Origin of the sequence: Pseudomonas mediterranea CFBP 5447 (genome assembly GCF_000774145.1) — a bacterium.
Classification (GTDB): domain Bacteria; phylum Pseudomonadota; class Gammaproteobacteria; order Pseudomonadales; family Pseudomonadaceae; genus Aquipseudomonas; species Aquipseudomonas mediterranea.
Genome location: NZ_KN322982.1, coordinates 57,672 through 114,062 on the forward strand (window position 1 = coordinate 57,672; position 56,391 = coordinate 114,062).

The window sequence follows — 56,391 nt, forward strand, 5'->3', positions numbered from 1 at the left end:
CCCTTGGCCCGCAGCGAATCGATGTGCTGGGCGTTGATCAGGTAGATGATCTGCATGTGGCGCGGCAGCATGCGCTCCATCAACCCCACCGGCCAGGTTTCCAGGGCTTCGGGCAGCAACGTGTGGTTGGTGTACGACAGCGTATCCTGGGTGATCTGCCAGGCGGCGTCCCAGGCCACGTCGTAGACGTCCACCAGTTGACGCATCAGCTCGGCCACGGCGATGGACGGGTGGGTGTCGTTGAGCTGGATCGCCGCATGGTCGCCCAGGGTCAGTACCGAGGTGTGCATGTTGCGATGGCGGCGCAGCAGGTCCTGCAACGAGGCGGCGACGAAGAAATACTCCTGGCGCAGGCGCAGTTCCTGACCGGCTTCGGTGCTGTCGGCCGGGTAGAGCACACGGGAAATACTTTCGGCCCGGGCGACCTCGGCCACGGCACCGAGGTGGTCGCCGGCATTGAAGCGTTCCAGGTGCAGGTCTTCCACGGCCCGGGCGCGCCACAGGCGCAGGGTGTTCACGCTGGCTCCTCGCCAACCCACCACCGGGGTGTCATAGGCAATGGCCCGCACGGTTTCACCCGGAGACCAGACCTGGCGGGTTTTGCCAGTCTCATCGGTGACGGTCTCGACGCTACCGCCGAAGCCGATCGGGTAGACCACTTCAGGCCGTTCGAACTCCCACGGGTTGCCGAAATCCAACCAGTGCTCGGTCTGCTCCTGCTGCCAGCCATCGACGATCGCCTGGCGAAACAGGCCGTGCTCGTAACGAATGCCGTAGCCATGGCCGGCGATGCCGAGGGTCGACATGCTCTCCATGAAGCACGCCGCCAACCGACCGAGGCCACCGTTGCCCAACGCCGCGTCGGGCTCGAGCAGGCGGATGCGCTCCAGGTCCACGCCCAGTTCGGTCAGGGCTTCGCGAGCAGTGTCCAGCAGACCGAGGTTGCTCAGGCTGTCGTAGAGCAAGCGCCCGATGAGGAATTCCAGGGAGAGGTAGTAGACCCGCTTCTGGCCCTTGCGATAGATCTGTCGCGTGTGATCCATCCAGTGTTCGACCATGTGGTCGCGGGCTGCAAGGGCAATGGCTTCGAACCAATCGTGATCAAACGCATGATCCGGGTCCTTGCCGACGGCGTAAGTGAGTTTGGTCAACACAGCGTCGCGAAATGCGGCCACTTCGGCTTCGCGAACAAGTGGTTCTTGAGTCATGAATAAGACCTCGAACGAGCATGGAATTGTCTGAGCCTAGACGGTCTGACAGATGGCGAAGGCTCTTGGTTCGGTGGTTTTTCCCCCGATGCCGGAGAATTGCCGCCAGGAAATTGCCGATGGACGAATGAATGCAGGGCCCATGCCGTTCAAGGAAGGGTTTTGCCGGAACGAAAAAAAACCGGCGGATGGTCGTTCAAAATTTCACCAGTCCCGGTATGATCGCGCGCCCTGATGCATGCCGGTATACCTAGAATGATGAAGCCCAACCTGATCGCCGCCGCGGAGATCGACCGACTCGATACCTGGGCCAAATACTCCGCCCCGATGTGCGGTTCCTGCGTGTCGAGCTGCTGCACGCTCCCGGTCGAGGTCAAGATCAAGGACCTGATCCGGATTGGCATCGTCGACGAGTTCGAACTGGGCGACCCGCCGAAAAACATCGCCAAGCGCCTGCAAAAGGAAGGGATCGTCGAGCGTTACAACCAGAAGTCGGAGATCTTCACGCTCCAGCGCATGAGCAACAACGATTGCCTTTATCTGGACCGCAAGAGCCGGCTGTGCACCATTTACGAGAAACGCCCGGACACCTGCCGCAATCATCCACGGGTCGGCCCACGGCCGGGGTATTGCGCGTACAAGCCCAAGGAAGTGGAGCGCGAGCGTAATCCGCGGACGTTGGATCGGTTCTGATCGGTTGATTCTGCGGCGCCGGGTCTGGCGCCATCGCGAGCAGGCTCGCTCCCACATGGACGGTGCTGAACCGGTGGGAGCGAGCCTGCTCGCGATGAGGCCCGAATAGTCAGCACAAAATTCCAGGCACAAAAAAACGCCCCCGGTCTCACGACCGGGGGCGTTTTTCATTCAGCCGGGGCTAAACGATCAAGCCTTGGCTTTCTTGGCAGCGCGGGTACGCTCGCCTTCGTCCAGGATCTTCTTGCGCAGGCGGATCGACTTAGGCGTCACTTCGCACAGCTCGTCGTCCTGGATGAATTCCAGTGCCTGTTCCAGGGTGAAGCGAACAGGTGGAACCAGGGCGATGGTTTCGTCTTTACCCGAAGCACGCATGTTGTCGAGCTTCTTGCCCTTGGTAGGGTTGACGCCCAGGTCGTTGTCACGGCTGTTCAGACCTACGATCTGGCCGTTGTAGATTTCCTGGCCGTGCTCGACGAACAGCTTGCCACGCGCCTGGAGGGTTTCCAGGGAGTAGGTCAGCGCCTTGCCGGTTTCTACCGATACCAGGACGCCGTTCTGACGGCCGGACATGTGACCGGACTTCATGGTGTCGTAGCGATCGAAGATCGAGGTCAGGATGCCAGCACCGTTGGTCAGGGTCAGGAACTGGTTACGGAAACCGATCAGGCCACGAGCCGGGATGTTGTACTCCAGGCGCACACGCCCTTTGCCATCCGGGGACATGTTGGTCAGGTCGCCCTTACGCAGGCCCATTTCTTCCATGACCTTGCCCTGGGATTCCTCTGGGATGTCGATGGTGACGTTCTCGAACGGTTCCTGCTTGTTGCCGTCGACGACGCGGATGATCACTTCCGGACGACCTACGGCCATTTCGAAGCCTTCGCGACGCATGGTTTCGATCAGTACCGAGAGGTGCAGCTCACCACGGCCGGAAACCTTGAACTTGTCGGCCGAGTCGCCTTCTTCAACGCGCAGGGCAACGTTGTACAGCAGCTCTTTGTCCAGACGCTCCTTGATGTTACGGGAAGTCACGAACTTGCCTTCCTTACCGCAGAATGGCGAGTCGTTGACCTGGAAGGTCATGGAAACGGTCGGCTCGTCGACGGTCAGCGGCTTCATCGCCTCGACCACGTTCGGGTCGCACAGGGTGTCGGAGATGAACAGCTCTTCGAAGCCGCTGATGCAGACGATGTCGCCGGCAGCCGCTTCCTCGACGTCCACACGGTGCAGACCGTGGTGACCCATCAGCTTCAGGATACGGCCGTTGCGCTTCTTGCCGTCGACGTCGATGGCGACGACCGGGGTGTTCGGCTTGACGCGACCACGGGCGATACGGCCAACACCGATCACACCCAGGAAGCTGTTGTAGTCCAGGGCCGAGATCTGCATCTGGAACGGACCGTCACGGTCAACGGCCGGCGCAGGTACGTTGTCGACGATCGACTGGTACAGCGGGGTCATGTCTTCAGCCATGTCGGTGTGGTCCAGACCGGCAATGCCGTTCAGGGCCGAAGCGTAGACGACCTGGAAGTCCAGTTGTTCGTCGGTGGCACCGAGGTTGTCGAACAGGTCGAAGATCTGGTCCAGAACCCAGTCAGGACGCGCGCCCGGGCGGTCGACCTTGTTGATCACGACGATCGGCTTGAGGCCGGCTTCGAAGGCTTTCTTGGTCACGAAGCGGGTTTGCGGCATAGGGCCGTCCTGGGCGTCGACCAGCAGCAGCACGGAGTCGACCATCGACATCACGCGCTCTACTTCACCACCGAAGTCGGCGTGGCCCGGGGTGTCCACGATGTTGATGTGGTAGCCGTTCCAGTTGATGGCGGTGTTTTTCGCCAGGATGGTAATACCACGCTCTTTTTCCTGGTCGTTGGAGTCCATCACGCGCTCGTCGTTGAGCTCGTTGCGCTCCAGGGTGCCGGATTGACGCAAGAGTTTGTCTACCAGGGTGGTCTTACCATGGTCAACGTGGGCAATGATGGCGATGTTGCGTAGATTTTCGATCACTTGTGTATCTCGATCAGAGGATTCGGTGTGCTGACAGGTCGTGGCAGCGATTTACGTTGAGTCCGACAAAGCCGCTACAGCTTGTCGACGGCGTCGGGGGGCCGGTGACGCAGGCCACAGGCAAACAGCCCCGGGCACTTAGCTCGGTCGATAAACGCGCACATTGGCATGCCCCTCACTGAGCAGATGGTGGACATGCAGGCGACTCATCACGCCTTTGTCGCAATACAGCAGGTACTGGCGAGTAGGGTCCAGTTCCTTGAAACGCGCGTTCACTGCATAGAACGGCATCGTTTGTACCTCGATACCGGCGACGCTCAACGGGTCGTCTTCAGCGTCGTCCGGGTGACGGATGTCGATGATGATCTGACCGGCCAGCGCTTCGCCGACTTCTTCAACCTTGATATCCTGGCCCAATTCGTCGATCACTCGATCGATCGGCACCAGCCTGGCGTTTTCGAGCGCACGCTCGAGTACCGCCATATCGAATTCTTTCTCTTCGTGCTCCACGCGTCCGCGCTTGGCGGCGGTCTTCGGGTTGACCGAGATGACGCCGCAGTATTCGGGCATGTGCCGGGCAAATTCGGCAGTGCCAATCGCGTTGGCCGTGTCGATGATGTCCTGCTTGTGGCTGGCGATCAGCGGACGCAACACGAGCTTTTCGGTGACGCAGTCGATGACCGACAGGTTCGGCAGCGTCTGGCTCGATACCTGGGAAATCGCTTCGCCGGTGACCAGCGCATCGATGTGCAGGCGGTCGGCGATGCTCGACGCGGCACGCAACATCATACGCTTCAAAATGACGCCCATATGACTGTCGTCGACTTTGCCGAGGATTTCCCCCAGGACTTCTTCGAACGGCACACTCACAAATAACACGCGTTGCGAGCTGCCGTACTTCTTCCAGATGAAGTGCGCCACTTCCATCACGCCCAGCTCATGGGCACGCCCGCCGAGGTTGAAGAAGCAGAAATGGCTCATCAGGCCGCGCCGCATGATCTGGTAGGCCGCGACCGTGGAGTCGAAGCCGCCGGACATCAGCACCAGCGTCTGCTCCAGGGCTCCCAGCGGATACCCACCGATGCCGTTGTGCTGGCTGTGGATGACAAACAACCGTTGGTCGCGAATTTCGATGCGTACTTCAACCTGCGGGTTTTTCAACGAAATACCAGCGGCACCGCACTGCTGGCGCAGCTGGCTGCCGACGTAGCGGTCCACATCCATCGAACTGAACGGATGCTTGCCCGCACGCTTGCAACGTACCGAGAAAATCTTGCCGGCCAACGCATCGCCATAATGCAGCTTGCACTTGGCGACGATGTCGTCGAAATCCCCCAGCGGATATTCATCCACCTGCAGGAAATGCGCGATGCCCGGCATGCAGGTCAGCCGCTCGGTCATTTCCTTCAGGATCCTGGGTTCGCTGACGCGGGTTTCCAGCTCGAGATTGTCCCACACGCCATTCACCACCACGACCGGGTCCAGATCACGGAGCACGGCACGGATGTTCTTGGCCAACTGCCGGATGAAACGCGTCCGGACCGGGCGGCTCTTGATGGTGATTTCGGGGAAGACTTTTACGATTAGTTTCATGAAAACAGCGCGCGAACGGCCAGCCGAAAAAGGGGGGCGCGGATTATAGCGGAAATTGCTCAAGGTTTGACCAATTAATGTGTGACTGGTTTTCAGCGCACCAAAACAGGTCACACGCCGCCCTATACGCTACATTACAGTGCACGATTGTCTGACAATCTACCGTTCAAGCCTTCAAAAGGCGTGGGTTTGGTGCAAAAAACCCAAGCTGGGGCACTGGCATGCAATTTGCTCCCTTGTGAGGCAGGTTGCCATGGCAGAGTATTCGCGCCGGCATCACTCATATCTACGGGCAAACCATTACCCCGCCCGAAGCCACCCGGAGGACATATGTCGAAGTCGGTTCAACTCATCAAAGATCATGACGTCAAGTGGATTGATCTGCGCTTCACTGACACCAAAGGCACTCAACATCACGTAACCATGCCGGCCCGTGATGCCCTGGATGACGATTTCTTCGAAATCGGCAAGATGTTCGACGGTTCCTCCATCTCCGGCTGGAAAGGCATCGAAGCATCCGACATGATCCTGATGCCGGACGACGAAACCGCCGTCCTGGATCCGTTCACCGAAGAGCCGACCCTGATCCTGGTCTGCGACATCATCGAGCCTTCGACCATGCAAGGCTATGACCGCGACCCACGCGCCATCGCCCACCGTGCCGAGGAATACCTGAAGTCCACCGGCATCGGCGACACCGCTTTCTTCGGTCCCGAGCCTGAATTCTTCATCTTCGATTCGGTCAAGTTCAAGTCCGACATCTCCGGCTCCATGTTCAAGATCTTCTCCGAACAAGGTTCGTGGATGTCCGACCAGGACGTGGAAGGTGGTAACAAGGGTCACCGTCCAGGCGTGAAAGGCGGCTACTTCCCAGTACCACCGTTCGACTTCGACCACGAGATCCGTACCTCCATGTGCAACGCACTGGAAGAAATGGGCCAGACCGTGGAAGTTCACCACCACGAAGTGGCGACTGCCGGCCAGAACGAAATCGGCGTGAAGTTCAACACGCTGGTCAAGAAGGCTGACGAAGTCCAGACCCTGAAATATGTCGTGCACAACGTTGCCGATGCCTATGGCCGCACCGCGACCTTCATGCCGAAGCCACTGTACGGCGACAACGGTTCGGGCATGCACGTTCACGTGTCGATCTCCAAAGACGGCAAGAACACCTTCGCTGGCGAAGGCTATGCCGGTCTGTCGGACACCGCCCTGTACTTCATCGGCGGTATCATCAAGCACGGTAAGGCCCTGAACGGCTTCACCAACCCTTCGACCAACTCCTACAAGCGTCTGGTCCCAGGCTTCGAAGCGCCGGTGATGCTGGCCTACTCGGCTCGCAACCGTTCCGCCTCGATCCGTATTCCTTACGTGAACAGCCCTAAAGCCCGCCGCATCGAAGCCCGCTTCCCGGATCCGGCTGCCAACCCGTACCTGGCCTTCGCCGCACTGATGATGGCCGGTCTGGACGGTATCCAGAACAAGATCCACCCTGGCGATGCCGCCGACAAAAACCTGTATGACCTGCCGCCTGAAGAGGCCAAGGAAATCCCGCAGGTTTGCGGCAGCCTGAAAGAAGCCCTGGAAGAGCTGGACAAGGGCCGTGCGTTCCTGACCAAGGGCGGCGTATTCAGCGATGACTTCATCGACGCTTACATCGCACTGAAAAGCGAAGAAGAAATCAAGGTCCGCACCTTCGTACACCCACTGGAATATGAGCTGTACTACAGCTGCTGATCCAGTAGCGCTCGCACACGCGGCGTGAAACAAGAGAGGCCTCCTTCGGGAGGCCTTTTTCATGGGCGCAGGTTACTGCATGATGACCGCCGCCCCTCCCCAGAGAAGAGACCGCCCATGAACTTGCGCTTCACATTCGGCTTTGCCCTTTCGGTCGCGCTGTTGGCCACCAACGCTCAAGCCACACCGGCTCCTGACGCTCTGACGCCTTTGCTGAACGCCATTGGCGAACGCATAGCCCTTGCCGATCAAGTGGCGTTGAGCAAATGGGACAGTCATAAACCGGTAGAAGACCGCCAGCGCGAACGTGAAGTCATTGCCGCCGCCGTCGCCCAAGCGCCGGTCTACAAGCTGCCTGGTGAAACCGTGGAAGCGTTTTTCAGCGCCCAGATAGAAGCCAACAAACTGGTGCAGTACATCGACCTGTCCGACTGGGCCCTGGCAGGCAAGGCCCCGGATCTCCCGCGTCCGGACCTGGTGGGGCAAATCCGTCCACAGCTTGATCGACTGCAAAAGCGCCTGTTGCAACAACTGGCCGATTTCACCCCCTACCGTACCGACCCGCAGTGCCCGCAATGGTTGGCCCGGGCCACCCATAACAACAAACAGCACCCGGTGCACCGGCTTGCCCTGATCCGGGCGACTGCAGAGCTGTGCATAGCTCCCAAAGCCTGAAACACCCGGTTCCCTGTGGGAGCGAGCCTGCTCGCGATAGCGGTGTGTCAGGCAACAGCCATGTTGCTGAGCGATCGCCATCGCGAGCAGGCTCGCTCCCACAGGGGATTCCGGTGTTGGGACGTTTTGGGTTGGGCCAACCGACTCCTTGTCCTATGCTGCATCCAACACTTTCAGTTTCCGGTCGATTTTTATGGGTCGTGTCTTTCCTGGCGTTTTGTTGCTACTGGCATTGCCCGCAGCAGCCCAGATCTACAAATACACCGACGCCGACGGCAACACCGCCTATAGCAACCAGCCGCCCCAAGGCGTCCCGGCCCAGACCGTGGAGTTGCCGCCGCTCAACAGCATCGAACGCCAGTCTCCAACCAGCCCGGACGCGCCGACAGCTCCCGCCAACAGTGAAGCACCGCGCAAGGCCTACGAAACACTCGAACTGACGGACATTCCCACCGAGGAAGCCCTGCGCGCCAACAATGGCACCTTCACCGTCGGCGTTCGTGCGCAACCGCGCCTGCAAAGCCCCCATCAGTTCCGCCTGCTGCTGGACGACCAGCCTTATGGCCAGCCCTCCAACGTGCCGCGCCTGCAGCTGGTGAACATCGACCGGGGCGAGCACCGCCTGGCGGTCCAGGTCATCGATGGGGAAAACCTTGTGCAACAGAGCGAAACCGTTACGTTTACCGTGCAGCGGGTGCACCAGCCATGAGCCGCTGGGTGCTTGCCCTGTGCCTGTCGCTGGTCGCCTTGCCGGCGATGGCGCAGGTCTATACCTATGTCGATGCCCAGGGCAATCGGGTCTTCACCGATCAGCCGCGCCCCGGCAACGCGAAGAAAGTCCAGCTGACACCCGGCAACCGAATGCCCATGCCGCCTGCAGCTGCAACCACGGCGCCAGTCTCCGAAGCCCAGCCGAAACCCCTGTTTCATTATGAGATGCTCCGGCTGCTGATCCCCGAGCCGGATGCCACCATACGCAGCACAGCGGGGGAATTGATCGTCACCGCCACCAGTGAGCCGGGGCTGAAAAAGGGCCATCGCTACCGCCTGCTGCTCGATGGCCGGCCTACTGGCGAACCAGGACCAAGCCCAGTGTTTGCCTTGAGCAATATCGATCGAGGCACTCACCAATTGGCGGTAGAAATCCTCGACGAGCAAGACCGCATCGTCGAACGCACCGCCAACCAGCCCTTCCACATGCAACGCATTTCGCTGGCACAGAAGCGCCGCATCAAGCCTTGCGCCACGGCTGACTATGGCCAGCGCCCCGAATGCCCTCTCGCCGACAAACCCGAAGAAGAAAGCAGCATCCTGCCGTTCTTCTAACGCCCGCCCTGATGACGCACTATATTGGTGCGCATCGTTGCACCTCTACTCAGGCGCGAACCCATTTTGGTTCGAAAGTACCCGGAAAAACTGGCCGAACGCCACGCAATCGGGCGAAAAAAACCTATTTCAGGCTCTAAACGCTTCTTTTCGGAGCCTTGGTTTGGTTTTTGCATTTTCCTTCTATCAGCGCGTTACATCGCGCGCGCAATTTGGGACCGGCCCCGAATTGCCACGCTTCAAAAGAGGTCCCGATGACCATCAGCGACGCACTACACCGCTTGCTACTCGACAACCTCACCACCGCGACCATTCTGCTCGACGCCGAACTGCGCCTCGAGTACATGAACCCGGCGGCAGAGATGCTCCTGGCCGTCAGCGGTCAGCGCAGCCATGGACAGTTCATCAGCGAGCTGTTCACCGAATCCGCCGAGGCACTCAACTCCCTGCGCCAGGCCGTGGAGCAGGCTCATCCGTTCACCAAGCGTGAAGCGATGCTCACCGCCCTGACCGGCCAGACGCTGACGGTCGACTACGCGGTAACCCCGATCCTGAGCAACGGCGCCACACTGTTGCTGCTGGAAGTCCACCCCCGTGATCGCCTGCTACGCATCACCAAGGAAGAGGCGCAATTGTCCAAGCAGGAAACCAGCAAGATGCTGGTGCGTGGCTTGGCCCATGAAATCAAGAATCCCCTCGGCGGCATCCGTGGCGCTGCGCAATTGCTGGCCCGGGAACTGCCCGAAGAAAGCCTCAAGGACTACACCAACGTCATCATCGAGGAAGCCGATCGCCTGCGAAACCTCGTGGACCGCATGCTCGGTTCCAACAAGCTGCCGTCCCTGGCCCTGTGCAACGTCCACGAGGTGCTGGAGCGCGTCGGCAGCCTCGTGGAAGCCGAGAGCCAGGGCTGCATCACCTTGGTGCGCGACTATGACCCGAGCATTCCCGATGTCCTGATCGATCGCGAACAGATGATCCAGGCCGTGTTGAACATCGTGCGCAACGCGATGCAGGCCATCAGCAGCCAGAACGAGCTGCGCCTGGGCCGCATCAGCCTGCGCACTCGCGCCTTGCGCCAGTTCACCATCGGCCATGTGCGCCATCGCCTGGTGACCAAGATCGAAATCATCGACAACGGCCCGGGCATCCCCACGGAATTGCAGGAAACCATCTTCTTTCCAATGGTCAGCGGCCGTCCGGACGGTACCGGGCTGGGGCTGGCCATTACCCAGAACATCATCAGTCAGCATCAGGGCCTGATCGAGTGTGAGAGCCACCCCGGCCACACCACCTTTTCGATCTTCCTGCCACTGGAACAAGGAGCCACATCGACATGAGCCGTAGTGAAACCGTGTGGATCGTCGATGACGACCGTTCTATCCGCTGGGTCCTGGAAAAAGCCTTGCAACAGGAAGGCATGACCACCCAGAGCTTCGACAGCGCCGACGGCGTGATGAGCCGCCTGGCCCGTCAGCAACCGGACGTCATCATCTCCGACATCCGCATGCCCGGTGCCAGCGGCCTGGACCTGCTGGCGCGGATTCGCGAGCAGCACCCGCGGCTGCCGGTGATCATCATGACCGCCCACTCCGACCTGGACAGCGCCGTGGCGTCCTATCAGGGCGGCGCCTTCGAGTACCTGCCCAAGCCGTTCGATGTCGATGAAGCCGTGTCGCTGGTCAAGCGCGCCAACCAGCACGCCCAGGAACAACAGGGTCTGGAAGAAGTGCCGGCCCTGGCCCGCACACCGGAAATCATCGGCGAAGCGCCGGCGATGCAGGAAGTGTTTCGCGCCATCGGACGCCTGAGCCACTCCAATATCACTGTGTTGATCAATGGCGAATCCGGCACCGGTAAAGAACTGGTGGCCCATGCCCTGCACCGCCACAGTCCACGGGCAGCGTCGCCATTCATTGCACTGAACATGGCCGCGATTCCCAAGGACCTGATGGAATCCGAACTGTTCGGTCACGAGAAAGGCGCATTCACCGGCGCGGCCAACCTGCGACGCGGGCGCTTCGAACAGGCCGACGGCGGCACGTTGTTCCTCGATGAGATCGGCGACATGCCGGCCGATACCCAGACCCGTTTGTTGCGCGTGTTGGCGGACGGCGAGTTCTATCGGGTGGGCGGGCATACCCCGGTCAAGGTCGATGTACGCATCATCGCCGCGACCCACCAGAACCTGGAAACCCTGGTGCACGCCGGCAAATTCCGTGAAGACCTGTTCCACCGCCTGAACGTGATCCGTATTCATATCCCGCGTCTGGCGGATCGTCGCGAAGACATCCCGACCCTGGCCAGGCATTTCCTCAGCCGCGCCGCCCAGGAACTGGCGGTGGAGCCCAAGCTGCTCAAGAGCGAGACCGAGGAATACCTCAAGAACCTGCCGTGGCCCGGCAACGTGCGTCAGTTGGAGAACACCTGCCGCTGGATCACCGTCATGGCTTCGGGACGTGAGGTGCATATCGGCGACCTGCCGCCGGAACTGCTGAGCCTGCCACAGGATTCGGCCCCGGTGACCAACTGGGAACAGGCCCTGCGCCAGTGGGCCGACCAGGCCTTGGCCCGCGGCCAGTCGAGCCTGCTGGACAGCGCCGTGCCGAGCTTCGAACGCATCATGATCGAAACCGCCCTCAAGCACACCGCCGGCCGCCGCCGCGACGCCGCCGTGCTGCTGGGCTGGGGTCGCAATACCTTGACCCGCAAGATCAAGGAATTGGGGATGAAGGTCGATGGCGGGGATGATGACGAGAGCGACGAGGGCTGAGCTGCCGTTGGCTTTTCGCTGAATCCGAAGGCCAATCGCGAGCAGGCTCGCTCCCACATTGGACATCGGTGTCCGCAAGCTCTTGTGGGAGCGAGCCTGCTCGCGATGCTTTTGAAAGCGTCGTGCACCACACCGATGCACCACGAACCGCAACTACGCGCTTCATGCAGGCCCAAACCAATCGGGCCACCACAAGAAAATCCGTACCAAAGAAGCCAAAAACCCCGGAATACGGGGCCTTGCGCGGCACTGGAAAGTTTTTTGTGACAAGCCATTTAAAACTGGCACGTCCCCTGCAATAACCCTATCACTACCCAGTTTCGGGGACCTTGGTACAGGCAGGCCGGGGATTCCCCATTTTATCCGGGCTCATCGAGCCCACCGTTTTGGGGGCCTTGATACAGGCAGGTCAAGGTTTCCCTCTTTTATTGCTCCTGGAGACGGACCTCTAACCGCCAGCGGTCATCCACCTCGCTACCGGTCCACTCCCCCCGCAGCGGACGCGCCGCCACCAGCGTCAGCAACAAGCCCTTGTCACTCAGGCGCACCCGCCAGTTCACATCCTTGCCGTTGAGCTTCAACTGTCCCTTCTGCGCCGGGCCTTCGGCTTCGAACAACAGCGCCACGGAGCCATCGACGATTTCCCCGTGCAGCTTGGGCTCGTCATTGAACCAGGCCACCAGCACCCCATCGCTCACCTCGATCCGCTGCAACACGCTCGGTTCGGGATTGGTCAGGCGGCCGATCATCAGGCCAATCATCATCCCGAAGATTGCCAGGGAGCCCATGACCCGCGGGAATAGCTTCGAACGCTCATCGGTTTGCAGCGTAGAATGCGCGTCATCTTTGTTATCGGAGCCGTGCATGTTTCACGTCATCCTTTTTCAACCGGAAATTCCGCCGAATACCGGCAATGTCATCAGGCTGTGCGCCAACAGCGGCTGCCACCTGCATTTGATCGAACCGCTGGGCTTCGAGATGGACGACAAGCGCCTGCGCCGCGCCGGCCTCGATTACCACGAGTATGCCACCTTGCAGCGTCATGCCGACCTCGCCAGCTGTCTGGAAAGCCTCGGTCACCCGCGCCTGTTCGCCTTCACCACCAAGGGTTCGCGGCCTTTCCATGACGCCAGTTTCGTCGCCGGCGATGCGTTCCTGTTCGGACCGGAAAGCCGTGGCCTGCCGGCCGACGTGCTGGACGCGCTACCGGCGGACCAGCGCCTGCGGCTACCCATGCGCGAAGGCTGTCGCAGCCTGAACCTGTCCAACACGGTGGCGGTGGCTGTCTACGAGGCGTGGCGGCAGAACGGGTTCGCCTGAATCCATAACGCCAGAAACTCCTGTGGGAGCGAGCCTGCTCGCGATGGCGATCGCTCAGCAACATGGCTGTTGCCTGACACACCGCTATCGCGAGCAGGCTCGCTCCCACAGGTTTGGTAGCCGGCTGTCGGACGCTTATTGAACCGTCGCGCCGCCTTCTTCCTGCATGCGCTGCAGCTCTTGGGCGTACAGGGCGTCGAAGTTCACCGGGGCCAGCATCAGGGCCGGGAACGAGCCGCGGGTCACCAGGCTGTCCAGCGCTTCACGGGCGTACGGGAACAGGATGTTCGGGCAGAACGCGCCCAGAGTGTGGCTCATCGAAGCGGCATCGAGGTTCTTGATCAGGAAGATCCCGGCCTGCTGGACTTCAGCGATGAACGCCACTTCTTCACCGTTCTTCACGGTGACCGACAGGGTCAGCACCACTTCGTGGAAGTCTTCTTCCAGGGCTTTCTGACGGGTGTTCAGGTCCAGGCCTACGCTTGGCTCCCACTGCTGGCGAAAGATCGCCGGGCTTTTCGGGGCTTCGAAGGACAGGTCACGCACATAAATGCGCTGCAAGGAGAATTGCGGTGCGGCTTCTTCTTCGCTGGCAGCTGTGTTCTGTTGGTCAGTCATCGCAGATCCTTCTCACTTTCAGGTTCTTTAGGGGATTCAGGCCTGGAGCAACGCGTCGAGCTTGCCGGCGCGCTCCAGGGCATACAGGTCGTCGCAACCGCCCACGTGGGTGTTGCCGATCCAGATCTGCGGCACGGAGGTGCGTCCGGCCTTCTGGGTCATCTCGGCGCGCAGCTGCGGCTTGCCGTCGACCTTGATCTCTTCGAAAGCCACGCCCTTGTTCTGGAGCAGGAACTTGGCTCTGGAACAATAGGGGCAGTAATCGCTGGAATAGACAACGACGTGGGTCATCTCACTTCACCAGGGGCAGGTTGTCGGCTTTCCAGGTCGCCACGCCACCGGACAGCTTGGCGGCGGTGAAACCGGACTTCATCAGTTCGCGGGCGTGGGTACCGGCCGTCTGGCCCATGGCATCGACCAGGATGATGGTCTTGGCCTTGTGCTTTTCCAGTTCGCCGATACGCGCGGCCAGTTTGTCCTGGGGAATGTTCAATGCGCCGACAATGTGACCGGCGGCGAATTCCTTGCCCGGGCGAATGTCCACCACCACGCCGGCATCCTTGTTGACCAGCGCGGTCAGTTCGGCGGTGCTCAGGCTGCGGCCGCCGCCCTGCATCGTATGGGCAACCAGCAATGCCAGCAGTACGACGAAGATACCGACGAGAATGTAGTGGTTAGTGGCAAATTCAATCAGGTGAGCAACCATCGAAGGAGGTTCCAGGGCGTTAAAATGTCGGCCAGTATACACAGCACTCAGGGTCGGCCAAACCCCGCCCGGCGGTGACGGCACCGGAACTTACCTTTAAACTGCCCGTCCCTTTTCCATCGTCTTCTTTTAACCAGCCACGAGTGGATTCCATGACTACCACGCCTAAACCTTTGGTCCTGATGATTCTCGACGGCTTCGGTCACAGTGACAGCCACGAATCCAACGCTGTGTATTCGGCCAACAAGCCTGTACTGGACCGCCTGTGGGCCACCGTGCCGAACGGCCTGATCTCCGGCAGCGGCATGGACGTCGGCCTGCCGGACGGGCAGATGGGCAACTCCGAAGTCGGCCACATGAACCTCGGCGCCGGCCGCGTGGTTTACCAGGACTTCACTCGCGTCACCAAAGCGATCCGCGACGGCGAGTTCTTCGAGAACCCGACCATCTGCGCCGCCGTGGACAAAGCCGTGGCCGCCGGCAAGGCCGTGCATTTTATGGGCCTGCTGTCCGACGGTGGCGTGCACAGCCATCAGGACCACTTGATCGCCATGGCCGAGCTGGCCTTCAAACGCGGCGCCGAAAAGATCTACCTGCACGCCTTCCTCGATGGCCGTGACACCCCGCCGAAAAGCGCCGCTTCTTCGATCGAGCTGCTGGATGCCACCTTCCAGGCGCTCGGCAAGGGTCGCATCGCCAGCATCGTCGGCCGTTACTACGCCATGGACCGCGACAACCGTTGGGACCGTGTCGCCCAGGCCTACAACCTGATCGTCGATGGCAACGCCGAATTCAGCGCCGCCACCGCCCAGGAAGGTCTCGAAGCCGCCTACGAGCGCGGCGAAAGCGACGAGTTCGTCAAGGCCACCACCATCGGCGAGCCGGTCAAGGTCGAGGATGGCGACGCCGTGGTGTTCATGAACTTCCGCGCCGACCGCGCCCGCGAGCTGACCCGGGTCTTCGTCGAAGACGATTTCAAGGAGTTCGAACGCCCTCGCCAGCCAAAACTGGCCGGCTTCGTGATGCTGACCCAGTACGCCGCCAGCATCCCCGCACCCTCGGCGTTCGCTGCCGGCAGCCTGGAAAACGTCCTGGGCGACTACCTGGCGAAGAACGGCAAGACCCAGCTGCGCATCGCCGAAACCGAGAAATATGCCCACGTGACGTTCTTTTTCTCGGGCGGCCGCGAAGAACCGTTCCCGGGCGAAGAGCGCATCCTGATCCCATCGCCGAAAGTCGCCACCTACGACCTGCAACCCGAGATGAGCGCTCCGGAAGTCACCGACCGGATCGTCGACGCCATTGAAAACCAGCGTTACGACGTCATCGTGGTCAACTACGCCAACGGCGACATGGTCGGTCACAGCGGCGTGTTCGAGGCGGCGGTCAAGGCCGTGGAATGCCTGGACACCTGCGTTGGCCGCATCGTCGACGCATTGGAAAAGGTCGGCGGCGAAGCGCTGATCACGGCCGACCATGGCAACGTCGAGCAGATGTCAGACGAATCCACCGGCCAGGCCCACACTGCCCACACCACCGAGCCGGTGCCATTCATCTATGTCGGCAAACGCGACTTCAAGGTCCGCGAAGGCGGCGTACTGGCCGACGTGGCGCCGACCATGCTGATGCTGCTGGGCATGGAGAAGCCGGCGGAAATGACCGGGACTTCGATTCTGGTCTGACGACACGTAGTCTCCGAGCATTGGCTTGTTGTGGCGAGGGAGCTTGCTCCCGCTCGATGGCGCAGCCATCGCCGAGGCTCTGGCCTGATCCATTGTCGAGGGGGCTGCCTCGCAGCCCAGCGGGAGCAAGCTCCCTCGCCACAGCAGGCTCGCTCCCACCTTGGTTTTCGGTGTATTTCAGCCCAGTTATCACACAGCCCCAAATGGGCGTTTTTTTTGCGGCGTGGGGCGGGCATACTAGGCCGTCCCTTTCCCTGGTATCGCCCGCCTCTATGCTTCGCGTCCTGATAGCCCTCGCTCTGACCTGCCTGCTCCAACCGGCCTTCGCTGACGAGCGCGCGCAAACCCAACAACAGTTGGAAGCCACGCGCCAGGACATCGCCGAGCTGAAAAAGCTGCTGGGCAAGCTGCAGGAAGAAAAAGCCGGCGTGCAGAAAGACCTGCGCGGCACCGAGACCGAGATGGGCAACCTGGAGAAACAGGTCGATGCCCTGCAAAAAGAGCTGAAGAAAAGCGAATCCGAGCTGCAGCGGCTCGATGGAGAGAAAAAAAAACTCCAGAGCGCGCGCACTGAACAGCAACACCTGATCGCCATCCAGGCCCGCGCGGCCTATCAGAGCGGCCGCCAGGAGTACCTCAAGTTGTTGCTCAACCAGCAGAACCCCGAGAAGTTCGCCCGTACCCTCACCTATTACGACTATCTGAGCCAGGCACGCCTGGAACAACTCAAGAAATTCAATGAAACCCTGCGCCAACTGGCCAATGTCGAAAAAGACATCGAGCTGCAGCAGGCCCAGTTGTTGGTGCAGAAAAGCAGCCTCGACACCCAGCGCGAAGAGCTCGAGAAAGTACGCAAGGAACGCGCGGTGGCCCTGGCCAAGCTCAATGACGATATGAAGGCGCGGGACAGCAAGCTCAAGGCTCGCGAGCAGGACCAGGCCGAACTGGCCAACGTTTTGAAAACCATCGAGGAAACCCTGGCCCGCCAGGCGCGAGAGGCAGAGGAAGCGCGGCAGAAAGCGCTGATCGCCCAGCAGGAAGCCGAAAAAAAGCGCTTGCGTGAAGCCCAGGCCGATGCGGACGCGGACGACGCCCCGCGCAAAACGACGAAATCCAGCCCCGGCGCCCTGGTTTCCAGCGACGGCGAAACCTTCGGCGGCGCCTTTGCTTCCGCCCGGGGCAAACTTCCATGGCCGGTCAATGGTCGATTACTTGCGCGCTTTGGTGAAACCCGCGGCGACGACACCCGCACCAAGTGGGACGGCGTGATGATCAGCGCCTCCGCCGGCAGCCAGGTGCATGCCGTGCACGGCGGGCGGGTAGTGTTCGCCGACTGGCTGCGCGGCGCCGGCCTGCTGGTGATCCTCGATCACGGCAACGGTTACCTGAGTCTGTACGGCCACAACCAGACGCTGCTCAAGTCGGCGGGTGATGTGGTCAAGGCCGGTGAGTCCATCTCCACGGTCGGCAACAGTGGCGGGCAGGATACGCCTGCGCTGTATTTCGCAATTCGTCAGCAGGGTCGCCCCAGCGACCCGGCCCAATGGTGTCGTGCGCAAGGATAAGCGCGCCCATCCAATTAAGGAGTTCGTTCGACATGCTGCATTTGTCCCGCCTCACCTCGCTGGCCCTGACGATCGCCCTCGTGATCGGTGCGCCCCTGGCTTTTGCCGCCGGCCCGGCACCAACGGCACCAGCACCTGCCGCTACGGCCGCGACCACCAAGGCCCCGCTACCGCTGGACGAACTGCGCACCTTCGCCGAAGTCATGGACCGGATCAAGGCCGCCTACGTCGAACCGGTGGATGACAAGATGCTGCTGGAGAACGCCATCAAGGGCATGCTCAGCAACCTCGACCCACACTCGGCCTACCTGGGGCCGGAAGACTTTGCCGAATTGCAGGAAAGCACCAGCGGCGAGTTCGGCGGCCTGGGCATCGAGGTCGGCAGCGAAGACGGCTTTATCAAGGTGGTCTCGCCAATCGACGATACGCCTGCCTCCAAGGCCGGGATCCAGGCCGGTGACTTCATCGTCAAGATCAACGGCCAGCCGACCCGCGGCCAGAGCATGACCGAAGCCGTGGACAAGATGCGCGGCAAGATCGGCCAGAAGATCACCCTGACCCTGGTGCGCGATGGCGGCACGCCGTTCGACGTGACCCTCACCCGGGCGGTCATCCAGGTCAAGAGTGTGAAGAGCCAGTTGCTGGAGTCGGGCTACGGCTACATCCGCATCACCCAGTTCCAGGTCAAGACCGGCGAAGAAGTCGCCAAGGCCCTGGCCAAGCTGCGCAAGGACAACGGCAAGAAACTCAACGGCCTGGTCCTGGACCTGCGCAACAACCCCGGCGGCGTGCTGCAATCGGCGGTGGAAGTGGTGGATCACTTCATCACCAAGGGCCTGATCGTCTACACCAAGGGCCGTATCGCCAACTCCGAGCTGCGTTTCTCGGCCACCGGCAACGACCTGAGCGAAGCCGTGCCACTGGTGGTGTTGATCAACGGTGGCAGCGCCTCGGCCTCGGAAATCGTCGCCGGCGCCCTGCAGGACCAGAAACGCGGCGTCGTCATGGGCACCACCAGTTTCGGCAAGGGTTCGGTGCAGACCGTGCTGCCACTGAACAACGACCGCGCCCTGAAGATCACCACCGCGCTGTATTTCACGCCCAACGGTCGCTCCATCCAGGCCCAGGGCATCGTTCCGGACATCGAGGTGCGCAAGGCCAAGATCACCAACGAGCAGGACAGCGAGTACTTCAAGGAAGCCGACCTGCAAGGCCACCTGGGCAATGGCAACGGCGGTGCCGACAAGCCGAGCGGCTCCGGCGGCAAGGCCAAGCCGATGCCGCAGGATGACGACTACCAACTGGCCCAGGCCCTGAGCCTGCTCAAAGGATTGAACATCACTTCCGGCCGCTGAGATGGGCCGGCGTTTCATCCTCGGCCTGTTGTGCTGCCTGGCGAGCGCTGCTTTTGCAGCGCCCGACACACCTGCGGCTTCACCGCACAAGGCCTACCTGAGCCTGATCATCGACGACCTGGGGCAGAACCTGCCCCGGGATCGCCGGGTATTGGCGCTTCCCGGCCCGGTCGCCACCGCGATCATGCCCGACACGCCCCATGCCGCCGAATTCGCCCGCGAGGCTCACCGCGCCGGCAAGATCGTCATGCTGCACATGCCCATGGATCCGGCGACCGGGCCGTTCGCCTGGCATCCCGAGCTACCGATTGAAGAGCTGGGAAAACGCCTCGAAGCCGCATTCGCCGCCGTGCCCTATACCAGTGGGATCAACAACCACATGGGCAGCCGCATGACCGCCCAGCCCCAGGCCATGGCATGGCTGATGGCGGACTTGCAGCAGCGCCACAAGTTCTTCGTCGACAGCCGCACCAGCGCTCAAACCGTCGCCGCAGCCGAAGCTCAGAAGATCGGCCTCGCCAGCGTATCGCGGGATGTCTTTCTCGACGACGAGCGCACCGAAGCCGCCATCGCCCATCAACTCCAGACCGCCATCGACCTGGCCCGCCGCCAGGGTTCGGCCGTGATGATCGGTCATCCTTACCCGCAGACCCTGGCGGTGCTCGAACGCGAACTGCCCCGGCTCAAGGCACAGGGTGTCGAGTGGATCGACATCAAGTCGATGATCAGCCTGCGCAGCAATCGAGCGATGGTGGGGCATGGGAAGGATGGGGTTTATCGTTAACCGCGTCGCGGCGATCCGACGATGGAGCCAGACCGGCTAGCGCACGGCTCAGAGATACCGCGCCATGATCGCGTCCACCGCACCCTCTTTGCGCAGCTCATCCAGGGCTTTTTGCAGCCGTGCGACCACGTCGTCGGACACATCCTTGTTCAGCGCCAGGTATAACTCAGCGCTGTTGAATCGCAGCACGGTCTTGAGATCGTTCACGCCTTCCTGGCGAGCCAGGTAGCGGCCAGCCGGATCGCCAGTGGCCCACAAGTCGATTTGACCGTTGAGCAGTTTCCTGGCGTTGTCCTGATCGCGCAGCACGACAATTGGATTCAGCCCTTGCTTACCCAGGGTTTCGGCAATCGCATCGCCCTTGTAGGCGCCGATCCTGTACTGGCGCGCCTGCTCCAACGAGTCGAGGACAATCTTGCTGTCCGCCCTGGCAAGCATGATCCAGTCATCCGGACCGATAGGGCCGACCCATTTGAAAAGCGCTTCACGCTCCGGCAACCGCGCCATGACAAACACACCGTAGCCGGGATTCTCCAGGGCGAGTTTGTAGATGCGTTCCCAGGGAAAACGCAGCGTCAGGCTGTAGGTGATGTCGGCGCGCTTGAAGATCTCGCGGACGATGTCCACGGCGATGCCATGGATGTTCTCGTCCTGGGCGAAGTTCTTGCCGTTCTTGGCCATGTTGTACGGCGGGAAGTTTTCCGTCAGCAGCACCAGTGACGTCTCGGCGGCGCGGGCGGTCCCTGCGAGCAGCAACGTGACACCGGCAAGGGCAAGAACGAGGCGTTTGAGCATGTCGGGCTACCGCAATCCATGGTGTGCCCAAGAGTGCCTTGGGCCCGCCATGGTGTCCAGCGATCAGCGAACGCAGATACCGCGCTGTGCCATGTAGGCCTTCGCTTCCGGCACGGTGTATTCGCCAAAGTGGAAAATGCTCGCCGCCAGCACTGCGCTGGCATGGCCTTCGAGAATGCCGTCGGCCAGGTGTTGCAGGTTGCCAACGCCACCGGAGGCAATCACCGGGATGCCCAGGGCATCGCTGATGGCGCGGGTGACGCCCAGGTCGAAACCGTTCTTCATGCCGTCCTGGTCCATGCTGGTCAACAGGATCTCACCGGCGCCCAGGCCTTCCATTTTCTTTGCCCACTCGACGGCGTCGAGGCCGGTGGGCTTACGGCCGCCGTGGGTGAAGATTTCCCAGCGCGGAGGTTCGCCCGGGCCGGACACCTTCTTCGCATCGATCGCCACGACAATGCACTGCGAGCCGAAACGCTCGGCGGCCTCGCCAACGAATTCAGGATTGAACACGGCCGCAGTGTTGATCGACACCTTGTCCGCACCGGCGTTGAGCAGGTTGCGGATGTCTTGCACAGTACGCACGCCACCGCCCACGGTCAGCGGGATGAAGACCTGGCTGGCCATGCGCTCTACGGTATGCAGCGTGGTATCGCGGCCATCGACGCTGGCCGTGATGTCCAGGAAGGTGATCTCGTCCGCGCCCTGCTCGTCGTAGCGACGGGCGATTTCCACCGGGTCGCCGGCGTCACGGATGTTCTCGAACTTGACGCCCTTGACCACCCGGCCGTTATCCACGTCCAGGCAAGGGATGATGCGTTTGGCCAGCGCCATGATGAGTCCTCAGCCTGTGTAGGAATCGCAGAAGGCCTGGGCCTCGGCGACGTCCAGGGTGCCTTCATAAATCGCACGACCGGTGATCGCACCGATGATGCCGGGTGCCTTGGCGTCGAGCAGCGTCTTGATGTCGCCCAGGTTGTGGATACCGCCGGAGGCGATGACCGGGATTTTCGTGGCGGCGGCCAGGGCGGCGGTGAACGGGACGTTGCAGCCCTGCATCATGCCGTCTTTGGCGATGTCGGTGTAGACGATGGCAGACACGCCGTCAGCCTCGAAGCGCCTGGCCAGGTCGATCACCTGCACGGTGCTGACTTCGGCCCAGCCGTCAGTGGCGACGAAACCGTCCTTGGCGTCCAGGCCGACGATGACCTTGCCCGGGAAAGCGCGGCAGGCTTCGGCAACGAACTCGGGCTCCTTGACGGCCTTGGTGCCGATGATCACATAGCTGACGCCGGCCTTGACGTAGTGCTCGATGGTTTCCAGCGAACGAATGCCACCACCGATCTGGATCGGCAGGTTCGGGTAGCGCCTGGCGATGGCGGTAACCACTTCACCGTTCACCGGCTGCCCTTCGAAAGCGCCGTTCAGGTCAACCAGATGCAGGCGACGGCAGCCACCTTCCACCCACTTGGCGGCCATGCTCACCGGATCATCGGAAAATACCGTGGAGTCTTCCATCCGGCCTTGACGCAGACGTACGCAAGCGCCGTCCTTGAGATCGATAGCGGGGATAATCAGCATGCTTTTTCCTTCGTCAAAAGAGCCACAAGCTGCGAGCCACAAGCTGCAAGCATGCGTTTATGTTTCTCTCTTGCAGCTTGAAGCTTGAAGCTTTCAACTGCTTTTTTCGAGTGCCCACAGGTCGCTTTCGATGCTTTCGAACCTTTCCTTAAGGTGCGCCTGCACGTCGAAAATCGCCCTGTTGTAATAGTGCGGAGCAATTTCGCGGGTAAACAGGTCAAGAATTTCCGCCGCCTCGAACGAACCCAGATCCAGTTCGAAACGCTCCTCCATGAACCGCTGGATCTTGCGGTTCGCCTCACTCTCCTGCTCGGGCGTGAGGGAGAGGATGGGCGGTTTCTTGCGTGCCATTACCAGCGGCCGTCCCACGCGGCGAAGTTCTGCAGCAATTGCAGGCCATGGGTGTGGCTCTTCTCGGGGTGAAACTGCACGGCGAATCGCGACCCATCGGCCAGGGCTGCGGCGAAATCGACGCCATAGTGACCGCTGCCCACCACCTGCCGCGCGTTGCCGGCCGCGATGTAGTAGCTGTGCACGAAGTAGAAGCGCGCCAGGTCCGGAATGTTGTGCCACAGCGGATGGTCCACCGCCTGCTTCACTTCGTTCCAGCCCATGTGCGGGACTTTCAGGTGTTCGGCGTCTTCATGCAGATCCTTGCCGAAGAACTTCACCTGGCCCGGGAACATGCCGATGCAATCGACACCGCTGTTCTCTTCGCTGCGCTCGAGCAGAGCCTGCATGCCCACGCAGATGCCGAGGAACGGACGATCCTGGCTGACTTCGTGGACCAGCGAGTCGAAGCCCAGGCGACGGATCTCGGCCATGCAGTCGCGAATCGCACCGACACCAGGGAATACCACCCGGTCGGCTTCGCGAATCACGTCGGCATCGCTGGTGATCAGAACCTTGCCGGCGCCCACATGCTCGAGGGCCTTGGCCACCGAGTGCAGGTTGCCCATACCGTAGTCGATAACCGCAACCGTCTGCATTACAGGACGCCCTTGGTGGAAGGCATCTGCCCGGCCATGCGGTCATCGAGCTCCACGGCCATGCGCAAGGCGCGGCCGAAAGCCTTGAACACGGTTTCGATCTGGTGGTGGGTGTTGTGCCCGCGCAGGTTGTCGATGTGCAGGGTCACGTTGGCGTGGTTGACGAAGCCCTGGAAGAACTCCTGGAACAGGTCGACGTCGAAGCCGCCGACGGTGGCGCGGGTGTATGGCACATGCATCTGCAGGCCCGGACGACCGGAGAAGTCGATGACCACCCGCGACAGCGCTTCATCGAGCGGCACATAGGCATGGCCGTAGCGACGGATGCCCTTCTTGTCGCCGATGGCCTGGGTGAAGGCCTGCCCCAGGGTGATGCCGACATCCTCCACCGTGTGGTGGTCGTCGATATGCAGGTCACCCTTGCTGACGATGTCCAGGTCGATCAGCCCATGACGGGCGATCTGGTCCAGCATGTGCTCGAGAAAAGGCACGCCGATATCAAACCGGGCCTTTCCGGTGCCATCCAGGTTGATCGAGGCTTTGATCTGGGTTTCCAGAGTGTCGCGCTCGACAGACGCCTTACGTTCGGCCATCACCAGCTCCGCAAAATCATTGGGCGAAAAAGGCAGCCATTATAGGGGCGCGAGCGACAAACAGAAACACGAACGGTGAGATGACTGACGGGCTGGATGCCGCGTCGCTGGGGTAGACATGTCCATACAAGCAAATGGACACACCCAAAAAACAATGTGGGAGCGAGCCTGCTCGCGATAGCAGAGGGTCAGCCGACTAAGATGTCGACTGACACTGCCTCATCGCGAGCAGGCTCGCTCCCACAAGGAACGCAGCGTTTGTTTCAACTATCAGTGAAACAACACCGCCGTCTTCTGCAGGGTCACCCACACACCCCACGCCAACGGAATGCCCACCACCAGCCAGGCGGCGACTGCCAGGAGCTTGGTGCCCGGTGCGGCTTTCCACTCCAGGGAAGTGGTGCTGTCGGCGCCCTTGTCATGACCCAGCGCCTGTTCGGCGGCCAGTTCGGCGTCGGTCATGAAGTATTTGTCGGCGACCGGGCGAACCATCAGGTTGCACAGGAAGCCCAGCACCAGCAGGCCTGCAAGGATATACAGGGTGATGTCATAGGCCGCGGCGCGTTCAACGCCGATGCTCAGCTGATATTCACGCAGGTAGTTCACCAGCACCGGACCCAGCACGCCGGCCGCAGCCCAGGCAGTCAACAAGCGACCGTGGATCGCGCCGACCATTTGCGTACCGAACAGGTCCGCCAGGTAGGCCGGCACAGTGGCGAAACCGCCGCCGTACATCGACAGGATGATGCAGAACGCCGCCACGAACAGCGCGATGCTGCCCAGGTGACCGAGGTTCGGGATCAGCGAGTACAGGGCGACACCCAGGGCGAAGAACACGAAGTAGGTGTTCTTGCGGCCCAGGTAATCCGAGAAGGACGCCCAGAAGAAGCGCCCGCCGATGTTGAACAGGCTCAGCAGACCGGTGAAGCCCGCGGCGATGGCGGCGATCTGGGCCAGTTGCGTGGCATCCAGTTGACCGAAAGGCAGGTCGTTGCCGAGCAATTTACCGCCGAACACTTCCTGCAGCAGTGGCGAAGCCATGCCCAGGATGCCGATACCGGCGGATACGTTCAGGCACAGCACCAGCCATACCAGGCGGAACTGCGGGGTTTTCCAGGCAACGTTCACGTGAACGTGGCGATGGGTGATCATCGCGTTCGCGGCTTTCTTCGGCGCCGGAGTCCAGCCTTCAGGCTTCCAGCCGGTCGGTGGCACGCGGTACGACAAGGCACCACCGATCATGAACACGAAGTAGATCGCGGCCATGACCAGGAAGCTCTGCCAGACGCCCACGCCGGTCGGCGAAGCGAAATGGTTCATCAGCGCTGCGGCCAGCGGAGCACCGACCATCGCACCGCCACCAAAGCCCATGATCGCCATGCCAGTCGCCATGCCGCGCTTGTCCGGGAACCATTTGATCAGGGTGGACACCGGGGAGATGTAGCCCAGCCCCAGGCCGATACCGCCGATCACGCCGGAACCAACCCACATCAGCCAGATCTGGTGGGTATAGATACCCAGCGCGGAAATCAGCAGGCCACCGCACCAGCACAAGGCCGATACGACACCGGCCTTGCGTGGCCCGGCGTGTTCCAGCCAGCCGCCCCAGATGGCTGCCGAGCAACCCAGGAAGATGAAGAACAGGGTGTAGATCCAGCCGAGCATCGAGATCGGCCAGTCGCATTGGGATGAAAAGACTTGCGAGATGAAGCTCATGTCCGGTGCGCAAGCCACCGGCTTGGTGATGCCCAAGGCCTTGGACAGCGGCAACCAGAACACCGAGAAGCCGTAGGCCATGCCGATGCAGAGGTGAATGGCCAGCGCGGCCGGTGGAACCAGCCACCGGTTGAAACCGGACTTGGCGATGATACGTTCCTTGGAGAGGAACGCAGGCTGGTCGGCAACGCCGCCGGCCGTGATGCTCGTGCTCATTGTGTATCCCCCAATTGTTAGAATGGTCCGCCAGCCACGCATCACCCTCAGCCTTATTTGCACGCAGGCGCGACTGTATTTTCTGGTGAAGCTTCCCGTCGGTGTGACATCAAGTCGCAGAAGGACGGGCGAACGGGTAAAGGTTACCATTTGCTCGTGACAGAAAAACCAAAGTGACATCACCTTTTTCATGTCATCTGTCTTATCGCGCCCCTGTTTGCTTTCTGTAGGGCGAAAGTCATTTATTTTTCAGGAGCTTCCATGCCCATTGTCGTCGAGCAGCTGATTGAAGCCACCGGCCAGGATCGGCAGGACCTGCACAAGATCTACCAGGACGCCCCGCCCTGGCTGCTCGAGCCGTTCAGCGATGCCACTCGGTTGATCCAGGCTTACCTGCAGGATGGCTCATTGATCGCAGCACGCTTCAACGATCGACTGCTCGGCGCCGCACGCCTGCAACGGCACCAGAACGTCTGGCACTTGTCTCAGATGTGCGTACGAAGCCTGACCCGTCGTCGTGGCGTAGCAGAGCGACTGGTCGGCGAAGCACAGCGGATGGCCCGGCAAGAGGGCGCCGAGTTGCGGCTACTGGCCCCTGCCGGACATCTGATGGCCCAGGCTCTGGCAGCCAAGTTGAAGTTGGCGCTGGACGAAGGTTGAGCGCCACGGAAAAACGATCGCCCCAACGCACCAGCAATCCACGGCGTTATACTCGCAGGCCAAATTCTGAACTCAACCTACAAGGACTCGCCCATGAAAGCGTTCGGCAAAATCCTGGGTCTGGTACTTCTCGGGCTGTTGCTGATCATTGTGGCCTTGGGCTTTGCCCTGACCCACCTCTTCGATCCCAACGACTATAAGGAAGAGATCCGCCAGATAGCCCGCGACAAGGCTCACATTGAGCTGACCCTCAATGGCGACATCGGCTGGAGCCTGTTCCCATGGTTGGGCCTGGAACTGCACGAAGCCAGCGTCGCTACGCTGGCCAACCCGACACAACCTTTTGCCGACCTGCAGATGCTCGGTCTTTCGGTGCGGGTGATGCCGCTGCTGCGCCGGGAAGTACAGATGAGCGACGTGCGGGTCGAAGGCCTGAACCTGCGCCTCAACCGTGACAAGAACGGCCACGGCAACTGGGAAGACATCGGCAAGCCCCCCGCATCCACCACCACAGCGAGCACGCCGGCACCGGCCGAGCAACCTGCTCCGCCCGCCAGTACCCCGGCGGAAAAACCAGCCCAGCCGACCCGCCTGGACATCGACAGCCTGACCGTGAACAACGCCCGGGTCGAATACACCGACGAGCAGACCGGCAAGCAGTTCAGCGCCGAAAGTATCCAACTGAGCACAGGTCCGGTCCACGACTCCACCAACATCCCGGTCAAGCTGACCGCCTTCCTGTCCAGCAGCCAGCCAGCCGTGCGCGTGCGGACCGAGGTCACCGGCGAACTGCGTTTCGAACGCGCCTTGCAGCGCTACAAGTTCGAAGACCTGAAGCTGTCCGGCGAAGTCACTGGCGATCCACTACAGGGCAAGATCCTGAATTTCAATGCCCAGGGTCAGCTGTTCCTGGACAGGGCCGCGAACGTTGCCGAATGGACCGGTATCAAACTGTCCCTGAACCAGTTGCGCGCCCTGGGCGAGCTGAAGGTCAACGACCTCGACAAGACCCCGCAGTTGAACGGCGGCGTATCGATCGCCCAATTCGACCTGGCCAACTTCGTCGACAGCATCGGCCAGAAACTGCCGGCCATGGGCGAAGGCAGCCTGACCAAGGTCGAACTGGTCAGCCGCATCGCCGGTACACCCACCAGCGTCGAATTCAACAATATCAATCTGAAGGTCGACGACAGCAGCTTCAGCGGCCGTATCGCCGTGGAAGACTTCGCCAGGCAGTCCCTGCGCGCGCAGCTCAAGGCCGACACGTTCAACGTTGATCGCTACCTGCCGCCAAAGTCCGCCGAGACCAACAGCGCCAAGGCCGCCCGCGAGGAGGAAGTCAGCAACACCGAGGCCAGCGCCATGGCCGGCGCCGGCACCACGCCATTGCCGAACGCCCCGACCCAGGGCGCCTGGAGCAACGACCGGCTCTTTCCGGTGGAGCGCCTGAGCAAACTGGACCTCGATGCCGACCTGACTTTCGGCCAACTGACCCTCGACAAGCTGCCGATCCAGGATGCGGCCCTCAAAGCCATCGGCCAGGGCGGCCTGCTGACCCTGGAGAACCTGCGGGGCGATCTGTTCAACGGTAACTTCGAAGCCAAGGGCACGCTGGATGTACGCCAGCCCACGCCACAGCTGAGCCTGCAAACCCGGATCAACCGGGTACCGGCCGAGAAAATCATCGAGAGCCAGGGCAAGAATCCGCCGGTCAAAGGGCTGGTGACGCTCAACAGTGCCGTGACTGCCAGCGGCAACAGCCAGAAAGCCTTGATCGAGAGCCTCAACGGTAACGCCGGATTCGTCATCAACGACGGCGTGCTGCTCAACGCCAACCTCGAACAGCAACTGTGCAAGGGTATCGCCCTGCTGAACCGCAAGAGCCTCAGCGGCGAACCTCGGGGCAAGGACACGCCGTTCCAGCAACTCGACGGCAACCTGACCTTCCACAACGGCGTGGCCAGTAACCCGGACCTGAAAGTCCGCATCCCCGGCATGACCGTCAACGGCAACGGTGACATCGACCTGCGCGTCCTTGGCATGGATTACCGCGTCGGCGTCATCGTCGAAGGTGACAAGAGCGACATGCCCGACCCGGCCTGCCAGGTCAACGAACGCTACGTCGATGTCGAATGGCCGCTGCGCTGCCGTGGCCCGCTGGAGCTCGGCGCCAAGGCGTGCCGCCTGGACAATGACGGGCTGGGCAAGGTCGCGGCAAAACTGGCCGGCGACCGTCTCGGCGACAAGATCGACGAGAAGCTCGGCGACAAGGTCAGCCCCGAGTTGAAGGACGCGCTCAAGGGGTTGTTCAAGCGATGAGAGCCGAGCAGTTTTCCTCCGCGGTGCTGGACTGGTTCGACCGCCACGGGCGTCACGACTTGCCGTGGCAACAAGGCATTACCCCGTACCGGGTGTGGGTCTCCGAGATCATGCTGCAGCAGACCCAGGTCAGCACCGTGCTCAATTACTTCGACCGCTTCATGGCCTCACTGCCGACCGTCGAAGCCCTGGCCGCCGCGCCGGAAGACGAAGTGCTGCACCTGTGGACCGGCCTGGGCTATTACACCCGCGCGCGCAACTTGCAAAAGACCGCGAAGATCGTCGTCGACCAGTACGGCGGCGAATTCCCCCGGGACGTGGAAAAACTCACCGAACTGCCGGGGATCGGCCTGTCTACTGCCGGTGCCATCGCCAGCATCAGCATGGGCCTGCGGGCGCCAATCCTCGATGGCAACGTCAAGCGGGTGCTGGCGCGCTTTACGGCCCAGGAAGGCTACCCAGGCGAACCCAAGGTCGCCAAGCAGTTGTGGGCCACCGCCGAGCGCTTCACCCCCCAGGATCGGGTCAACGCCTATACCCAGGCGATGATGGACCTGGGCGCTACGCTCTGCACCCGCAGCAAGCCCAGCTGCCTGCTCTGCCCTCTCAAGTCAGGTTGCGAAGCCCACATGCTGGGCCTGGAAACCCGCTACCCGATCCCCAAGCCACGCAAGGAAGTCCCCAAGAAACGCACGTTGATGCCGATGCTGGCCAACCGTGAAGGCGCCATCCTGCTTTATCGTCGCCCTTCCGCCGGCCTGTGGGGCGGATTGTGGAGCCTGCCGGAACTCGACGACCTCGACGACCTGCAGCACCTGGCCGTGCAACACGCCCTGGAGCTGGGCAAGCAGCAGGAAATGCCCGGCCTGGTACACACCTTCAGCCACTTCCAGTTGGCAATCGAACCCTGGCTGGTCCAGGTCCGAGAAAACGGCCATCACGTGGTCGAGGCCGACTGGCTCTGGTATAACCTCGCCACCCCACCGCGCCTGGGCCTCGCCGCCCCGGTCAAAACCTTGCTCGAGCGCGCGGCCGCCGTATTGAACGCAGGAGAGCTGTCATGACCCGCACCATCATGTGCCGTAAATACAAAGAAGAACTGCCCGCCCTGGAACGGCCCCCCTTCCCAGGCTCCATCGGCCAAGACATCTACGACAACGTCTCGGCCAAGGCCTGGGGCGACTGGCAGAAACACCAGACCCTGCTGATCAACGAAAAACGCCTGAACATGATGAACGCCGACGACCGAAAATACCTCCAGGGCGAAATGGCGAAGTTCTTTTCCGGCGAAGAATACGCCAAGGCCGAAGGCTACGTGCCGCCGTCCGAATAAGCTGTCCGGACCGAGGGCGAATCGTAAGCGACGGTAATAATTAAATATTTTTTGAAAACTTGCTTGACGCCCCCCTGAAAAACCCGTTTAATGCGCCCCGTTGCCCAGATAGCTCAGTCGGTAGAGCAGGGGATTGAAAATCCCCGTGTCGGCGGTTCGATTCCGTCTCTGGGCACCAAATACCGAAAACCCCGATCAAGAAATTGATCGGGGTTTTTTATTGCCTGGTGTTTTATCAGCGAAACAGTCTGATGGCAGAAGCCTGACCATGTGAGCGACGCAAGGGATTTCATGTTTCGCCGCGCGTGCTCGTCTCTTCAGAGACTGCTCAATCTGACCAGTATCTTTCCAAAACCCTGGCGACAGGGGTAGCAGATCAACGTCCGGAAGGAATCTGTCTCCCAGGCCAAACCAGGGCGGGAATCGCGCGGATGTAGATCAATTCACTGACCAGTTCCACCAGGGTCTGAGTGATGACCGCAGCCGCTGCAAGCCCTCTGATCTCTTCCGGCAGGGCCAGCGCCAGGGGGAGCACCACCAGTGAATTACGTGTGGCACTGCTGAACGCCACCGATCTGGCCGTTGTCGCGGGCAACTTGAAAAGCCGGGCCACCCAGGCCCCCAGCAGCGGTGCCAGGAACATGAAGCCGACATAAACGGGGATGACCGGCAGTAACTTATCCACATCCCTAACAACCCATTCGATCTGCGAAGCGATTACCACGACCAAGACAGCGGCCATGACGGGAACGGGCATCCAGGCCCAGGCGTTGTGCCACCTTTCTATGAAAGGGGATTTCTTTATCCCGGCAACGGTGGCTATCGCCAGCACCATCGGCAAAACAATCAGCACCACAAAGGCCTCGACGAATGGGCCGATAGAGATCACACCAGCTGAATCGCCACTGAACATAAAGGCCAGGTACAGGGGTAACAGCACAAGTTGCAGAAGCAGCAGTACCGGTGTGGCTGCCAGAGTCAGTTTGGAATCACCCTTGCCGATATGAGTGAATACCACGACGTAATCGATGCACGGCGTGAGCAGAACCAGTAGGGCGCCGACAAGGATCGCCGGGTGATGGGTGAGTCCCCTGGTCAGCGCCCAGACCAGCAACGGAATGACGAGGAAGTTTGCCACCAGAAGGGCCAGCATGAAGCGCCTGTTGCCGAGCCCTTTGCGCAGATCGAGAAACGGGATCTGCAGAAACATGGCGTACATGAGCACCGCGATGACGGGAGTCACCAGCGCACTCAGGGCCTGGGAAGCAGCAGGCGCGACAAGGCCGGCGATGGCCGCGACGATGACAGCACCGAAGTAGATCGAAATCTGGTGCCGTTCCAACCGCTCTTTGTTCAAACTATGTCCTTATGACTCGTGAGTTTCTTCGGCTGGCAACCTGAACCCGGATTCAAAGTGCCCGCATCTTACCTCACCCCGACCCGTACCCACGCCGCATCATGCAACTGGCGCGAGGTCCCGGCCCTTTCGCCGCGTCTGCGACTCGGCTACATTCGACTCCCACTTGCCCTCCCGACAAACGAGCCGACATGGACATCACAGACCTTCCCTTTGGCACCACCGACTGGTCAACCATCGAACCCACCGAACACAAAGGCATCACCGGCACAGCGTATTGGCGGACACGGCAATTCGGAAACATCCGGGTGCGGATGGTGGAATATACGGCGGGGTATCTGGCTGACCACTGGTGCACCAAGGGGCACATCCTGCTTTGTCTGAAAGGCGAGCTGAACACCGAACTGGAGGATGGACGGCACTTCGTGCTCAAGCCTGGCATGAGCTACCAGGTGGCTGACCAGGCCGAGCCCCACCGCTCTTCGACATCCCAGGGTGCCACCCTGTTCGTGGTGGATTGAGGTTCGAAGCATTGGCCTTGAGGCTGTAGGATATACAGCCTTAACTCACGTCAGGAATCCGGCCCATGGCATCGGCAAACAAACAGCAGAAACGTAACCAGCGCGCCAAGGCGAAAGCCAAGCAGAACCGCGTTCAACGTGCCGCTGCGCCGAATGACTTCCTGGACCCGAACGATGAGCGCATCGATCTGGAAACGGTGGATCTGTCCGATCTGTTCAACCAGATGCGCACCGCTGAAAAAGTCAGCCAGCAGGCCATGTGCGCGGCCTTCCTCGGCCATCCACTGCTAGCACTGGTGCTGGAGCAGGAAGGCGAAGAAGAAGCCACGGACTTCATCTTTACCGCCTTGATCGAATATCGTCGCCTGACCATGGGGGTCGACGAGCAAACCGCGCTGGACTGGGTCGAAAGCCCTCAATTCCAGGCCGATTACGTCGCGGCATCCCGGCAGTTGACGCAAGGCGCCTGATTAATTTCGCGATTCCCGCGGCTGCTCGATCACTGGGCAGCCTGCGTCAGAATTTTCCGCACACCGACATTTTATTCGGACAGCGCCTACAGGTCCTGACGCAACTGACATAACCCCGCCTCAAACCGATCCTGCATGAATCCGTCGCTTTTCATCCAGGCCAATCAGCCTCGTCTGGCATCATCAAAATACCGATTGGAGCATCCTTTTCTGGACCGCCCACCACTTCGCCTGATACTCGATGAGTCCACTTTTACCCCAAGACGATCCAAAGCTTGCGCCGCTGATCAACGAACTCGGTGAGCTGATCCAGCAGGCACGCCGTAAAGTGCTGCGCGCCGTTGATACGCTTCAAGTACATACCTGCTGGCAGATTGGACGGCATATCGTTGAATTCGAGCAGGGAGGAGCAGAGCGTGCAGCTTATGGAAAACGGCTGCTGCCAATTCTGGCAAAAACACTCACGGCGAAGTTTGGTAAAGGCTTCGATGCCTCGAATCTGCGTTATATGCGGCTTTTTTATCAGGCATTTCCAAAGTGTGACGCACTGCGTCACGAATTGAGCTGGACCCATTACCGCACGCTTCTACGGGTGGAAAACGATAACGCCCGGCATTGGTACATGAACGAAACCGCCTCGCAAAACTGGTCCACCCGCGCTCTGGAACGCCAGATCGGAACCTTCTATTACGAGCGCCTGCTGGCAAGCCGCGACCGGCCCAAGGTGAAGCAGGAGGCTTCGGACAACCTGAAAGCCGTCGATCTCGGCCCAAGGGATATCGTCAGGGATCCGGTCGTCCTGGAGTTCCTCGGGCTACCCAATGCCGGCCTCCTGCTGGAAACCGACCTGGAACAGGCCTTGATCGACCAGCTACAGGGTTTTCTCCTCGAACTGGGCAAGGGCTTCGCCTTCGTTGCCCGTCAGCAACGCATCAGCACCGAGAGCAAGGACTTCTACATCGATCTCGTCTTCTACAACTATCTGCTCAAGTGCTTTGTGATTGTCGACCTCAAGCGCGGCGAACTCAGCCATCAGGACATCGGCCAGATGGACATGTACGTCCGCCTTTACGATGACCAGAGGCGCGGCCCGGACGACAAACCCACCGTCGGTATCATTCTCTGTGCGCAGAAGGACGAGTCGGTAGTGCGCTATTCCGTGTTGCAAGGCAACGAACAACTTTTCGCCAGCCAGTACCAACTTGTACTCCCCACAGAAGAAGAGCTACGCAACGAACTGGATCGTGAGCGGGCGCGACTTGGAGAACGAACATCGGGCATGGCGGCTGAAGGCAGCTGACCCCTTTACGCTGATCTGGAAGTGCGTTCCAAGGCATTACCCGAGTCCGAAGCGGTAAACTACCCGTCTAACAGACCACCGACCCTGCCGAAATGGCTTGAGCCGGACACTGCCACCTGACGAATTGGAAACCGAAGCCCGATGGCCTCACTGAATAAGCAGCAGAAACGCGCCAAGCGCGCCAAGGACAAAGCCAAGCAGATCCGCATGACCGGGCGCAAATCCATTCCAATGTATGGCGACCCGGCCCACGCTACCGCGCAGCCACCCGTCTACGTACTGGAGTTGTTCGCCAAACTGCGTGAAGCCGAAGCCGTCGGTCGAAGCGAGTTGCTCGATACACTGCTTTCTTCCCTGAGCGTGATGATCAGCGAACGCCCGGGTCTGCTGGATCTGAAGAATGCGGAGAACGAAAGCATGGCGGCAACCAACCTGGCCGCCGACATGCTGGTGGATTACCGCATGTGGGCCGACGACATGGACCGCGAAACGGCACAGCGCTGGCTCAGCACCCCCGAATTCATCAAGGACTTCGGCGAAGCGCTGGACCGTTATCGCCAATCGATGGAAGAGCCCGCCGGCGAGTAAGCCGATGGGCTATTCGTCACCGTTCCAATGGAATACCAGATTGCGCGCGGCCCCGCTGCCTATGTCGGCGGTGTCGCGGCGCTCTTCACCATTGCGTGTCGCCATCACGGTGTACTTGCCCGACGGCAGTTGCACATAAACCAACGGCCCCGCGTCATCCAGCGTCAGCAGTGTTTGCCCCGATGCGTTGTAGATCGTGACGTGCACATCAGGGATGTACTTGTTTTCAGGTCCGACCGCGAAGGTCATGTGCAGGTTGTAGCCCTGCGCCTGCTCGATGGCCCGGGCTTCGTCTTCGCCAATACCACCGGACAGGTAGGTGATGCCGTTTTGCTGTAGCGGCTGAACCTGCACGCCGGCATTGTCTATTGGGGCCGGTGAGGTGGCGCTGGACATGATGGGCAAGAGCAACGCGCCGAAGGTAATAGTGGACAGTAAAAAGCAATGAACAAGCTTCATGGTGAGTGCTCCCAGAGGCTGGAAAACAACTCCATATTGGTTCTCTTTCGATTCCGACAGAGCCCCGATGTTTAGATCGATTGGAACTATTGAATACAGCAAAAGACAGGGGAGAAAGGAGAGGTAAGCCCCACCCACCAAACCCGACGCATTTTTTTGGAAAGCTGCAATGACGACGCTGAACGACGCAAAGGTATTTGCTTTAGGCAGAGTAGGGAATATCACGCCAATCGACGGAACATGGGATAGCTGGTTCGATGGAAATACCGTGACAGCAGACTGTATGACAGGCAGCGAACTGCCAATCGATCAAGAGCGTGAGTCTTTCGGATGCTCGTCCACACCAGCCCATTCATCTCGTTAACCCTTCCCACCCCCGCCCAAAGCTGGCACCATCGCGCCTTTTTTTACGCCACTCCCCCCGGGATTTTCACCGGCAACACGGTTCAAACAGCCGTTCGGTTGTTGATGGCGCGACAGTCTGCTGTGCCGATGCGACAAGCTGCCGCACATCACCGGTTTACCGCCCGTAGCGCTGTTGGCTGCCGTTCGGACGCATGCTAGCTTGGCCGCCTCGCCAGGAAGGCTGCCAACAGCAAGGGAGCACATATCATGAGGACCGCACATGGCCCAGGCCACGCCCGCGCTTGAAATCCGCAACCTGCACAAACGCTACGGACAGCTGGAGGTGCTCAAAGGCGTCTCGCTGACCGCCCGCGACGGCGATGTGATCTCGATCCTGGGCTCCTCCGGTTCCGGCAAGTCCACGTTCCTGCGCTGCATCAACCTGCTGGAGAACCCCAATCAGGGCGAGATCCTGGTGGCCGGTGAAGCGCTCAAACTCAAGGCCGCGAAAAACGGTGAACTGGTGGCCGCCGACGGCAAACAGATCAATCGCATGCGCAGCGAGATTGGTTTTGTGTTTCAAAACTTTAACCTCTGGCCCCACATGAGCGTGCTCGACAACATCACCGAAGCCCCACGCCGGGTGCTCGGCCAGAGTAAGGCCGAAGCGGTTGAAGTCGCCGAAGCCTTGCTGGCCAAGGTCGGCATCGCCGACAAACGCCACGCCTATCCCGCCGAGCTGTCCGGCGGCCAGCAGCAACGCGCAGCCATCGCCCGCACCCTGGCGATGCAACCCAAGGTGATCCTGTTCGACGAGCCCACCTCCGCCCTTGACCCGGAAATGGTCCAGGAAGTACTTAGTGTGATCCGCGCCCTGGCCGAAGAAGGTCGCACCATGCTGCTGGTGACCCACGAAATGGGTTTCGCCCGTCAGGTTTCCAGCGAAGTGGTGTTCCTCCATCAGGGCCTGGTCGAGGAGCAAGGATCGCCACAGCAGGTCTTCGAAAACCCGCTTTCGGCGCGCTGCAAACAATTCATGTCCAGCAACCGCTAACGGAGCAGTACATATGCAGATTTATAAGAAATTTCTTTTGGCCGCAGCCGCTACCCTGGTGTTTTCAGCCAATGCCATGGCGGCCGAAAAGCTGAAGATGGGCATCGAGGCGGCCTACCCGCCGTTCAACAACAAGGACGCCAGTGGCCAGGTCGTGGGCTTCGACAAAGACATCGGCGACGCCCTGTGCGCCAAGATGAAAGTCGAATGCGAAGTGGTCACCTCTGATTGGGACGGCATCATCCCGGCCCTGAACGCCAAGAAGTTCGACTTCCTGATTTCCTCTCTTTCGATCACCGAAGAGCGTAAGCAGGCCGTGGACTTCACCGACCCGTACTACTCCAACAAACTGCAATTCATCGCGCCGAAGAACGTCGAGTTCAAGACCGACAAGGCTTCGCTCAAAGGCAAGGTCATCGGTGCCCAACGCGCGACCCTGGCCGGCACCTGGCTGGAAGACGAACTGGGCAGCGACATCACGGCCAAGCTCTACGACACCCAGGAAAACGCCTACCTGGACCTGACCTCCGGCCGCGTCGACGCGATCCTGGCGGACAAATACGTGAACTACGACTGGCTGAAAACCGACGCCGGCCGAGCCTATGAATTCAAGGGTGACCCGGTGGTGGAAAGCGACAAGATTGGCATCGCCGTGCGCAAGGGTGACGACGACCTGCGCAACAAGCTGAACGCCGCGCTGAAAGAAATTCTTGCCGACGGTACCTATAAAAAGATCAACGACAAGTACTTCCCGTTCAACATCTACTGATGCGGACATGCCTGGTCGGCGCTGCAGCACCGCAGCGCCGACCCTTAGCAAAGCCTGCCGCGATATGAACACATACCCATGATGATCGACCTCTACGGATTCGGCCCGGCGCTTGCCGCTGGCGCACTGATGACCGTCAAACTGGCGCTCTCGGCCTTGTGCCTGGGACTGGTGCTCGGCCTGCTCGGCGCCCTGGCCAAGACCTCTGCCCACAAGCCGCTGCAATGGCTTGGTGGCACCTATTCGACACTGGTCCGCGGCGTCCCGGAATTGCTCTGGGTGCTGCTGATCTACTTCGGTACCATCAATCTGATGGGAGCCCTGGGCAAGTACTTCGGCAACCCGGACCTGGCCCTCAATCCTTTCTCCGCCGGTGTCATCGCCTTGGGGCTGTGCTTCGGCGCCTACGCCACGGAAGTGTTTCGTGGCGCGATCCTGGCGATCCCAAAGGGTCACCGCGAAGCCGGCGTGGCCCTGGGCCTGTCGAAGTGGCGGATCTTCACTAAATTGATCATGCCGCAGATGTGGCGCATCGCCCTGCCCGGCCTGGGCAACCTGTTCATGATCCTGATGAAGGACACAGCGCTGGTCTCGGTGATCGGCCTGGAAGAAATCATGCGTCACGCACAGATCGGCGTGACCGTATCCAAGCAGCCCTTCACCTTCTATATGGTGGCCGCGTTCATGTACCTGGGCCTGACAGTCCTCGCCATGGCCGGCATGCATATGCTGGAACGACGCGCCGCCCGCGGCTTTGCCAGGAGCACCCAATGAACTGGGAAGTCATCATCAAATGGCTGCCGAAACTGGCCCAAGGCGCGACCCTGACCCTGGAACTGGTTGCCATCGCCGTGATCGCCGGCCTGTTGCTGGCGATTCCGCTGGGCATCGCCCGCTCCTCGCGCCTCTGGTACGTGCGGGCACTGCCTTACGCCTACATCTTCTTTTTCCGTGGCACACCGCTGCTGGTCCAGCTGTTTCTGGTCTATTACGGCCTGGCGCAATTCGAGGCCGTACGCAGCAGTGCGTTATGGCCGTACCTACGGGACCCGTTCTGGTGCGCCACCGCCACCATGACCCTGCACACCGCGGCCTATATCGCCGAGATCCTGCGGGGCGCGATCCAGGCCATTCCCAAAGGCGAGATCGAAGCCGCCCGGGCCCTGGGCATGTCGCGACCCAAGGCGCTGTTCTACATCATGCTGCCGCGGGCCGCGCGCATCGGGCTGCCGGCCTACAGCAACGAAGTGATCCTGATGCTCAAGGCCAGCGCCCTGGCGAGCACCGTGACCCTGCTGGAACTCACCGGCATGGCCCGCACCATCATCGCCCGGACCTACCTGCCCGTGGAGATCTTTTTCGCGGCGGGTTTGTTCTACCTGGTGATAGCGTTCCTGCTGGTGCAAGGCTTCAAGCAGTTGGAACGTTGGTTACGCGTCGATGCCTGCCAGGGGCGCTGAAGCCGACGTGCTGACGGGCGCAGCGTTGCTCGCCCGTTTCATCGAACTGGATGAATTTCTCACGACACATCAGGCGCTGTGGAAACCACGCCCGTTTACCCATCTGCAACTGCCTTGGGAAGCGTCCTGGCCGGAACTCGCCCAATGGCTACGCCGGCGTTCGCTGGAAGATGCAGAGAACGACCATCACCAGCCCTGGCTGATCGAGCACGCGCCAGCGCCGTTTCCGCAACTGGCGATGCGCTCCCAAGCATTGAGCACTGTCGCGGAACTGCCCGGCAGACGACTCGAAGCGTCAGCCCAGCGCCTCAACGTCGACGTACCCGGGCGCAAGTGGCAGCAGATCGAAGCCTTCGCCAGCCGCCTGCAATTCTCCACCGAACCGACCCACTGGCTCGACTGGTGCGCCGGCAAGGGCCACCTCGGCAGACGTTTGCTGCACAGTGATCAACGACTGACCTGTCTGGAATACGATCCAGCATTGGTCATCAATGGCCAACAACTCAGCCAGCGTCACCATCTGGCCGCCACGCACCTGCAACAAGACGTACTGGCCCCGGAGGCAGCCCAGGCGATCCAGACCGAGCACACGCCAGTCGCCCTGCACGCCTGCGGTGACCTGCATGTCCGGCTGATGCAGCTGGCCTCCGCCGCCGGTTGCGCCCAGCTGGCGATTGCACCCTGCTGTTATAACCGCATCAGCGCTGACCGTTATCAGCCACTGTCAGACGCCGCACGAGACTCCGCCCTGCAGTTGTCCGTCGACGATCTCGGCCTGCCACTGACCGAAACCGTTACCGCCGGGGCCCGTGTGCGCAGACATCGGAATCAGTCCATGGCCTGGCGCCTGGGTTTCGACCTGCTGCAACGGCAGATCCGAGGCCGCAACGACTACCTCCCCACCCCCTCGCTACCCACCGCCTGGCTGGAAAAATCCTTCGCCCAGTACTGCATTGATCTAGCAGCCCTGAAGGACCTCTCCATCGTCGAATCACCGGATTGGGCTACCTTGGAAGCAGCGGGTCATCAACGCTTGATCGAGGTGCGCAACCTGGAACTGGTGCGCGGCCTTTTCCGACGGCCATTGGAGCTTTGGCTGACGTTGGATCGAGCACTTTTCCTTACGCAAAAAGGCTATGACGTTCGCCTTGGCACTTTCTGCGAAGCACCCGTCACACCGCGAAATCTGATGCTGCTGGCAGAGCGTTGCCGAGGTGAAACAGCCTGTGGATAACTCTGTTGATGAAATATGCCGGGATCCAATAAATCCGCGTTTTGTTAAGCAAATTACAACTGGTCATTTTTTGCTCATCAAAAGAAAAAACCATTAAAACAGGCATTTGCAAGCAAACGAGAAGGCTGTCACAAAATCGCAAGACGCCATTCGTCCAGTCGTGTCCGTTGTGCATAAGCGCCCAAGCAAATCGGCATAACGGTCAAAAAATCAGGTCTGGAATGCACCAGCAATCACGTCTCTACCGGTGCCAAACAGGTCGAGGCGAGCTACAGGACATCCGAACAACCGCGCCCGCCGAGCCCTGTACAAACCATGAAAGCGCCTGGTTCGCCACCGACCTGAGGTCCGGGCAAAAATAGTCAGAATTCAGGGGTTTACAGAAATCACTCAATCGCTATAATCGTCGCCCACACGCCGGTATAGCTCAGATGGTAGAGCAACTGACTTGTAATCAGTAGGTCCCGGGTTCGATTCCTGGTGCCGGCACCATACAAGGTTCCATAGAAGGCTTTCAAAATCTCTGGAACCCCCGAAAAACCCGCCTTCTGGCGGGTTTTTTCGTTTTGGCGTTCCATCGGTTTCCGTCAGAAACTGGTGGATTCCAACCGTTTTAAGGGTAGAGTTTGGGGTACAGGTCACTTCGATAAAAGGGAGTACCCTTATGTCGCGCACCACGGCTCCACTCTCTGATTCGGCTTGTCGCTCAGCCAAGCCCACCGACCGCGCCTACAAGCTTTTCGACGGCGACGGCCTCTACCTTCTAGTCCAACCCAATGGCCGCAAAGGCTGGCGCCTCAGGTATGTAAAACCTGATGGACGCGAAGGATTGACCTCGTTCGGCAACTATCCCGTCATTGGCCTCGCCGACGCGCGCCGCAAGCGCTTGGAGGTCAAGCGAATGCTGGCAGATGGCATTGGTCCCATAGAGACAAAGCACCAAGCCAAAGCGGAAGCTGTTATCAAAGGCAGAACCTTTGAAAGCGTTGCGCTGGACTGGCACGCAGAAATGTCGGCCAAGTGGGCACCAGGCCACTCCAAGACTGTGATGAGCCGCCTCAAAACCCACGTGTTCCCGCTGATCGGCGCCCGCGCCATTGTCGACCTCGACACCCATGACCTTATGCAGCCCTTAGAAGCGATCAAGAAGCGCGGAACGATAGACGTTGCTTTAAGGGTACAAAACTACCTTCAGAGCATCATGCGCGAGGCAAAGCGCCTCCGGCTTATCACCATAAACCCTGCTTACGATCTCGAAGGCTCGATCAAAGCCCCGCGGGTGGTACATCGCCCCGCTTTACCCTTATCGCGACTGCCGGAATTGCAGGAGCGTATCGACACCTATAAAGGCCGGGCACTGACCCGTCTGACGGTGATGCTGTCGCTGCATGTGTTTGTACGATCCAGCGAGCTGCGTTTCGCACGTTGGAGCGAGTTCGACCTCAAACGTGGCACCTGGGAGATACCTGACACTCGACCCGCGTTGGAGGGAGTACCCTTTTCCACAAGGGGTACGAAGATGGCAGGAGATATCCATTTAGTACCCTTATCGCCACAGGCCGTGGCGCTACTCGAAAAAATCCACGCCCTCACCGGCAAATTCGACCTGGTATTTGCAGGGGATGCCAAACCCTGGAAGCCCATGTCCGAAAATACCGTGAACAACGCGCTTCGGACGATGGGATACGACACCAAAACCGATATCTGCGGGCATGGGTTTCGTTCGATGGCCTGCAGCGCACTGATCGAGTCAGGATTGTGGTCGGAGACAGCCATTGAACGGCAGATGAGCCACAAGGAGCGCAACAACGTCCGCGCCGCTTACATCCACAAGGCCGAGTTCATCGAGGAGCGCAGACTGATCATGAACTGGTGGAGCCGGTACTTGGAGGCCAACCGGCAGGAGCATGTCACCCCCCACGAATTCGCGAATCAGACCGGAGCGAACGTCACTCGCTTAAAAGCAAAACGTGGCTCAACCGAGTAAGCGCTCGGTCTTCATATCTAGTGATCCGCTTGTCCACGCGGGTCCATCCAAGCAGGGCTGCAAAGCCGCCCTGCTTGGATGGACCTCACTTAAAAAATCAAAAGCCCGCGCAACTGTCTGTGGAAAACCACTGATTTCCACCGGTGGATAATTTCATCCACAGCCGCAGAACTCCCGATAATTCGGGCCTTGACCCGAATTATCCACAGGCGTAGAAAAGATCGGGCAAAGCGCTGTCGTTGACAGCAACCCAGGTAGCCAGAACCTTTAAGGCTACGCCACACCGTGGTGGTTCTCCCAAAGTGCGATTAGCGTCCGGCGGCTCGCACGGTCACAGCGATGTGATGGATGCCTACTTTTACCAGCGTGCCCACTGCGGCAACTCATTCCCTTTCATAGCTGCCCTGCAGCAACCTATCCGCTTGGCCATTTCATTGCGCCAACCTGCGCCCGTCTCTTTCTCCCGGAAAGAGACGGGCGCTCCTACCACTGCTGCAGGCCACCTCGTACAAGGCTTTGCGGCATTCCCCCTCGTGACAATCGGCGGGACAAACACCGAAGTCACCAGCAACAGCAATGCAGATGATGGTGCCGCAGCCCAAGGAATGGACTGCACCTGACTGACAGTCAGGCATGCCCCGGTCATCGCATCACTGCCTTCACCCGACTCAGGATCTCGCGGCATTGGTCTCGTCAGCCAATGCAGCCTCTACCCGCCCACTTCTTCGGAAGTGTTCAGGAGGCCAGATCATGAGATGCCCAAGCTCCCGGCCGTAAGGAGCCGCCAGTCCGGCGTTAGTGGACAACCCCCACAGGTCGCAGGGGCCTTGATCCCTGATAACACTCAACATCCATGGCGGGATGACGTGGGGAAAGTTTCAAGGGTTTTGGTTTCGAGAGGAGTTAGATCATGGCACTCGTAGGTAGACGGGATGGACGCAATTTTGGCTATGGCCGACAACTGAGTTATGCCGGACCGCAGGCGTTACGCGATCTCTTTGGCGGCGGGCATTACGGCACGGTCAAAGCGCACAGTGATCGGTGGCAGGCATTTGTACGGTGGTGTCGATCGGAGGATGGCCCAGGATTTAATGACGCTCGGCAGATTGATCGGCAGACATTGCTGGACTACGCCGGGCATTTGCGCCTGCAAGTTGTCCAAGGTGAACTCACCATCGCCACTGCGCAAAACCGATTGTCCAGCGTCAACCGGACCATGGCCGCGCTCCGCGGTGATCACTATGTGAAAGTGCCAAGTCCGAGCAAGGCTTTGGGAATGCAGCGCATCACCGTCCGCACGACAAATCCTCAAGGCCAAGATCACAAACACGTGATACGCATCGTCGAAGCGCTCCGCGAAAAGCATCCGCGTGCCGCCGCCATCGCACAATTGGCACGCGCCACTGGCATGCGTCTGCGCGAAGCGATTCTGGCCGACCTACCGCGACTCAAGCGTGAAGCCGAACACTACGACAAGATCAACATCCAGGACGGCACCAAAGGTGGCCGCGGCGGCGCAACCGCGCCTCGTTGGATCACGGTGGATGACCATATTCGCGAAGCGCTCAGGTACGCCGAACAAGTCTCTCCCGACGGTAGCCGCAACCTGCTGGCAGCGCACGAGAGCTACCTCGATTTCCAACGGGAAATCGTCCGCCCCGCCCGAGATATCCTCCATACCCACAACCTCAAAGGCTTCCACGAACTGCGCGCGGCTTATGCGTGCGAACGCTATGAGCAGATCACCCATCATCTAGCGCCCATCAATGGTGGCAGGTGCAGGCGCCTCGATCCAGGCCTTGATCGAGAGGCATGCATACAAATCAGCTATGAGCTGGGACACGGTCGAATCGACGTGGTATCGGCGTATATCGGTGGTCGGGTATGAATAAACAATTCGATATGGAGATCTTCTTGGCTGGGGTGCTGACTGGAGCACATGCCACACGAGAACGTCACATCCGCCAAGCCAAGACTATTCAAACAGCCATTTCTGAACGCTGGCACCGAGATAATCCATGGACCTGGCAACGAAAGCATCTGGCGTGGTTTCTTGATACGCACGTGAGTCCGCACGCTGAGTCGACGCGCTACTACTATCTGTTGACCGTAAATTTGCTCACTATTCGCTTAGGAAAGTCATGGCAGTTCCATTGACAGTCGAGGATCAGCAACCGACCAGAGACGGGCGATAGGAATTGGTTTCTTCGCCAGTTTTTCGCAACATCGCCCGCTACTAGTGACGCCACTACATCGATTTTTCCGCCCCCCTCCCCCGCTTCTTGCCCTCTAAACAGAGCATCCCCCGCACCGAAACGTCCATTATATTTTTTTCGGAGCACTGAACCGGGCGCCTACAAAACCCCTACAACCCGCGATCACCGGGAGCACATTCAGCACGGTGAGCACGCACAGCCCAGCGAGCACGGCAACGCTTGTAAATGCATGTTTTTTAACAAGTTTGTTGACACAAAATTTTCAACTCAAATCTGAGTGGCTATTTTCTTACTCTTACTCAATACTCAGATTGGAATATACCTGCAATATCGGGTTCAGATTGCACGTTCTAAGTCTTTGATAAATAACGTTTTTTAGTCGAATCTTGGTTCCAGCGATTGATTCCCGAACGGTCGGGCTTTCAGCTGAGATTACTAACTCGGAGATTGCATCATGACTGATACCCCTATCCCCTCACTCCCAACCCCAGCGCTACCTGCCGCTGCCCAACCCTCAACTGTCGTAAATCAGACGTCTGCCGGTGTATTAGACCAAAATCTTGCTGCTCTACTAGCTTTGAATACCACTCAGAAAAAAAAGAGAAAAAGTAAAGCCCATCTTAATGCGATGAAAATGCGCGGAGAGTTATGGCCAGAGCTAGATACCAGCCTTCTATGGGATCGAACAGTCAATGATGGATATTCATCGATCCCTAGAACGCTTTCACTCATAACCAACATGATTGACGATCTCGCAAAAAAGCATACCGGAAAGTCTGCCGCCGCTGGAAAAACGTATTTTGCTCTGTGGTGTAGGGTGTGGGATGAAAACATGCTGACTATTGAGAATGAATCTGTTTATGCCATTGAGTCAGGATATTCCGGGGAACGGAATGTGACGACTTGGCGGCAGCATATGAAGGTCCTTCAAGAATTGGGCTTTATCGATACGAAAGAGGGTGCTTATGGCCCCTATAATTTTGTCCTCATATATAACCCATATTTAGTACTGAAAAAACTTAAGCCTCAAATACCTGCATCCTATTATCAGTTGCTCTTGCAACGTGCGATTGAGATAGGTGCAGATGGTGACCTCATAGATAAGCCAAACAAGGAAACGAAATAATGGAAAATATAAAATTGCTTATGATATTAGCTATCGAAACCATAAGGCTTATTAGTCAAATCATAAAGTTATTCCAATGATATTGGTTGCGGATGTATGAAATATCAATAGAACTCATACATCCGCCTATATAATCAGTCCAGCGCTATCGCAGAGTATCTTGGCTCGGATATGCAAATATTGGGCGGCAAGCGACCATCTAGCTGCATGCTGTTTCGTCAAAAAATATTTCTGCGCCTGTCTTAGACTATACGGCTATAGTACGCCTGATAGCATTTTGATAACCTAGCTTCCAGCAGCAGCTTTGCGAGTCGAGTACCTACTGAATGGTATTTGAGACCAGAGATAGAAAAAAACTATTGAATTCCGGATAGATCGAGGAATGAGACATGAGTGAAAAATTCGTGTCCGACGCGGCAGGAACTCCGCATCTGGCAGAGCAGGATGATAGTCTTAAAAATCTGAAATTATTGATTGAATCCTTCAATACAGACAATCTGAATTCCCGCGAACAAAAGAAGCTCCAAGAACTTCGATCCATTCTTTCCCCGCTACTAAAAAAAGGTGGCGTTTTAGCAGACTTATCTCAAGATGGAAAAGACGTTTTAGCATTTCCAATCGACGTCGACAGTGTCCTACAACATTTAAACCAAGACATGAGGGATGACTGGTTTACTGACACACTTCAACACAAAGACCTTCTCTCAAATAAACAATCCCTTCATGAAGTGCTATATGAGTTGTTAAATGAAGGAAATGGACAATATATTGGCTCTTTCCGGAACGTTTACAACATACCTAAAAAAGGGCTAGGGATTAGGTACTCTTTAGAAACTGATTTTTATGACAGATTTATATATCAAGCAATCTGTACCTTCTTGATACAGTTTTATGATCCACTTTTATCTCATCGAGTACTAAGCCACAGATTCAATAAAGATAGAAAAACAGAAAAGTACATATTTAAAAGCCGAATTGATTTATGGCAAACTTTCGAAGGTGTAACCAGAACGGCTCTAAGCAACAATCAATCACTACTAGCAACCGATCTAATAAATTGCTATGAAAATATTACAATTGAAACAATCCGCACAGCTTTTGAGAGATCGATTGAAAATATAAAAACTTCCGGCCCAAATAAAGTATTAATTAGGAATGCAGTGCAAACCCTCTGCAACCTTTTGTCGCGGTGGGGATACAGTGAACGTCACGGACTACCTCAAAACCGCGACGCATCGTCATTCATCGCAAACGTTGTCTTAAATGATATTGACCATGAAATGGTGCGATTAGGGTACGATTATTATCGATACGTGGACGACATCAGGGTAATTTGTCCCAACACGAGAGTCGCAAAGAAAGCGTTGACTGAGCTTATAAATCAGCTCAGAAAGGTCGGGATGAATATAAACTCTGGAAAAACAAAGATTTTAACCCAAGACTCTACCTCTAGTGAAGTTGATGAGTTTTTCCCAACATCTGACGATCGAAGCCTCACAATCGACAACATGTGGAGATCAAGAAGCAGAAGGGTTATTGCGCGCTCAGCAAAGTATATATTTCAAATTTTGAAAGAGTGCATCGAAGAAAAACAAACACAGTCCAGGCAGTTTCGATTCGCGGTAAACCGACTGATCAAGCTGACCGATGCAGGCATTTTTGATATTCATGCAGCCATAGCAACAGATTTAAAAGCACTCTTAATTAGCTCACTTGAGGACCATGCCGCTTCGACCGATCAGTACTGCAGACTTCTTGGGATTCTAGACCTCAACGAGCAAGAGCTCAATGATATTTACAACCATCTCAGTGATCATGAGCGCTCGGTTCACTCTTGGCAAAACTTTCATCTATGGTTACTTCTAGCAAATCGTAAGTATAAAAATATTAATTTAATATCGCTAGCGACTACAAGAATAGAGTCCGACATACTTCAACCAGAGATAGCGGCCATATTTATTTATCTAAAGTGTGTTGATGAGACACAAACTTTAATTGATGTCATTTCCAAGTTCGAGTCTACCTGGCCATATTACCACCAACGAAATTTTCTATTAGCCTGTAGTGACTTTGATCAAAGTCAACTGAAACCTTTAATTTCTAAGCTAGGCCCTAAACTTAAATGGACCGGCAGCAGAGCCAAGCCTTATTTTACTAATGGTATGCCTATGGTCGAACGAGACAAAATAGCCATGCTCGATCTTTATGATGAGATCACACCATATGACTGAATCAAAAAAAGCCTTACTTTTTATAGCTGACTATACAGACCAAGGGCAAGACAGAATCTTCTTATGGTCAGATGGTACTTTAGGTGAAGTCACCATATCTGATTTAGTAGATCAAAAACATGAGCTTGTCTGCCATGACTTATGGTTAATTGCCCCATCGCTCTATCGGGCGACAAGCAAGTTACCATCTAACATCACAGACATTGAAGAACTTCGAATCCTCACTTCAGGAAAGAAAAAAGAAAGAGAATCAAGAGACAAGAAAGACATATCCCAGCTCCTATCCGCATTTGTTTCCGATGAAATTATTGCAAAATATAAAGAAATTTTTAACCGCAAGAGACCTTTAGATGAAGCCATTTTGTCTTTAATTGGCGAAGCACTATTGAAATGCTCCGAAGTTGTAAAAAAGGATGCAAATACTGCCGGTGAATGGGAGAGATTCATCGTAATCGAACGTCCCGTAAACGACTATCTAATAAGATCAGCATCAGAAGGCATTTCTATTTCTGAAGAAAAACTTAGATACCATAAAAACAAAATAGAGTTCGAATTCTATATGGCATTGAAGAATTTCTCTTCCGACTACGATATGCCTCTAGAGGTTCCCTCCGACCAAGCCGTTATCGAATACCTAGAGCCCAAAGGGTTTGACTTTACCGGTCTAGACGTGGATTACATTTTAAATTTCGTCCCTATGCAATCAAATTTTGCAGTGGACCTAATTCGCTTAAGGAAAATTCAAAATTCACGTAGAGTATTAGCAGCCATTCCCTTGAGCCAAAGTCGAATTTATCCGATCGTCGACAGCTTTGGATCTATCACCTCAAGAATCTACTTCAAAGACCCGTCGTTACAAAATTTGGCAAAACACCATCGAGACATTTTAATGCCAGATACCAACAAGCAGTTGTCATACATAGACTACGATCAATTTGAAGCAGGCGTAATGGCCGCACTCTCCGGCGATGAGAAATTATTAGCGTTATATAACAGTAGTGATGTCTATGAAATTGCTGCAGAAGAAATATTTGACGACAAGAGCAAGAGAAAACAAGCCAAGAGGTTATTTCTTTCTTATGCCTATGGAATGAAGCGGCAACACATCCTTGCTGCAGCGCAGGGTTTTGGTGCAGATCGCCAAAACGCTAAAAAATTCTTTGAGCAATTCAAAACATTCGAAGCTTGGAAAGTCTTAGTTCACGAAGAGTTTCAACGTACGGGAAGAATTGGCACTGCGTTTGGCAATTATATGCAACGTGATCGAAAAGGAGAACTAACAAGCAAGGAAAAAAGATCTGCTATCAGCCAAGTTGTGCAAGGAACTGCCTCGTTAATATTCAAGAAAGCACTGCTATGCTTGAGTTCAATATCTGATGTAAAACTAAAACTGCCAATGCACGACGCTGTTTTGCTGGAGCATTCCGCAGACTACGACGTAGATCGAGTAATCAATATTTTTTCAGGAGCGATGTCTGAACATTTTCAAAATAAGATTCAAGGCAAGGCGTCATTAAGCCAATTCCATGAAGATCGATAGCCTGTAAAGCTGTGGATAGATACAAAATTTCTTGAGAGCTCCTTACGGATTGGTTAAAGGCCCCTAGTTTTTACTGGATTGATCTGGCGCATCTTGGTGACTGCAATCACCTCCGACGCTCACTCGTTCTGGAGATAGACGTACAGATACCTCGATAATTTTTAACTAATCCATTTTAGATGATAAAGGTAGTTTTAGAGGTAGACTGCTTATTCAGCATAAATAAATCACATCACTATCAATAAGATAGGTGTTTATTCGACTCTTGGTGCCGGCACCATATAAAACGAAGCCCTCGCAGAAATGCGGGGGCTTTGTTTTTGTGCCCTACGTAATAAATGAAATAACAAGCCTCTGCATACTCTGACGCCCCCTTCGCTCTACCAACCCACGCCGCCGCACAGGGCTTCGTCGACACTCGCTATTGATTAGCCAGCAGAAAATCCAGGATAGCGTGAGTGGTGGCCTGCGCTTTTTCCTCCAGTACCCAATGACCCGTGTTCTGTAAAATCAGTGAATGCGGTCGGTAGCTGATATGGCTTACCTGCTCGGTCAAAGTCTTGCCTCTTGAATGATCGCCACCGATGGTAAGTACTGGAATGAGCAATTTGTTCTGGGCGAACTCTTGATTGTCATTTGCGTCACTTTCCACCCAAGCTGAGTAAAGTTTGAACGCCGCTTCCATCCGTCCAGGCCGGGAGTAATCCATTACCAGCGCGGCGCGCACCTCATCATCAACTTTGGGATTTCCCTTGAATACAAACTCGTCAAAAAACATGTCCAGATATTTTTTTTCCTGCCCTCGAATCATTTTCAGAGCAGTTTCGCCGAAGAAGCGGAAATGCCATTTACTGGCAACACCATTCGCAGGATTGCCGTTATAGGGAGTTTCCCACCCTGGAATGCCTGGGATGAATCCATCCATTAAGATGATGCGCTTGGTTTCCTGCGGATATTGCGCTCCATAGGCATAGGCGATGATCAGCCCCATGTCGTGACCGATAATATCTACTCGCTGCAACTTCAAGACAGCGACCAATTCATGGAGGTCGCGTGCCATATTCTTTTTATCGTATCCACCCTTCGAAACATCCGTTTCTCCAGCACCACGATAGTCGGGAACAACGGGCGTATAGCCCGCGCGCAGGAGCCGCCCCATCAGTGGTCCCCAGTTTCTCCAGCTTCCTGGAAACCCGTGAATTAGCAAAACCGGCTTTTCACCATTACCACTCACCAGATAGTGCATGCGAATGCCGTTTACATTCGCGTATTCACTTCTGAATGTCGCATCGTCAATAACAATGTGATTCGTTGCATCTGACAAGGCTGATGTTACGTCTGGATGAATAAGCCGACTCATTCTGACACCTTACTTAAGCCAGACGATCCGGAGCGTGACTCCGCACCTTGATTCCCGAAACCAACAGACTGATCAAGCATTAGCGACGGGGGCCTGAAAATATTGAAATGGCTTTCAGGTGCTAGCGTGGAGGGTTTCTTGATCCGATGGCACTGTCAGGAATGACAGTGCCGATAAACGGCAGGGGCATGGTATATCCGGCATCCTCTTAGCGCTCCCAGCGCTTTTAATAGAGGTAAGCAATCCGTGCGGCGGAAAATGCGCCCTCGCCACGCAAGCGCTGGGCGGTATTCATCTAATTTTTTTCCCTTGCCGATACCCTCAATAGACGCATCCCCCGCCCCAGCCCCCCCGCGGGCGCTCGACTACACTTGCCCAGAAATCCCCGCTCCAGGAGCAGCCAACAATGAAGATCCGCACCAAGATCATAGCTTCGGGGTTGGTCAGTCTTTTCTTTGCTCTTCTGCTCGGCGGTATCGGGTTGTGGGGCTATCACTCCATGACCGAATCCCTGGTGGAGAATGAGACCAGCATTTCCGCCATGCGCAAGCACATGGAGGCGGACATGATGCACGATGCCATTCGTGCCGATGTTTTGGCTGCGCTGGTGGCAACGCCCGGTGACGCTCAGGAGGCCAAGGAAGTGCAGGAGGCTTTTGACGAGCATTCGCAGCGGATGCGCAAGGTGATTGCCGAGAACGCCGAGGCAAGGTTGCCGGAAACAGTCGCCAGGGCCATCGTCGAATTGAAACCACAGGCCAACACCTATATCGAGAAAGCCAAGCAGGTGATCGGCAAGGTGCTGGGGGGTGCCAAGGATATACAAGCGCTGCGAACTGAGTTCAATGCAGCGTTTTCGGCGCTGGAGGAGCGCAATGAAGCCGTGAGCGAGCTGATCGAGAACCAGGCGCAGGCTTCTCGCGAGAACCAGGATGACAGCATCCGGTCTTCGGGACGCTGGTTGGTCGTGACATTACTGGCCACCTGTGTGGCATTGATACTGTCGTCCTGGAGCCTGCTCAAGGCTGTGCTCACACCGTTGAACAAGATCATCCTCAATACCCAGGCGATTTCCCAAGGCGATCTGCAACGGTCCATGGGGGCGCACGGCAAGGATGAGCTCGGCCAATTGCAGAGCGTCATCGAACAAATGCAAGCCAACCTGCGGCAGATGATCGCCACGATCCGCAGTCAGAGCGACGAATTGCACGGCACTTCCCGTACCTTGGGCGACACTGCCAGGCAAATTGTCTCCAGCGCCGATCAGCAGGCCCAGAGCGCGACCAGCATGGCGGCGAGCATGGAGCAGATGATGGCGAACATCAGCCAGATCCATCAGCACGCCGACAGCGCCCGGACGATTTCGGCACAGTCCGAACAACTGGCGAGCAGCGGCGGGCAAGTGATTCTCGGAGTGGTGGAAGGCATGAGCCGCATCGCCGAGGTGGTCAATCAGTCCTCCACCAAGATTACGGCGCTGGACGCTTCGTCCGAAGACATTCATTCCATCATCCAGGTGATCAAGAGCATCGCCGAGCAAACCAACCTGCTGGCGCTCAACGCCGCCATCGAGGCCGCTCGCGCCGGGGAGGCAGGTCGGGGGTTTGCCGTGGTCGCCGATGAAGTACGCAACCTGGCGGCGCGCACCACCCAATCCACCCAGGAAATCACTGCGATGATCGAGCGCATCCAGACCAGTGCCCGGGATGCCGTTTCCAACATGCAGGCTTGCGTCAGTCGCGTGGATGAAGGGGTGAACCTGGCCCAGCAGGCCGGAGTGTCCATCAGCGAGATCCGCACTGGCGCCCGTCATGCAGCCGAAGTGGTCGAGGAAATTTCCCAGACGATTGCCGAACAATCGAAGGCCAGTGATGAGATGGCTCAGCGGGTGGAGGCGATTGCCGCTCAATCTCGGGAAAACACGCTCTCTATTCACCACCTGCAGCAAACCGCCAACCAATTGAACACTGCGGCGGGGTCGATGCAGTCTTCGGTGCAGCAGTTCAAGATCTAAGTTCTATTTATGGCGAGGTAGTTTGCTCCCGCTTGGGGGCGACGCCGCCGCGCAACCCAGCGGGAGCAAGCTACCTCGCCACGAAGCTGATTCTGCTAGAGCTTCAATTTCAAATCACACCTGACTCACCTCGAACACAAACGAAATCTCCCGCTTCTGGGCGCTCCAGACATACCGGATATGCTTGCCCTGCACCGGAATCGAAACCGCCGGCGGGCGAAATGCGGCGACGCATTCGTGACCAGGCAGGCGGACACTGTTGTAGAGCAAGCCCCAGGATAATGTTTCACGCAGTTGCCGGGCGAATACCTGGGACGGGCCGTAGGCGGTGGGGTCCGGGTCGTGGAGGTGGGGGTAGTCGTGGCGGATGTCATGCAAAGGCTTGATGACCTGGTTGACGTAGGTGCGCATGGTCAACTCCAGGTCCGGCTCATTGGTCGCCCCGAGAAAGCGCGCCTGGTGATAGCAGGTTTCGGCGATAGCGGCTTCCTGGCTGCTGGCGGCATAGTAGACGCCGAAGGTGCCGTCGCTGAAACGACTGCTCTTGCCGATATGCGTGAACGCCGCCATCACCGGCGAGGAGCCTGGCCCGGAAACCCGGTCTTCAGGACGGACCCGTGACAGCACACCGGCCTCTTCCATCAATCGATCGTTGGTCAACGCTTCCAGGGCATAGGCCGTGGGCAGATCCTCGGGATCGAGTACATCTTCGAACAGCGTAATCGGCGGGAAGCTGCTGTTGACGATCCGATAGGCACGCTTCCATTGCGGGTCCGTCAGAGGTGGCGTCATCAGCCGCGTACTCCGTCGAGATAGCGCCGCACATCGGCGATATCCACCACCCGCCCGGCCAGCATGTAGGACAGCGCCGATTGGCCGTTGAAGGGCGCAGCGGTGTTGGGGCTGCTGACCCATTGATAGGCCCGGTCCCGGCTGTTGCTGAAGATGATGCTCAGCGCCTTGTGAATGCCCATGAGGTAGGAGATGCGCTCAAGCGTGTCGCGAGGCAACCTGACATTGGTGGGTAATTGTTTGTACTTGTAGAAGGTCGTGTTCCCCACCTTGCCCAGCAACGTGCGCTGTTGCTCGACGCTGCAGCCCCACAACTCCATGAGGTTGAAGAAAAACTTCAAGGCGATTCGACCCGCGTCCGGGGAATCCAATTGTTGCTGTGCGTTGAGGGTGATGGAGGAAGTAGCCATGGGATCCGGGCTCCTTTTACGGGTGATGCGTAGAGGATAATACACATGCGGACATAAATTAAGTTTTAATTCGCAAATGGACAGACGGAGCAGCGCCAGTATTCTTCAAGCTTGTTACATTTCTGACCTTGAGGAATCCCGACTTGGGTTGACATAGAGCGGACTCGTGCCAGAAAATCGATCCCAAGAGCGCGAAACCGACTGCCTTCAGGTGGCAATAGTCGGCGTTAGGAACCCCGTTGATAACCTGAATATCAGCGCTCGGGTGAGACCTCTTCTCCCCCGCTTGAGGGAGCACAATATCAAGCGACTCTTCAGATAAAAGCAGCCTTTGGCTGCTTTTATCATTTGGGCGCCAGGCAACGCTGGTAAACCAAATGCCCATGCCTGTGCTTGTTGAGCGCTTTTCTACTGCAATTCATGAAATTCCAGAGAACGTGTCCGTGATCAACATTGATCACCACTAGCATCTGGTATCTAGCCTCATAAACCCCGATAAACGCGAGACGGTACGACCCATCGGAATAAAACACCTGCCAGACTTCCATAGGGTTACGCACGGTATCGACTGCAAACGCAGTGAATCGCTCACGAGCGTTGGGTCTCTTCTCGACAATGTGTGAAAGGTACTGCCGCCTGACAATCACCGGCACATACGGCGTGTTCATCAACACCGTGTCCATGCCCTCTCGCAGGCCAAATCCCAGAGCGACCTGCCTCAAGGCAGTATCGAAGTCAGCTGCACCGGGCAACTCCTGTACTAGCTCAGCAGTTGACGCGACAGCGACATCTCGAATATCGAGCAAGCCAAGGTCTTTCCAGCTTTTTTGACCAGACGCCTCCCTTACCCCGGGAAAACTCATGCAAATGACCTTTAGCATCCACTTGCATGTTTCGTAGATGCTGGCTACAGCCACCATCCAACCGATCCAGACCTGGTAATGCTCCTCTAATGGAAGCGCCACATTTCAACCGTTCGAACCGCTGGCGGGTATCAGCAGGCGTCTTTTTCTCTTCTGGGAAATTTCCGACAACGTTGCAGGCAACGTGATCAACAAGAAAAATTACACAACCCAACACCCGCCAAACCAGCAAAAAAACAAAATCCCACATAAGCTCCAACCAGCACCTACCGGAGCTTTTCACCACAAAACCGCGACAACCGTGGCAAGCTGCACGATGATAGCCACATGCACAGCCTGACCCGGGCCAGGTGCACAACAATAGCGAGCCCACTTAAGCAGAGGGCATTACCTCATGGATAGCAGAACCCTACGCAACCTCATGCGCATCGTGCAGACCGGCTCGTTGTCGGCGGCGGCGGAACATTCGTGTCTCACGGTGCAGGCATTGGCGGCGCAGTTGAACAAGGTCGAGGAGCAATTCGGCTTCCGGTTGTTCAGGCGTTCGAACAAGGGCCTGACGTTGACGAGCCAAGGCTCGGAACTGACCCCTTTCATGGATCAGGTGCTGGTGGCCACACGGCAGCTCGAAGAAAAAGTCATGGCGCTCAAGAAGCCCCGGCAGCGCACGCTGAAGATGGCGCTCAACACCACTCTGCCGGCGGAATTCAACCGGCGGATGATCGATCGGTTGATAGCCGTTTTCCCTCAGTACCAGCTGGAATTCAGTTACGCCGAGTCAATGGAGAACCTGAGCAAACTCAAGAATGAAGACTTTGACCTGGCCATCCTGATCGGGGCGCAGCAGAGCGGCTTTTCCAGCATCACGATGCCTGATGTACAGGTTCGGGTGGTGGGCGCCCATTGCGGCAATGAGGGCGATTCCCTTGGTTTGCTCGGAGACAGGTTTCAGGTACGCCCCGCAGAAGAGTGTCCGTATTCCCACAGCTTCCTCCGTTTTCTCGATGCAGGGCTGAGCGAATACGGCTCGAGTCAGCGGATGGTGTACTCCTGCAGCGAAACGCTGACGTTGTCGTTGATCACCCAACTCGATGGCCTGGGGCTGGTGTCCCGGGATGCGGCATTGCGCAACGGCCTGACGATTTTCCCGGGCTTCGAGGACTCTCTCGAGGTGCGCCTGGTAGTGAACAACCCCGAATTGTCCGGCGAAGCGCTGAACGACGTGGTGGACCTGGTGCTACAGGAACGAACCGAGCGCGATATACGCCGCCGTACCCACCGCCACACTGAGAAACAGGTTACGGCTGAAATACGCACATAACAGCGTCGGAATTGCGGCGTAGAACTCCGGGCGGTCGAGTTGTATCTGCTGATCCTTGATCAACAAGGGGGTGAGGCTGATGGCTGCGACGATCGCCACCGGCAGGTATTCCAGGGCGCGGGCAATGAAAGGCGGCCAGTGTTCCGTGTTGACCTGCAACGGCAAGGCACGGGGCAGGAAGGTCACGGCCATCATCAGGACCACCACCAGGATCAGGAACGTTTGGTCAGGCATACGCCCACCCCGCAGCCAACGAACGTGGCGATAAAGACATTGAATGGCGAAGTGCCCAGCAGGCTCAGCCCACCCATGCAGACGACGGCCGCCAGGGCTGCGATCAGCTTGTTACGGGTATTGCACAGCGAAACCAGCACGTAGAGCATCATCGCGGTCAAGGCATAGTCGAGCTGATACTTGATCAGGTGCGCAGCGTATTGCGCGCACACGGCGCCCAACAAGCCGCCTAGCACCCATGACGTATGGCAGAACAGGTTGAAGCCGATCAGGTAGCGCACACTCACCGGCGCCCCGCTGCCCAGCTTGACGCTGTGGAAAGCGAACGACTCGTCCGTAAGCCCGGATGCATAACACCAGCGCTCGAAACGACTGAGCCCCAATGCACGCAAGGCCTTGGCCATGTAGACCGACATCAGCATGTGTCGCGCATTGATCAGGAATGTAGTGAGCACGATGGTGGTCAGCGACGCCCCGCTGGAAATCAGCGCCA

At 58.1% G+C, this 56,391-nt stretch carries 55 protein-coding genes and 2 tRNA genes (2 of these 57 running past the window's edge); 35 read left to right on the plus strand and 22 right to left on the minus strand.

Going from position 1 to position 56,391, the window contains the following annotated elements; genetic code table 11:
• Positions 1-1,208, minus strand: partial view of a glycogen/starch/alpha-glucan phosphorylase gene (locus tag N005_RS04490; protein WP_047699796.1) — the 5' portion only. Its footprint begins 1,243 nt before the window's first position; 1,208 of the gene's 2,451 nt are visible here — the first part of the coding sequence; its start codon is at positions 1,206-1,208; its stop codon lies off the left edge, out of view.
• 255 nt (positions 1,209-1,463) lie between these two features.
• On the opposite strand from N005_RS04490, the gene N005_RS04495 reads away from it, so the two are divergent.
• Positions 1,464-1,901, plus strand: coding sequence for a YkgJ family cysteine cluster protein (locus N005_RS04495; protein WP_024778075.1), 438 nt, complete (start codon positions 1,464-1,466; stop codon positions 1,899-1,901).
• 189 nt (positions 1,902-2,090) lie between these two features.
• Here the strand turns inward: N005_RS04495 and typA are convergent, their stop codons facing one another.
• The gene (gene typA / locus N005_RS04500) at positions 2,091-3,911 is read right to left on the minus strand and encodes a translational GTPase TypA (protein WP_047699798.1); all 1,821 of its coding nucleotides are present in this window, start codon (positions 3,909-3,911) and stop codon (positions 2,091-2,093) included.
• Between the two features lie 138 nt (positions 3,912-4,049).
• Complete coding sequence (gene thiI, locus N005_RS04505; protein ID WP_047699800.1) at positions 4,050-5,504, minus strand: tRNA uracil 4-sulfurtransferase ThiI; 1,455 nt, start codon at positions 5,502-5,504, stop codon at positions 4,050-4,052.
• A 330-nt stretch (positions 5,505-5,834) separates the two neighbouring features.
• Between thiI and glnA the strand changes: the two genes are divergently transcribed.
• The 6 genes from glnA (at position 5,835) to ntrC (ending at position 12,015) form a co-directional block, all read left to right on the plus strand.
• Positions 5,835-7,241 (plus strand): glutamate--ammonia ligase, encoded by a 1,407-nt coding sequence (glnA, locus tag N005_RS04510; RefSeq protein WP_024778072.1) that lies wholly within the window; start codon positions 5,835-5,837, stop codon positions 7,239-7,241.
• A 117-nt stretch (positions 7,242-7,358) separates the two neighbouring features.
• On the plus strand, positions 7,359-7,916 hold the full coding sequence (locus tag N005_RS04515; RefSeq protein ID WP_047699801.1) for a chorismate mutase: 558 nt from the start codon (positions 7,359-7,361) through the stop codon (positions 7,914-7,916).
• A gap of 193 nt (positions 7,917-8,109) precedes the next feature.
• Positions 8,110-8,625 (plus strand): DUF4124 domain-containing protein, encoded by a 516-nt coding sequence (locus tag N005_RS04520; RefSeq protein ID WP_047699803.1) that lies wholly within the window; start codon positions 8,110-8,112, stop codon positions 8,623-8,625.
• Positions 8,622-9,242: a DUF4124 domain-containing protein gene (locus tag N005_RS04525; RefSeq protein WP_047699806.1), complete on the plus strand. Its 621-nt coding sequence runs from the start codon at positions 8,622-8,624 to the stop codon at positions 9,240-9,242. Before N005_RS04520 ends, N005_RS04525 begins: the two co-directional genes overlap by 4 nt.
• Positions 9,243-9,496: 254 nt before the next feature.
• Entirely contained in the window at positions 9,497-10,582 is a 1,086-nt protein-coding gene (gene glnL / locus N005_RS04530; RefSeq protein ID WP_047699809.1) for a nitrogen regulation protein NR(II), read from the plus strand.
• A complete protein-coding gene (ntrC, locus tag N005_RS04535; protein ID WP_047699810.1) occupies positions 10,579-12,015 on the plus strand; it encodes a nitrogen regulation protein NR(I) in 1,437 nt (478 codons plus the stop codon). The genes glnL and ntrC overlap by 4 nt, the downstream gene beginning before the upstream one ends.
• A 425-nt stretch (positions 12,016-12,440) precedes the next feature.
• Here ntrC and N005_RS04540 read toward each other — a convergent pair whose 3' ends face one another.
• Positions 12,441-12,881, minus strand: coding sequence for a hypothetical protein (locus N005_RS04540; protein ID WP_047699812.1), 441 nt, complete (start codon positions 12,879-12,881; stop codon positions 12,441-12,443).
• Between N005_RS04540 and trmL the strand changes: the two genes are divergently transcribed.
• Positions 12,880-13,335: a tRNA (uridine(34)/cytosine(34)/5-carboxymethylaminomethyluridine(34)-2'-O)-methyltransferase TrmL gene (trmL, locus tag N005_RS04545; protein WP_046064092.1), complete on the plus strand. Its 456-nt coding sequence runs from the start codon at positions 12,880-12,882 to the stop codon at positions 13,333-13,335. The genes N005_RS04540 and trmL overlap by 2 nt on opposite strands.
• Positions 13,336-13,470: 135 nt before the next feature.
• On the opposite strand, the gene secB is transcribed toward trmL, so the two are convergent.
• Genes secB through N005_RS04560 form a run of 3 tightly spaced genes read right to left on the minus strand, consistent with a single transcriptional unit; the run spans position 13,471 to position 14,659 of the window.
• Positions 13,471-13,953, minus strand: coding sequence for a protein-export chaperone SecB (secB, locus tag N005_RS04550; protein WP_047699815.1), 483 nt, complete (start codon positions 13,951-13,953; stop codon positions 13,471-13,473).
• Positions 13,954-13,989: 36 nt separating this feature from the next.
• A complete protein-coding gene (gene grxC, locus N005_RS04555; RefSeq protein ID WP_047699817.1) occupies positions 13,990-14,244 on the minus strand; it encodes a glutaredoxin 3 in 255 nt (84 codons plus the stop codon).
• Position 14,245: 1 nt separating this feature from the next.
• Positions 14,246-14,659 (minus strand): rhodanese-like domain-containing protein, encoded by a 414-nt coding sequence (locus tag N005_RS04560; protein WP_041024715.1) that lies wholly within the window; start codon positions 14,657-14,659, stop codon positions 14,246-14,248.
• A gap of 152 nt (positions 14,660-14,811) precedes the next feature.
• On the opposite strand from N005_RS04560, the gene gpmI reads away from it, so the two are divergent.
• The 4 genes from gpmI (at position 14,812) to N005_RS04580 (ending at position 20,045) form a co-directional block, all read left to right on the plus strand.
• A complete protein-coding gene (gpmI, locus tag N005_RS04565) occupies positions 14,812-16,341 on the plus strand; it encodes a 2,3-bisphosphoglycerate-independent phosphoglycerate mutase (protein WP_047699819.1) in 1,530 nt (509 codons plus the stop codon).
• Positions 16,342-16,613: 272 nt separating this feature from the next.
• On the plus strand, positions 16,614-17,906 hold the full coding sequence (locus N005_RS04570) for a murein hydrolase activator EnvC family protein (protein ID WP_047699821.1): 1,293 nt from the start codon (positions 16,614-16,616) through the stop codon (positions 17,904-17,906).
• 32 nt (positions 17,907-17,938) lie between these two features.
• On the plus strand, positions 17,939-19,261 hold the full coding sequence (locus N005_RS04575; RefSeq protein ID WP_047699823.1) for a S41 family peptidase: 1,323 nt from the start codon (positions 17,939-17,941) through the stop codon (positions 19,259-19,261).
• Position 19,262: 1 nt separating this feature from the next.
• Positions 19,263-20,045, plus strand: a complete 783-nt coding sequence (locus N005_RS04580; protein WP_047699824.1) for a divergent polysaccharide deacetylase family protein — start codon at positions 19,263-19,265, stop codon at positions 20,043-20,045.
• A gap of 48 nt (positions 20,046-20,093) precedes the next feature.
• Here N005_RS04580 and N005_RS04585 read toward each other — a convergent pair whose 3' ends face one another.
• The 7 genes from N005_RS04585 to N005_RS04615 form a co-directional block, all read right to left on the minus strand.
• Entirely contained in the window at positions 20,094-20,840 is a 747-nt protein-coding gene (locus N005_RS04585; protein WP_047699826.1) for a substrate-binding periplasmic protein, read from the minus strand.
• Positions 20,841-20,903: 63 nt separating this feature from the next.
• Positions 20,904-21,674 carry an imidazole glycerol phosphate synthase subunit HisF gene (hisF, locus tag N005_RS04590; protein WP_024778056.1) on the minus strand — a complete coding sequence of 257 codons (771 nt, stop codon included), beginning with the start codon at positions 21,672-21,674 and terminating at the stop codon, positions 20,904-20,906.
• Between the two features lie 9 nt (positions 21,675-21,683).
• Positions 21,684-22,421, minus strand: a complete 738-nt coding sequence (gene hisA / locus N005_RS04595) for a 1-(5-phosphoribosyl)-5-[(5-phosphoribosylamino)methylideneamino]imidazole-4-carboxamide isomerase (protein ID WP_047699828.1) — start codon at positions 22,419-22,421, stop codon at positions 21,684-21,686.
• Positions 22,422-22,514: 93 nt separating this feature from the next.
• Positions 22,515-22,772 (minus strand): DUF2164 domain-containing protein, encoded by a 258-nt coding sequence (locus tag N005_RS04600; RefSeq protein WP_047699830.1) that lies wholly within the window; start codon positions 22,770-22,772, stop codon positions 22,515-22,517.
• Positions 22,772-23,410: an imidazole glycerol phosphate synthase subunit HisH gene (gene hisH, locus N005_RS04605; protein WP_047699832.1), complete on the minus strand. Its 639-nt coding sequence runs from the start codon at positions 23,408-23,410 to the stop codon at positions 22,772-22,774. The genes N005_RS04600 and hisH overlap by 1 nt, the downstream gene beginning before the upstream one ends.
• Positions 23,410-24,003, minus strand: coding sequence for an imidazoleglycerol-phosphate dehydratase HisB (gene hisB, locus N005_RS04610; protein ID WP_024778052.1), 594 nt, complete (start codon positions 24,001-24,003; stop codon positions 23,410-23,412). Before hisB ends, hisH begins: the two co-directional genes overlap by 1 nt.
• Positions 24,004-24,273: 270 nt before the next feature.
• Entirely contained in the window at positions 24,274-25,935 is a 1,662-nt protein-coding gene (locus N005_RS04615; protein ID WP_047699834.1) for an OFA family MFS transporter, read from the minus strand.
• A gap of 261 nt (positions 25,936-26,196) precedes the next feature.
• On the opposite strand from N005_RS04615, the gene panM reads away from it, so the two are divergent.
• The 5 genes from panM to N005_RS04640 all read left to right on the plus strand — a co-directional run bounded on the left by panM (position 26,197) and on the right by N005_RS04640 (position 30,425).
• Positions 26,197-26,595 (plus strand): aspartate 1-decarboxylase autocleavage activator PanM, encoded by a 399-nt coding sequence (gene panM / locus N005_RS04620; RefSeq protein ID WP_047699836.1) that lies wholly within the window; start codon positions 26,197-26,199, stop codon positions 26,593-26,595.
• A 93-nt stretch (positions 26,596-26,688) separates the two neighbouring features.
• Positions 26,689-28,914: an AsmA family protein gene (locus N005_RS04625; RefSeq protein WP_047699838.1), complete on the plus strand. Its 2,226-nt coding sequence runs from the start codon at positions 26,689-26,691 to the stop codon at positions 28,912-28,914.
• The gene (gene mutY / locus N005_RS04630) at positions 28,911-29,978 is read left to right on the plus strand and encodes an A/G-specific adenine glycosylase (RefSeq protein ID WP_047699840.1); all 1,068 of its coding nucleotides are present in this window, start codon (positions 28,911-28,913) and stop codon (positions 29,976-29,978) included. Before N005_RS04625 ends, mutY begins: the two co-directional genes overlap by 4 nt.
• Positions 29,975-30,247, plus strand: coding sequence for an oxidative damage protection protein (locus tag N005_RS04635; protein ID WP_047699841.1), 273 nt, complete (start codon positions 29,975-29,977; stop codon positions 30,245-30,247). The genes mutY and N005_RS04635 overlap by 4 nt, the downstream gene beginning before the upstream one ends.
• A 102-nt stretch (positions 30,248-30,349) precedes the next feature.
• Positions 30,350-30,425: transfer RNA gene (locus N005_RS04640), tRNA-Phe, on the plus strand.
• Between the two features lie 198 nt (positions 30,426-30,623).
• On the opposite strand, the gene N005_RS04645 is transcribed toward N005_RS04640, so the two are convergent.
• The gene (locus N005_RS04645) at positions 30,624-31,604 is read right to left on the minus strand and encodes an arsenic resistance protein (RefSeq protein WP_047699843.1); all 981 of its coding nucleotides are present in this window, start codon (positions 31,602-31,604) and stop codon (positions 30,624-30,626) included.
• Between the two features lie 191 nt (positions 31,605-31,795).
• Here N005_RS04645 and N005_RS04650 point away from each other — a divergent pair, with 191 nt between their 5' ends.
• The 4 genes from N005_RS04650 to N005_RS04665 all read left to right on the plus strand — a co-directional run bounded on the left by N005_RS04650 (position 31,796) and on the right by N005_RS04665 (position 34,483).
• Positions 31,796-32,125, plus strand: coding sequence for a DHCW motif cupin fold protein (locus tag N005_RS04650; RefSeq protein WP_047699844.1), 330 nt, complete (start codon positions 31,796-31,798; stop codon positions 32,123-32,125).
• 65 nt (positions 32,126-32,190) lie between these two features.
• Complete coding sequence (locus N005_RS04655) at positions 32,191-32,595, plus strand: hypothetical protein (protein ID WP_047699845.1); 405 nt, start codon at positions 32,191-32,193, stop codon at positions 32,593-32,595.
• A 241-nt stretch (positions 32,596-32,836) separates the two neighbouring features.
• On the plus strand, positions 32,837-33,895 hold the full coding sequence (locus N005_RS04660) for a PDDEXK nuclease domain-containing protein (RefSeq protein ID WP_047699847.1): 1,059 nt from the start codon (positions 32,837-32,839) through the stop codon (positions 33,893-33,895).
• A 141-nt stretch (positions 33,896-34,036) separates the two neighbouring features.
• A complete protein-coding gene (locus tag N005_RS04665; RefSeq protein WP_047699848.1) occupies positions 34,037-34,483 on the plus strand; it encodes a hypothetical protein in 447 nt (148 codons plus the stop codon).
• Positions 34,484-34,492: 9 nt separating this feature from the next.
• Here the strand turns inward: N005_RS04665 and N005_RS04670 are convergent, their stop codons facing one another.
• Positions 34,493-34,942, minus strand: coding sequence for a hypothetical protein (locus tag N005_RS04670; protein WP_047699850.1), 450 nt, complete (start codon positions 34,940-34,942; stop codon positions 34,493-34,495).
• A 625-nt stretch (positions 34,943-35,567) separates the two neighbouring features.
• Here N005_RS04670 and N005_RS04675 point away from each other — a divergent pair.
• The 12 genes from N005_RS04675 to N005_RS04725 all read left to right on the plus strand — a co-directional run bounded on the left by N005_RS04675 (position 35,568) and on the right by N005_RS04725 (position 48,904).
• The gene (locus N005_RS04675) at positions 35,568-36,341 is read left to right on the plus strand and encodes an ABC transporter ATP-binding protein (RefSeq protein ID WP_047699852.1); all 774 of its coding nucleotides are present in this window, start codon (positions 35,568-35,570) and stop codon (positions 36,339-36,341) included.
• A gap of 13 nt (positions 36,342-36,354) precedes the next feature.
• The gene (locus N005_RS04680) at positions 36,355-37,110 is read left to right on the plus strand and encodes an ABC transporter substrate-binding protein (protein ID WP_047699853.1); all 756 of its coding nucleotides are present in this window, start codon (positions 36,355-36,357) and stop codon (positions 37,108-37,110) included.
• Positions 37,111-37,188: 78 nt separating this feature from the next.
• Entirely contained in the window at positions 37,189-37,884 is a 696-nt protein-coding gene (locus N005_RS04685; protein ID WP_047699855.1) for an ABC transporter permease, read from the plus strand.
• Positions 37,881-38,570 (plus strand): ABC transporter permease, encoded by a 690-nt coding sequence (locus N005_RS04690; RefSeq protein ID WP_047699857.1) that lies wholly within the window; start codon positions 37,881-37,883, stop codon positions 38,568-38,570. Before N005_RS04685 ends, N005_RS04690 begins: the two co-directional genes overlap by 4 nt.
• Positions 38,551-39,804, plus strand: a complete 1,254-nt coding sequence (locus tag N005_RS04695; RefSeq protein ID WP_047699859.1) for a methyltransferase — start codon at positions 38,551-38,553, stop codon at positions 39,802-39,804. The genes N005_RS04690 and N005_RS04695 overlap by 20 nt, the downstream gene beginning before the upstream one ends.
• Positions 39,805-40,220: 416 nt before the next feature.
• Positions 40,221-40,296 (plus strand) — tRNA-Thr (locus N005_RS04700).
• A 172-nt stretch (positions 40,297-40,468) separates the two neighbouring features.
• Positions 40,469-41,791 carry a tyrosine-type recombinase/integrase gene (locus N005_RS04705; RefSeq protein WP_047699861.1) on the plus strand — a complete coding sequence of 441 codons (1,323 nt, stop codon included), beginning with the start codon at positions 40,469-40,471 and terminating at the stop codon, positions 41,789-41,791.
• Between the two features lie 910 nt (positions 41,792-42,701).
• A complete protein-coding gene (locus N005_RS04710; protein ID WP_047699864.1) occupies positions 42,702-43,679 on the plus strand; it encodes an integrase domain-containing protein in 978 nt (325 codons plus the stop codon).
• Positions 43,676-43,948, plus strand: a complete 273-nt coding sequence (locus N005_RS28015) for a hypothetical protein (RefSeq protein ID WP_081993222.1) — start codon at positions 43,676-43,678, stop codon at positions 43,946-43,948. The genes N005_RS04710 and N005_RS28015 overlap by 4 nt, the downstream gene beginning before the upstream one ends.
• A 513-nt stretch (positions 43,949-44,461) precedes the next feature.
• Positions 44,462-45,133: a hypothetical protein gene (locus N005_RS04715; protein WP_144402628.1), complete on the plus strand. Its 672-nt coding sequence runs from the start codon at positions 44,462-44,464 to the stop codon at positions 45,131-45,133.
• A gap of 389 nt (positions 45,134-45,522) precedes the next feature.
• Positions 45,523-47,364, plus strand: coding sequence for an RNA-directed DNA polymerase (locus tag N005_RS27755; RefSeq protein WP_052126357.1), 1,842 nt, complete (start codon positions 45,523-45,525; stop codon positions 47,362-47,364).
• The gene (locus N005_RS04725) at positions 47,357-48,904 is read left to right on the plus strand and encodes a DNA polymerase (RefSeq protein ID WP_047699866.1); all 1,548 of its coding nucleotides are present in this window, start codon (positions 47,357-47,359) and stop codon (positions 48,902-48,904) included. The genes N005_RS27755 and N005_RS04725 overlap by 8 nt, the downstream gene beginning before the upstream one ends.
• A 421-nt stretch (positions 48,905-49,325) precedes the next feature.
• Here the strand turns inward: N005_RS04725 and N005_RS04730 are convergent, their stop codons facing one another.
• Positions 49,326-50,264 (minus strand): alpha/beta fold hydrolase, encoded by a 939-nt coding sequence (locus tag N005_RS04730; RefSeq protein WP_047699868.1) that lies wholly within the window; start codon positions 50,262-50,264, stop codon positions 49,326-49,328.
• Between the two features lie 406 nt (positions 50,265-50,670).
• Between N005_RS04730 and N005_RS04735 the strand changes: the two genes are divergently transcribed.
• Complete coding sequence (locus tag N005_RS04735; RefSeq protein WP_047699870.1) at positions 50,671-52,278, plus strand: methyl-accepting chemotaxis protein; 1,608 nt, start codon at positions 50,671-50,673, stop codon at positions 52,276-52,278.
• A 114-nt stretch (positions 52,279-52,392) separates the two neighbouring features.
• On the opposite strand, the gene N005_RS04740 is transcribed toward N005_RS04735, so the two are convergent.
• The 3 genes from N005_RS04740 to N005_RS04750 all read right to left on the minus strand — a co-directional run bounded on the left by N005_RS04740 (position 52,393) and on the right by N005_RS04750 (position 54,445).
• The gene (locus N005_RS04740) at positions 52,393-53,070 is read right to left on the minus strand and encodes an RES family NAD+ phosphorylase (RefSeq protein WP_047699872.1); all 678 of its coding nucleotides are present in this window, start codon (positions 53,068-53,070) and stop codon (positions 52,393-52,395) included.
• The gene (locus N005_RS04745) at positions 53,070-53,480 is read right to left on the minus strand and encodes an MbcA/ParS/Xre antitoxin family protein (RefSeq protein ID WP_047699874.1); all 411 of its coding nucleotides are present in this window, start codon (positions 53,478-53,480) and stop codon (positions 53,070-53,072) included. The genes N005_RS04740 and N005_RS04745 overlap by 1 nt, the downstream gene beginning before the upstream one ends.
• A gap of 344 nt (positions 53,481-53,824) precedes the next feature.
• The gene (locus N005_RS04750; RefSeq protein WP_152980178.1) at positions 53,825-54,445 is read right to left on the minus strand and encodes a PBECR2 nuclease fold domain-containing protein; all 621 of its coding nucleotides are present in this window, start codon (positions 54,443-54,445) and stop codon (positions 53,825-53,827) included.
• Between the two features lie 292 nt (positions 54,446-54,737).
• Between N005_RS04750 and N005_RS04755 the strand changes: the two genes are divergently transcribed.
• The gene (locus N005_RS04755; RefSeq protein ID WP_047699876.1) at positions 54,738-55,664 is read left to right on the plus strand and encodes a LysR family transcriptional regulator; all 927 of its coding nucleotides are present in this window, start codon (positions 54,738-54,740) and stop codon (positions 55,662-55,664) included.
• On the opposite strand, the gene N005_RS04760 is transcribed toward N005_RS04755, so the two are convergent.
• Both N005_RS04760 and N005_RS04765 read right to left on the minus strand, forming a co-directional pair.
• Positions 55,581-55,898, minus strand: a complete 318-nt coding sequence (locus tag N005_RS04760) for an AzlD domain-containing protein (RefSeq protein ID WP_047699877.1) — start codon at positions 55,896-55,898, stop codon at positions 55,581-55,583. The genes N005_RS04755 and N005_RS04760 overlap by 84 nt on opposite strands.
• Positions 55,877-56,391, minus strand: partial view of an AzlC family ABC transporter permease gene (locus N005_RS04765; RefSeq protein ID WP_047699879.1) — the 3' portion only. The gene runs 199 nt beyond the window's last position; 515 of the gene's 714 nt are visible here — the last part of the coding sequence; its start codon lies beyond the right edge, outside the window — the gene reads right to left on this strand; it ends in the stop codon at positions 55,877-55,879. Before N005_RS04765 ends, N005_RS04760 begins: the two co-directional genes overlap by 22 nt.

Coding starts and splice junctions, on each gene's coding strand:
- N005_RS04495 (WP_024778075.1), top strand. CDS start 1,464: ATGATGAAGCCCAACCTGATCGCCGCCGCGGAGATCGACCGACTCGAT.
- thiI (WP_047699800.1), bottom strand. CDS start 5,504: ATGAAACTAATCGTAAAAGTCTTCCCCGAAATCACCATCAAGAGCCGC.
- glnA (WP_024778072.1), top strand. CDS start 5,835: ATGTCGAAGTCGGTTCAACTCATCAAAGATCATGACGTCAAGTGGATT.
- N005_RS04515 (WP_047699801.1), top strand. CDS start 7,359: ATGAACTTGCGCTTCACATTCGGCTTTGCCCTTTCGGTCGCGCTGTTG.
- N005_RS04520 (WP_047699803.1), top strand. CDS start 8,110: ATGGGTCGTGTCTTTCCTGGCGTTTTGTTGCTACTGGCATTGCCCGCA.
- N005_RS04525 (WP_047699806.1), top strand. CDS start 8,622: ATGAGCCGCTGGGTGCTTGCCCTGTGCCTGTCGCTGGTCGCCTTGCCG.
- glnL (WP_047699809.1), top strand. CDS start 9,497: ATGACCATCAGCGACGCACTACACCGCTTGCTACTCGACAACCTCACC.
- ntrC (WP_047699810.1), top strand. CDS start 10,579: ATGAGCCGTAGTGAAACCGTGTGGATCGTCGATGACGACCGTTCTATC.
- trmL (WP_046064092.1), top strand. CDS start 12,880: ATGTTTCACGTCATCCTTTTTCAACCGGAAATTCCGCCGAATACCGGC.
- N005_RS04540 (WP_047699812.1), bottom strand. CDS start 12,881: ATGCACGGCTCCGATAACAAAGATGACGCGCATTCTACGCTGCAAACC.
- secB (WP_047699815.1), bottom strand. CDS start 13,953: ATGACTGACCAACAGAACACAGCTGCCAGCGAAGAAGAAGCCGCACCG.
- grxC (WP_047699817.1), bottom strand. CDS start 14,244: ATGACCCACGTCGTTGTCTATTCCAGCGATTACTGCCCCTATTGTTCC.
- N005_RS04560 (WP_041024715.1), bottom strand. CDS start 14,659: ATGGTTGCTCACCTGATTGAATTTGCCACTAACCACTACATTCTCGTC.
- gpmI (WP_047699819.1), top strand. CDS start 14,812: ATGACTACCACGCCTAAACCTTTGGTCCTGATGATTCTCGACGGCTTC.
- N005_RS04570 (WP_047699821.1), top strand. CDS start 16,614: ATGCTTCGCGTCCTGATAGCCCTCGCTCTGACCTGCCTGCTCCAACCG.
- N005_RS04575 (WP_047699823.1), top strand. CDS start 17,939: ATGCTGCATTTGTCCCGCCTCACCTCGCTGGCCCTGACGATCGCCCTC.
- N005_RS04580 (WP_047699824.1), top strand. CDS start 19,263: ATGGGCCGGCGTTTCATCCTCGGCCTGTTGTGCTGCCTGGCGAGCGCT.
- N005_RS04585 (WP_047699826.1), bottom strand. CDS start 20,840: ATGCTCAAACGCCTCGTTCTTGCCCTTGCCGGTGTCACGTTGCTGCTC.
- hisF (WP_024778056.1), bottom strand. CDS start 21,674: ATGGCGCTGGCCAAACGCATCATCCCTTGCCTGGACGTGGATAACGGC.
- hisA (WP_047699828.1), bottom strand. CDS start 22,421: ATGCTGATTATCCCCGCTATCGATCTCAAGGACGGCGCTTGCGTACGT.
- N005_RS04600 (WP_047699830.1), bottom strand. CDS start 22,772: ATGGCACGCAAGAAACCGCCCATCCTCTCCCTCACGCCCGAGCAGGAG.
- hisH (WP_047699832.1), bottom strand. CDS start 23,410: ATGCAGACGGTTGCGGTTATCGACTACGGTATGGGCAACCTGCACTCG.
- hisB (WP_024778052.1), bottom strand. CDS start 24,003: ATGGCCGAACGTAAGGCGTCTGTCGAGCGCGACACTCTGGAAACCCAG.
- N005_RS04615 (WP_047699834.1), bottom strand. CDS start 25,935: ATGAGCACGAGCATCACGGCCGGCGGCGTTGCCGACCAGCCTGCGTTC.
- panM (WP_047699836.1), top strand. CDS start 26,197: ATGCCCATTGTCGTCGAGCAGCTGATTGAAGCCACCGGCCAGGATCGG.
- N005_RS04625 (WP_047699838.1), top strand. CDS start 26,689: ATGAAAGCGTTCGGCAAAATCCTGGGTCTGGTACTTCTCGGGCTGTTG.
- mutY (WP_047699840.1), top strand. CDS start 28,911: ATGAGAGCCGAGCAGTTTTCCTCCGCGGTGCTGGACTGGTTCGACCGC.
- N005_RS04635 (WP_047699841.1), top strand. CDS start 29,975: ATGACCCGCACCATCATGTGCCGTAAATACAAAGAAGAACTGCCCGCC.
- N005_RS04650 (WP_047699844.1), top strand. CDS start 31,796: ATGGACATCACAGACCTTCCCTTTGGCACCACCGACTGGTCAACCATC.
- N005_RS04655 (WP_047699845.1), top strand. CDS start 32,191: ATGGCATCGGCAAACAAACAGCAGAAACGTAACCAGCGCGCCAAGGCG.
- N005_RS04660 (WP_047699847.1), top strand. CDS start 32,837: ATGAGTCCACTTTTACCCCAAGACGATCCAAAGCTTGCGCCGCTGATC.
- N005_RS04665 (WP_047699848.1), top strand. CDS start 34,037: ATGGCCTCACTGAATAAGCAGCAGAAACGCGCCAAGCGCGCCAAGGAC.
- N005_RS04670 (WP_047699850.1), bottom strand. CDS start 34,942: ATGAAGCTTGTTCATTGCTTTTTACTGTCCACTATTACCTTCGGCGCG.
- N005_RS04675 (WP_047699852.1), top strand. CDS start 35,568: ATGGCCCAGGCCACGCCCGCGCTTGAAATCCGCAACCTGCACAAACGC.
- N005_RS04680 (WP_047699853.1), top strand. CDS start 36,355: ATGCAGATTTATAAGAAATTTCTTTTGGCCGCAGCCGCTACCCTGGTG.
- N005_RS04685 (WP_047699855.1), top strand. CDS start 37,189: ATGATGATCGACCTCTACGGATTCGGCCCGGCGCTTGCCGCTGGCGCA.
- N005_RS04690 (WP_047699857.1), top strand. CDS start 37,881: ATGAACTGGGAAGTCATCATCAAATGGCTGCCGAAACTGGCCCAAGGC.
- N005_RS04695 (WP_047699859.1), top strand. CDS start 38,551: ATGCCTGCCAGGGGCGCTGAAGCCGACGTGCTGACGGGCGCAGCGTTG.
- N005_RS04705 (WP_047699861.1), top strand. CDS start 40,469: ATGTCGCGCACCACGGCTCCACTCTCTGATTCGGCTTGTCGCTCAGCC.
- N005_RS04710 (WP_047699864.1), top strand. CDS start 42,702: ATGGCACTCGTAGGTAGACGGGATGGACGCAATTTTGGCTATGGCCGA.
- N005_RS28015 (WP_081993222.1), top strand. CDS start 43,676: ATGAATAAACAATTCGATATGGAGATCTTCTTGGCTGGGGTGCTGACT.
- N005_RS04715 (WP_144402628.1), top strand. CDS start 44,462: ATGACTGATACCCCTATCCCCTCACTCCCAACCCCAGCGCTACCTGCC.
- N005_RS27755 (WP_052126357.1), top strand. CDS start 45,523: ATGAGTGAAAAATTCGTGTCCGACGCGGCAGGAACTCCGCATCTGGCA.
- N005_RS04725 (WP_047699866.1), top strand. CDS start 47,357: ATGACTGAATCAAAAAAAGCCTTACTTTTTATAGCTGACTATACAGAC.
- N005_RS04730 (WP_047699868.1), bottom strand. CDS start 50,264: ATGAGTCGGCTTATTCATCCAGACGTAACATCAGCCTTGTCAGATGCA.
- N005_RS04735 (WP_047699870.1), top strand. CDS start 50,671: ATGAAGATCCGCACCAAGATCATAGCTTCGGGGTTGGTCAGTCTTTTC.
- N005_RS04740 (WP_047699872.1), bottom strand. CDS start 53,070: ATGACGCCACCTCTGACGGACCCGCAATGGAAGCGTGCCTATCGGATC.
- N005_RS04745 (WP_047699874.1), bottom strand. CDS start 53,480: ATGGCTACTTCCTCCATCACCCTCAACGCACAGCAACAATTGGATTCC.
- N005_RS04755 (WP_047699876.1), top strand. CDS start 54,738: ATGGATAGCAGAACCCTACGCAACCTCATGCGCATCGTGCAGACCGGC.
- N005_RS04760 (WP_047699877.1), bottom strand. CDS start 55,898: ATGCCTGACCAAACGTTCCTGATCCTGGTGGTGGTCCTGATGATGGCC.